At 57.0% G+C, this 57,671-nt stretch carries 47 protein-coding genes, 4 tRNA genes and 1 pseudogene (1 of these 52 running past the window's edge); 30 read left to right on the top strand and 22 right to left on the bottom strand.

Going from position 1 to position 57,671, the window contains the following annotated elements; translation table 11 throughout:
* From CHB79_RS05995 to CHB79_RS05965, 7 genes are all read right to left on the bottom strand, one after another.
* Nucleotides 1-84, bottom strand: partial view of a hypothetical protein gene (locus CHB79_RS05995; protein ID WP_089359245.1) — the beginning only. It extends 153 nt beyond the left edge of the window; the window shows 84 of its 237 coding nt (coding positions 1-84); its start codon is at nt 82-84; the stop codon falls past the left edge of the window.
* Nucleotides 85-241: 157 nt separating this feature from the next.
* On the bottom strand, nt 242-586 hold the full coding sequence (locus CHB79_RS05990) for a DUF3325 domain-containing protein (RefSeq protein WP_010490337.1): 345 nt from the start codon (nt 584-586) through the stop codon (nt 242-244).
* Nucleotides 586-2,223 carry a PepSY-associated TM helix domain-containing protein gene (locus CHB79_RS05985; RefSeq protein WP_089359244.1) on the bottom strand — a complete coding sequence of 546 codons (1,638 nt, stop codon included), beginning with the start codon at nt 2,221-2,223 and terminating at the stop codon, nt 586-588. The genes CHB79_RS05990 and CHB79_RS05985 overlap by 1 nt, the downstream gene beginning before the upstream one ends.
* Nucleotides 2,220-2,510 carry a DUF3649 domain-containing protein gene (locus tag CHB79_RS05980; protein WP_010490341.1) on the bottom strand — a complete coding sequence of 97 codons (291 nt, stop codon included), beginning with the start codon at nt 2,508-2,510 and terminating at the stop codon, nt 2,220-2,222. Before CHB79_RS05980 ends, CHB79_RS05985 begins: the two co-directional genes overlap by 4 nt.
* Before the next feature lie 194 nt (nt 2,511-2,704).
* Entirely contained in the window at nt 2,705-5,209 is a 2,505-nt protein-coding gene (locus CHB79_RS05975) for a TonB-dependent siderophore receptor (protein WP_089359243.1), read from the bottom strand.
* Nucleotides 5,210-5,320: 111 nt separating this feature from the next.
* A complete protein-coding gene (locus tag CHB79_RS05970) occupies nt 5,321-6,265 on the bottom strand; it encodes a FecR domain-containing protein (RefSeq protein WP_089359242.1) in 945 nt (314 codons plus the stop codon).
* 2 nt (nt 6,266-6,267) lie between these two features.
* Nucleotides 6,268-6,786 carry a sigma-70 family RNA polymerase sigma factor gene (locus CHB79_RS05965; RefSeq protein WP_089359241.1) on the bottom strand — a complete coding sequence of 173 codons (519 nt, stop codon included), beginning with the start codon at nt 6,784-6,786 and terminating at the stop codon, nt 6,268-6,270.
* Between the two features lie 292 nt (nt 6,787-7,078).
* On the opposite strand from CHB79_RS05965, the gene CHB79_RS05960 reads away from it, so the two are divergent.
* The gene (locus CHB79_RS05960) at nt 7,079-9,145 is read left to right on the top strand and encodes a putative bifunctional diguanylate cyclase/phosphodiesterase (protein WP_089359923.1); all 2,067 of its coding nucleotides are present in this window, start codon (nt 7,079-7,081) and stop codon (nt 9,143-9,145) included.
* A gap of 39 nt (nt 9,146-9,184) precedes the next feature.
* On the opposite strand, the gene CHB79_RS22380 is transcribed toward CHB79_RS05960, so the two are convergent.
* Together CHB79_RS22380 and CHB79_RS22375 are read right to left on the bottom strand one after the other, a co-directional pair.
* Nucleotides 9,185-10,027, bottom strand: coding sequence for a methyl-accepting chemotaxis protein (locus tag CHB79_RS22380; RefSeq protein ID WP_425439593.1), 843 nt, complete (start codon nt 10,025-10,027; stop codon nt 9,185-9,187).
* Nucleotides 10,028-10,042: 15 nt separating this feature from the next.
* A pseudogene (locus CHB79_RS22375) lies at nt 10,043-10,819 on the bottom strand (MCP four helix bundle domain-containing protein); the annotation flags it as partial.
* Between the two features lie 277 nt (nt 10,820-11,096).
* Here CHB79_RS22375 and CHB79_RS05950 point away from each other — a divergent pair.
* Entirely contained in the window at nt 11,097-11,840 is a 744-nt protein-coding gene (locus tag CHB79_RS05950; protein WP_089359239.1) for a class I SAM-dependent DNA methyltransferase, read from the top strand.
* A 75-nt stretch (nt 11,841-11,915) separates the two neighbouring features.
* Here the strand turns inward: CHB79_RS05950 and CHB79_RS05945 are convergent, their stop codons facing one another.
* The 5 genes from CHB79_RS05945 to CHB79_RS05930 form a co-directional block, all read right to left on the bottom strand.
* The gene (locus CHB79_RS05945; protein ID WP_089359238.1) at nt 11,916-13,172 is read right to left on the bottom strand and encodes an OprD family porin; all 1,257 of its coding nucleotides are present in this window, start codon (nt 13,170-13,172) and stop codon (nt 11,916-11,918) included.
* 103 nt (nt 13,173-13,275) lie between these two features.
* Complete coding sequence (locus CHB79_RS21995; protein WP_176443143.1) at nt 13,276-13,434, bottom strand: hypothetical protein; 159 nt, start codon at nt 13,432-13,434, stop codon at nt 13,276-13,278.
* A gap of 387 nt (nt 13,435-13,821) precedes the next feature.
* On the bottom strand, nt 13,822-14,256 hold the full coding sequence (locus tag CHB79_RS05940; protein ID WP_089359237.1) for a type 1 fimbrial protein: 435 nt from the start codon (nt 14,254-14,256) through the stop codon (nt 13,822-13,824).
* A gap of 136 nt (nt 14,257-14,392) precedes the next feature.
* Entirely contained in the window at nt 14,393-15,646 is a 1,254-nt protein-coding gene (locus tag CHB79_RS05935) for a ribonucleotide-diphosphate reductase subunit beta (RefSeq protein WP_089359236.1), read from the bottom strand.
* A gap of 437 nt (nt 15,647-16,083) precedes the next feature.
* Nucleotides 16,084-18,993: a ribonucleoside-diphosphate reductase subunit alpha gene (locus CHB79_RS05930; RefSeq protein ID WP_089359235.1), complete on the bottom strand. Its 2,910-nt coding sequence runs from the start codon at nt 18,991-18,993 to the stop codon at nt 16,084-16,086.
* An 878-nt stretch (nt 18,994-19,871) separates the two neighbouring features.
* On the opposite strand from CHB79_RS05930, the gene CHB79_RS05925 reads away from it, so the two are divergent.
* A complete protein-coding gene (locus CHB79_RS05925; protein ID WP_010490362.1) occupies nt 19,872-20,594 on the top strand; it encodes a winged helix-turn-helix domain-containing protein in 723 nt (240 codons plus the stop codon).
* A complete protein-coding gene (locus CHB79_RS05920) occupies nt 20,591-22,195 on the top strand; it encodes an ATP-binding protein (RefSeq protein ID WP_010490364.1) in 1,605 nt (534 codons plus the stop codon). The genes CHB79_RS05925 and CHB79_RS05920 overlap by 4 nt, the downstream gene beginning before the upstream one ends.
* Nucleotides 22,196-22,243: 48 nt before the next feature.
* On the opposite strand, the gene CHB79_RS05915 is transcribed toward CHB79_RS05920, so the two are convergent.
* From CHB79_RS05915 to minC, 4 genes are all read right to left on the bottom strand, one after another.
* Nucleotides 22,244-22,879, bottom strand: coding sequence for an RluA family pseudouridine synthase (locus tag CHB79_RS05915; RefSeq protein ID WP_089359234.1), 636 nt, complete (start codon nt 22,877-22,879; stop codon nt 22,244-22,246).
* A gap of 131 nt (nt 22,880-23,010) precedes the next feature.
* Nucleotides 23,011-23,265, bottom strand: a complete 255-nt coding sequence (minE, locus tag CHB79_RS05910) for a cell division topological specificity factor MinE (RefSeq protein WP_010490368.1) — start codon at nt 23,263-23,265, stop codon at nt 23,011-23,013.
* Nucleotides 23,262-24,077 (bottom strand): septum site-determining protein MinD, encoded by an 816-nt coding sequence (minD, locus tag CHB79_RS05905; RefSeq protein WP_010490370.1) that lies wholly within the window; start codon nt 24,075-24,077, stop codon nt 23,262-23,264. The genes minE and minD overlap by 4 nt, the downstream gene beginning before the upstream one ends.
* A gap of 101 nt (nt 24,078-24,178) precedes the next feature.
* Nucleotides 24,179-24,925 carry a septum site-determining protein MinC gene (gene minC, locus CHB79_RS05900; protein ID WP_089359233.1) on the bottom strand — a complete coding sequence of 249 codons (747 nt, stop codon included), beginning with the start codon at nt 24,923-24,925 and terminating at the stop codon, nt 24,179-24,181.
* 237 nt (nt 24,926-25,162) lie between these two features.
* Between minC and CHB79_RS05895 the strand changes: the two genes are divergently transcribed.
* The 16 genes from CHB79_RS05895 (at nt 25,163) to CHB79_RS05820 (ending at nt 41,510) form a co-directional block, all read left to right on the top strand.
* On the top strand, nt 25,163-26,101 hold the full coding sequence (locus CHB79_RS05895) for a lipid A biosynthesis lauroyl acyltransferase (RefSeq protein WP_010490373.1): 939 nt from the start codon (nt 25,163-25,165) through the stop codon (nt 26,099-26,101).
* 48 nt (nt 26,102-26,149) lie between these two features.
* Nucleotides 26,150-27,358, top strand: coding sequence for a patatin-like phospholipase family protein (locus CHB79_RS05890; RefSeq protein WP_089359232.1), 1,209 nt, complete (start codon nt 26,150-26,152; stop codon nt 27,356-27,358).
* A gap of 234 nt (nt 27,359-27,592) precedes the next feature.
* On the top strand, nt 27,593-28,813 hold the full coding sequence (locus CHB79_RS05885) for an aspartate aminotransferase family protein (protein ID WP_089359231.1): 1,221 nt from the start codon (nt 27,593-27,595) through the stop codon (nt 28,811-28,813).
* A 200-nt stretch (nt 28,814-29,013) separates the two neighbouring features.
* A complete protein-coding gene (gene aruF, locus CHB79_RS05880; protein ID WP_010490379.1) occupies nt 29,014-30,033 on the top strand; it encodes an arginine/ornithine succinyltransferase subunit alpha in 1,020 nt (339 codons plus the stop codon).
* Between the two features lie 9 nt (nt 30,034-30,042).
* The gene (gene astA, locus CHB79_RS05875; protein ID WP_010490381.1) at nt 30,043-31,059 is read left to right on the top strand and encodes an arginine N-succinyltransferase; all 1,017 of its coding nucleotides are present in this window, start codon (nt 30,043-30,045) and stop codon (nt 31,057-31,059) included.
* A 71-nt stretch (nt 31,060-31,130) separates the two neighbouring features.
* Nucleotides 31,131-32,594, top strand: a complete 1,464-nt coding sequence (gene astD / locus CHB79_RS05870) for a succinylglutamate-semialdehyde dehydrogenase (RefSeq protein ID WP_089359230.1) — start codon at nt 31,131-31,133, stop codon at nt 32,592-32,594.
* A complete protein-coding gene (gene astB, locus CHB79_RS05865) occupies nt 32,591-33,940 on the top strand; it encodes an N-succinylarginine dihydrolase (protein WP_089359229.1) in 1,350 nt (449 codons plus the stop codon). Before astD ends, astB begins: the two co-directional genes overlap by 4 nt.
* A 14-nt stretch (nt 33,941-33,954) precedes the next feature.
* Complete coding sequence (locus tag CHB79_RS05860; protein ID WP_089359228.1) at nt 33,955-34,242, top strand: topoisomerase II; 288 nt, start codon at nt 33,955-33,957, stop codon at nt 34,240-34,242.
* Between the two features lie 92 nt (nt 34,243-34,334).
* Nucleotides 34,335-35,342 (top strand): succinylglutamate desuccinylase, encoded by a 1,008-nt coding sequence (gene astE / locus CHB79_RS05855; RefSeq protein ID WP_089359227.1) that lies wholly within the window; start codon nt 34,335-34,337, stop codon nt 35,340-35,342.
* A 122-nt stretch (nt 35,343-35,464) separates the two neighbouring features.
* Nucleotides 35,465-36,469: a low-specificity L-threonine aldolase gene (ltaE, locus tag CHB79_RS05850; RefSeq protein WP_089359226.1), complete on the top strand. Its 1,005-nt coding sequence runs from the start codon at nt 35,465-35,467 to the stop codon at nt 36,467-36,469.
* A 226-nt stretch (nt 36,470-36,695) separates the two neighbouring features.
* Nucleotides 36,696-39,320: an alanine--tRNA ligase gene (alaS, locus tag CHB79_RS05845; RefSeq protein ID WP_089359225.1), complete on the top strand. Its 2,625-nt coding sequence runs from the start codon at nt 36,696-36,698 to the stop codon at nt 39,318-39,320.
* A 98-nt stretch (nt 39,321-39,418) separates the two neighbouring features.
* Complete coding sequence (locus tag CHB79_RS05840; protein WP_010490391.1) at nt 39,419-40,654, top strand: aspartate kinase; 1,236 nt, start codon at nt 39,419-39,421, stop codon at nt 40,652-40,654.
* 186 nt (nt 40,655-40,840) lie between these two features.
* A complete protein-coding gene (gene csrA, locus CHB79_RS05835) occupies nt 40,841-41,026 on the top strand; it encodes a carbon storage regulator CsrA (RefSeq protein WP_010490393.1) in 186 nt (61 codons plus the stop codon).
* 61 nt (nt 41,027-41,087) lie between these two features.
* Nucleotides 41,088-41,178, top strand: a tRNA-Ser gene (locus CHB79_RS05830).
* 107 nt (nt 41,179-41,285) lie between these two features.
* Nucleotides 41,286-41,362, top strand: a tRNA-Arg gene (locus tag CHB79_RS05825).
* A gap of 71 nt (nt 41,363-41,433) precedes the next feature.
* Nucleotides 41,434-41,510, top strand: a tRNA-Arg gene (locus CHB79_RS05820).
* A gap of 94 nt (nt 41,511-41,604) precedes the next feature.
* Here the strand turns inward: CHB79_RS05820 and CHB79_RS05815 are convergent.
* A complete protein-coding gene (locus CHB79_RS05815) occupies nt 41,605-42,084 on the bottom strand; it encodes a DUF4124 domain-containing protein (protein ID WP_089359224.1) in 480 nt (159 codons plus the stop codon).
* A gap of 436 nt (nt 42,085-42,520) precedes the next feature.
* Here CHB79_RS05815 and mgtE point away from each other — a divergent pair, with 436 nt between their 5' ends.
* From mgtE to CHB79_RS05795, 4 genes are all read left to right on the top strand, one after another.
* Complete coding sequence (gene mgtE / locus CHB79_RS05810) at nt 42,521-43,963, top strand: magnesium transporter (protein ID WP_089359223.1); 1,443 nt, start codon at nt 42,521-42,523, stop codon at nt 43,961-43,963.
* Between the two features lie 237 nt (nt 43,964-44,200).
* Nucleotides 44,201-44,455 carry an OadG family protein gene (locus CHB79_RS05805; protein ID WP_089359222.1) on the top strand — a complete coding sequence of 85 codons (255 nt, stop codon included), beginning with the start codon at nt 44,201-44,203 and terminating at the stop codon, nt 44,453-44,455.
* A 25-nt stretch (nt 44,456-44,480) separates the two neighbouring features.
* Entirely contained in the window at nt 44,481-46,271 is a 1,791-nt protein-coding gene (gene oadA / locus CHB79_RS05800) for a sodium-extruding oxaloacetate decarboxylase subunit alpha (RefSeq protein WP_089359221.1), read from the top strand.
* 9 nt (nt 46,272-46,280) lie between these two features.
* Entirely contained in the window at nt 46,281-47,417 is a 1,137-nt protein-coding gene (locus CHB79_RS05795; protein ID WP_010490402.1) for a sodium ion-translocating decarboxylase subunit beta, read from the top strand.
* Between the two features lie 68 nt (nt 47,418-47,485).
* Here CHB79_RS05795 and CHB79_RS05790 read toward each other — a convergent pair whose 3' ends face one another.
* Nucleotides 47,486-47,812, bottom strand: a complete 327-nt coding sequence (locus CHB79_RS05790) for an Arc family DNA-binding protein (protein WP_010490404.1) — start codon at nt 47,810-47,812, stop codon at nt 47,486-47,488.
* Nucleotides 47,813-48,410: 598 nt separating this feature from the next.
* Between CHB79_RS05790 and phnH the strand changes: the two genes are divergently transcribed.
* Together phnH and phnN are read left to right on the top strand one after the other, a co-directional pair.
* Complete coding sequence (phnH, locus tag CHB79_RS05785; protein WP_089359220.1) at nt 48,411-49,040, top strand: phosphonate C-P lyase system protein PhnH; 630 nt, start codon at nt 48,411-48,413, stop codon at nt 49,038-49,040.
* 133 nt (nt 49,041-49,173) lie between these two features.
* Nucleotides 49,174-49,740 (top strand): phosphonate metabolism protein/1,5-bisphosphokinase (PRPP-forming) PhnN, encoded by a 567-nt coding sequence (phnN, locus tag CHB79_RS05780; protein WP_089359219.1) that lies wholly within the window; start codon nt 49,174-49,176, stop codon nt 49,738-49,740.
* A 3-nt stretch (nt 49,741-49,743) separates the two neighbouring features.
* Here the strand turns inward: phnN and CHB79_RS05775 are convergent, their stop codons facing one another.
* Nucleotides 49,744-50,211, bottom strand: coding sequence for an Lrp/AsnC family transcriptional regulator (locus CHB79_RS05775; RefSeq protein WP_010490409.1), 468 nt, complete (start codon nt 50,209-50,211; stop codon nt 49,744-49,746).
* Between the two features lie 196 nt (nt 50,212-50,407).
* On the opposite strand from CHB79_RS05775, the gene CHB79_RS05770 reads away from it, so the two are divergent.
* From CHB79_RS05770 to CHB79_RS05760, 3 genes are all read left to right on the top strand, one after another.
* Entirely contained in the window at nt 50,408-53,875 is a 3,468-nt protein-coding gene (locus tag CHB79_RS05770) for an indolepyruvate ferredoxin oxidoreductase family protein (RefSeq protein ID WP_089359218.1), read from the top strand.
* A gap of 97 nt (nt 53,876-53,972) precedes the next feature.
* Nucleotides 53,973-55,028 carry a Glu/Leu/Phe/Val dehydrogenase dimerization domain-containing protein gene (locus tag CHB79_RS05765; RefSeq protein ID WP_089359217.1) on the top strand — a complete coding sequence of 352 codons (1,056 nt, stop codon included), beginning with the start codon at nt 53,973-53,975 and terminating at the stop codon, nt 55,026-55,028.
* Nucleotides 55,029-55,155: 127 nt separating this feature from the next.
* Nucleotides 55,156-55,230: transfer RNA gene (locus tag CHB79_RS05760), tRNA-Arg, on the top strand.
* A gap of 53 nt (nt 55,231-55,283) precedes the next feature.
* Here CHB79_RS05760 and sstT read toward each other — a convergent pair.
* Nucleotides 55,284-56,510, bottom strand: a complete 1,227-nt coding sequence (sstT, locus tag CHB79_RS05755) for a serine/threonine transporter SstT (protein WP_029529695.1) — start codon at nt 56,508-56,510, stop codon at nt 55,284-55,286.
* A gap of 318 nt (nt 56,511-56,828) precedes the next feature.
* Between sstT and CHB79_RS05750 the strand changes: the two genes are divergently transcribed.
* Nucleotides 56,829-57,494 (top strand): YceH family protein, encoded by a 666-nt coding sequence (locus tag CHB79_RS05750; RefSeq protein ID WP_089359216.1) that lies wholly within the window; start codon nt 56,829-56,831, stop codon nt 57,492-57,494.
* The last annotated feature ends 177 nt before the right edge of the window (nt 57,495-57,671 follow it).

Genomic DNA, 57,671 nt, shown 5'->3' with positions numbered 1-57,671 from the left:
TGCTGGCTTGGCCTGGGGTTCGCCAGTGAGCTCTGTGACGGTTGGCGCAATGACCCGGGCGTTGGGCGACTCAGTGGTTTTCATGGCGGTTCGCATGGGGCAGTAGAAGAAAGGACGCGAGTATACGCACTCTTTGTTCGCTGCGTTGGGGCGCAACGGCGCGCGACTGACTTTTGTGCTCGAGCACGCCATTGCTTGAACGGCGCGCCCTAGCACTCATGGGGCTTCAACTATTGCGGCCTTAGCCGGCACTCCAGAGCAACCCAGGCAGGCCGCCCAGGGCTGTCACACCCATTAACAGGGCTGCAGCTTTCGGCCGATAGGGCAGAAGAAATACCAGAACCAGCGCCGCCGCGCTGAGCAGGCCAAACCATATGACCACGCCAACCGAGCTACCCCAGGCGCGAACGCATGGCCAGATTGCAACCGCCAGCAGCAACCAGCCGATAAGGCGCAAGGCTTTTTGCCGGGTGGCGCCGGTACGGTTCCAGACTTGGCGGTGATGCCTGTCCATCGCCAGGCAAAGCGCGGCCATGCCGGCGTAGCACAGGGCTGCGCCGAGCAGCAGGGCGAGCGTCATGTTCATCAAGCCACCTCTACTTTGGCGGTGTTCAAGCTGGGTTGTGGCGTCTTGCGCTCGACCTTTTGCCGATTTTTCAGCCAGAGCTTGCGAGCGGTCCACAGACTCAAAAGGCCGATAGACATGGCGGTCAACTCGACTGCAGCCCGCTCGCCATCGCCTCGTTGCAGATAGCTGACGAACTGGTCGCCGACCACCAGCCAGTTGAGCAGCGGCAGGGCCAGGCACAGTGCTGCTACTGCTAGCAACTGCTCGATCCAGGCCTTTGTAGCCGGGCGTATGGCGGCATGCACGTAGGTCAGTAGCCAGGCCACGAAGAAACTGATGACTTCCCATTCGGGGCGGTCAGTGATACCCAGCGGGATCAGGCGGTTGCCCCAGAAAAAGGCAATGCAGGCCAGGCTGATACCGCTGATAGAGCCGATGTTAAGCACCTCGATGATCCGGTAGACCTGGGGTGTACGAGCTCCGAACTCATTCAGCGAACGCTGGCGACGCTTGACCATAAACAGGATCGCACCGGTTGCCATCATCGCCGCACCTGCCAGGCCACAGATGAAATAGAGCCAGCGAGCGGTAAGGCCACCGAAGGCGGCAAAATGCAGGTTACGCATGACCGACTGCACATCCTGGGCCGCGCCGCCGCGTAATTCCCCGGGCGCCTGGAAATCCTGCTGCTCGCCGCTGACCCCATCGAAGAACACCTGGCCACCGCCATCGCCGAGCAAGCGGTATTCACCGGTTTTTTCGATAAAGCGGCCAAAGGTCACAATCGAGGCGCTGCTGTCACCGGGATGTTCGACGCTGATAAAGCTGAGCGGACGTTGCAGTTGTTTCTCACTGCTGATCAATATCTGGTCGAGCGCTGTGACCTCGGCCTTGATGCCGGTCTCTTCACGTGGCGTCGGCTGGGTCAGCAGGTCGGCGAAGTAGGCATCGTCTGTGCTGTAGTGGGTTTCGATACCGGCGGGCATATACAGCATGTAAAAGGTCGCCAGGCCGGTGTAGGCAATCATCAGCTGGAATGGCAAGCTGAGCACCGACACCGCATTGTGTGCGTCCAGCCAACTGCGTTGCTGCTTGCCAGGCCGGAAGGTGAAAAAGTCCTTGAAGATGCGCTTGTGGGTAATGACTCCGCTGACCAAACCGACGAGCATGGCCATGGTGAAAAAGCCAACCAGCCAGATACCCGCGGTTCCAGCGTGGAACTCGAAGTGCATATGCACGAAGTGGTGCCCGCCCTCGCTTTCTCGCTCGGTACTGGCCTTGATTGGCTCACCGCTAGTCGCATCAAGACGCAGGTTCTGGAACTGCTCCTTTTCGTCCTGCCAGAAAACCCGCACAGCCGGGTCCGTGTCACTCGGCAGGCCGATGCCCCAGAAATGGCTGCTCGGCACATGCTCGCGCAAATAGGCCTGGCCGACACGCACGGCCAGAGGCCGGTCGACGCCATCGTCCATGCCGCGGACTTCGCCAGCCTGTGGGATTTGCGGCTTCATCCAGCGGGTGATGGCTTCATCGAAGACCCCGAGCGAACCGGTGATAAAGACCACAAAGAGTATCCAGCAGGCCCACAAGCCACCCCAGGTGTGTAGCCATGCCATCGACTGGCGCAGGCCTTCTTTCTTGACTGCCTGACTCATACCATGCCCCTCCCAAGCCACCAGCCAAGCGGGGCCAGGACCAGTGCTGGCAACAGCAGGCCGAGCCAGGCACGGCGGTTGTCCTGCACCGCGAATACCCAAATGATGGCGGCGGTGTAGACCGCGAAGCTGATCAGCGAAGACGCCAGAATCGCCTGGCTTTTAGGCAGCGGCAGCACCGCACCGAGAAAAATCACGCTGGCCGAGGTCAGCGCGTACCCGCCGAAAATCGCGGCAGCGGTGCGTGACAACAAGATGCGGCCACGGGAAGGGGAGGTTGGTTTCATGAGCAAGCAGCCATGGTTTGGAGCAAGAAAAGTCCGTCGGCAGGGCAACGGGACGAAAAGTAATCTTAACAAGAATCAGTTGCGCATAGATTAAAACGAACGGGCAGGACAAAACCACAAGGCAGCAGGTTTTTTAGCTGTGACAATATGTGTCAAGCGACTGCCAGGCGGTCATGCCTGGCAGTCGCCACGACTTAGAAATTGAAACGCAAACCCAGGGTTGCATTACGTGGCGTACCGTAATAGCTGGAGGAGGTGCTGGTGTAATACTCCTCGTCCAGCAGGTTGTTCAGATTGAGGGTGGCGCTGAGTTGTTCGGTCAGCGGGTAACGCGCCATCACATCGACCAAGGCATAGTCATCCTGGGTAAAGCGCACGCCCAACGGGCCCATGCCATCGCTATAGATCTCACTTTGCCAATTGACACCGCCGCCGAGGGTAAGGCCATTGCCGATGCTGCGCAGGGTGTAGGTGGTAAACAATTTCGCGGTGTTCTGCGCAACATTGGTATTGAGCTTGTTGCCGTCGCTGTCTTGTACGATGTTACGGCTGAAGCTGGCGCTGGCTTCCCAATCCGGGGCCAGTTCACCGGAGACTTCCACTTCAAAACCACGGGTCTTGGTGCCGGACTCGGCTTTATAGGCCTGGTTGCCATCTGGCGCGAGCACGCCGGGGATCGCCACGGCCAGGTTATCTTGTTCGATTTGATACAGCGCCAGGCCGAGGTTGAGGCGATCATCAAAGAATGCCGCCTTGCTGCCAACTTCATAGCCCACGCCTTCGAGTGGGTCGATGTAGTTACCTGTTTCGGTCATGTTGCTCTGCGGTTTGAAAATACTGGTGTAGCTGCCGTAGAGCGACCAGTTATCGTCAAGGTCGTAAACCAGGCCGGCGAAGGGTGTGACCACGCCGGTTTCAGTGCGTTTGTCATCGGTATCGGCGGAGGTCGGGTCGTAGTAGTCGGTCTTGACGGTGTTCTCCCAGTCGCTGACCCGGGCGCCGAGAATCACCGATAGCGCGTCGCTAGCCCGTAGTCTCAGGCTGCCATAGACGGCTGTTTGCGCCTCTTCGTAATCGATTCGGCTGGTGGCTGGCATCGCGGGTTTCCCCGGGTCCTGGCCGTCCCAGTTGTAGATGTTGTCAATCGAGTTGTCCCAGTCAGCGAAGCGCCAGAGGGGATAGCCGTTGGTGCGGTACTCGGTGTCTTGCTGGCTGTAGCCAAAGACGGCATCGTGCTCGCGGCCAAAGAGGTCGAAGCTACCGGCAAAATTCAGGTCGAGACTGGTTTGCACCGGCTTGGCCTCCCAGCGGCCTGCCCATAAGCCCATGCCAGCGCCGGTAGCGGGGTCGGGAAAGCCACTGGCGGCGTAACCTATGACTTCATCGTATTCGTAGCGGCCCTGGTTGAGTGTCAGCTTGGCTTTCCAGCGCTCGTTCAGGCGCTGCTCCAAGGTGGCAAAGCCAGAGGTGAATGTGCGGTTGGAGTAAGCCCAGGCCGCACCCGCTGAATCAGAGTCGGACCAGTCGGCGAGTGAGCCATCCTGGTTGTACAGCGGTAAACCACTGCGCGCGTGGTCATCGGCCTGATGGCTTTGATAATCCATGCCGACACTGAGCAGGGTATCGGGCGTAAGGTCGGCCTCGATCACACCGTAGAAGACTTTCTTGCGTTCGTTAAAACGATCGATATACGACTCGTTATCCTGATAAACCCCAACCAGGCGGCCACGGACATTACCGCTCTCGGTCAGCGGGCCACTGGTGTCCAGCTCGGTGCGCTGGTAGTCCCAGGAGCCGCCAGTGACGCTAAGGCTGGTTTGTGGCTTGAACGTCGGTTTCTTGCGGATCATGTTCAGGGTCGCACCTGGCGTTCCGATGCCATTGGTCAAGCCGGTAGCGCCGCGAATGATTTCGACTCGGTCGTAGAGTGCCAGGTCGTTGCTTTGGATGATCGACTTATAATTACTGCTGAGCCATTGCACTCCGTCGACCTGGTAATTCTCCACGGCAAAGCCGCGCGAATAGATTGTGCTGGTATCCGAGCCGCCGTTACCGCTCTGGTTGATGCTGAGCCCCGGAACTTGGCGCACCAGGTCATTAAGTTGGGTGAGGCCTTGGTCATCAATGCGCTGGCGGGTCATCACGCTCACCGATTGCGGGGTTTCCCGGATCGACAAAGGCAGGCCGGTTGCAGTGCTGGTCGAGCCGGTGGTGTAGGAGCCCGTGCCTTCGGTGGTTGCCCCAAGGCTGAGCCCGGTGACATAGGTCGCATCCAGCTCCAGCGCGCTGTTGCTGCTGGCTTCAGCAGCGGTGGGAGGTAGCAATGAATAGCTGCCATTGGCTTGACGTACCACTTTCAGGCGGCTGCCCATCAGCAGTTTTTCCAGCGCCTGATCATTGGTGTAGCGCCCGCGCAGCCCGGCCGAGCGCATGCCCTGGATCAGTTCCGGGGTCGAGGACACACTGACTCCAGCGGTGGCGGCGAAACTATTGAGTGCGGACTCCAGAGTGCCGGGGGCGATGCTGAACTCTTGCTCTGTTACCACCGACTCGGCCAAGGCTGGCTGAACCTGTAATGCCGTTGCCAGTGGCAGGGCAAGGGCTGCGCCCAGTACCGCACGATGAATGGCCGTGTGGAGTGGATCAGGCAGGGCGGAACAAAGCAGCCGGGCACGGCGCGTGACAGTCTGGAGCGGCATGGAAGGTCCTTTGATAGTTGTTCTGTGGTGAGCGCCAAATAAGCGCTTTAACTACCAAGACGATTGAGAATACGAATCAACAACACCTGGGTGAAATATTTTTATCCAGGGTTAGGCGCGCTCAACGCTCACCCAATAAGAACTGACTTTGCGAATGCGCAGCTCCAGTGTTGTGCTCAGGTTATCGAGAATCGCGTCGCTGTCCGCAAGCTGGAATGCGCCTGAAATTCGCAGGTGGCTCAAGCTTGGGTCGCAACGCAGAACGCCCGGGCGATAGCGGGCCAACTCAGCGATAAATCTTGGCAAGGGCCAGTTACTGACGATCAACATGCCATTGACCCAGGCATCCGCATGGCTTTCCAGCGGTTCTACAGCCTTTGTGTCACTGGCGCTGAAACGCAGCTGTTGGCCAGCTTTTACACGCACGGGCGGTTGGTGGTCTGCCGTACGGACTTCGACTGCGTGTTGCAACACCCGAACTTGAGTGAACTCGCCCTCACGCTGGACTAAAAACCGTGTACCCAGCGCACGGATGCTGCCTTGTTCGGTGTGTACAACAAAGGGCCGGGCCTTCTGATCCGCGGCGGTCTGGACCAGAATCTCACCCTGTAGCAGGCTGATTTCACGCAACTGTTTGCCGTAGTCGATATTCAGGGCGGTGGCGCTGTTGAGTTGCACTGTGCTGCCGTCGTCAAGCCGGATATTGCGTCGTTCGCCAGTGGCGGTGCGTTGGTCTGCGCGCAGGCTGCTGAACGTGGTCGATTGCCAGGCCAAGCCTGCTGTGCCCCCGGTAACCAGCAACAACCCGAGCAGCTTGAGGCTCTCGCGCCGTTTATTACCCGCAACTGACAGCATTGGCCGGGCGAGGGTTGCAGGCAGTGTTGCCAGCTTGCCCTGGAGCTTTTCCAGGCGCGTCCAGGCTTGGCGATGGGCCGCATCGGCAGTCAGCCAGCGCTGGTGTGCGTCAAGCAACGCGGCGTTGTCTGGTGCTTCTTGCAGATCGAGATACCAGTTGGCAGCGGCCTGTAGAGTGGCGGTAGACACTGGGGCGCTCATGCTCAATCCTCAATCAGCAGCATGCATTGCGTCAGGGCGCGAACCAGATGTTTGCGCACTGTGTTGGTTGAAAGGCCCAGGCGTCGGCCAATTTCAACCTGGCTCAGGCCATCAAGTTGCGCCAAGAGGAAAATCTCACGGCCACGTGCCCCCAGGTTGTCGAGCATGCGATCGATTTCCACCAGGGTTTCGAGGATCAGTACTCGGGTTTCTGGCGATATTTCCTGTTGCTCTGGCATGGTTGCCAATGCTTCGAGATAGGATGTTTCCAGCGCCCGGCGGCGAAAACCATCAATCATCAAGCTTCTGGCAATGCTGCTGAGGTAGGCGCGGGGCTCACGCAGCTCTTGAGTCTGGCGGTTGGCTAGTACGCGCACGAAGGTGTCTTGCGCCAAGTCGGCAGCGCTTTCTGCACAAGACAGACGCTTGCGCAGCCACATTTTCAACCAGGCGTGATGCTGGTGATAGAGCGAATGAACCGCTTGCTGGCTGGTCAGCTCGGAGGGAGGAGGCGAGAGCACTGCGGAGCCTAAATGATAATTGATATCATTTATTCTCTATGGAATGTCGTGCACACGCAAGTGCCATTATCTAACCGCTCGACGCATATCCATAAGCACCCCGCTAATCACTCTGTCCTGCACTAAAAACACGAATTTGGCTTCAGCTAATCCGCTGACTGGCCGATATAACTTCCTGCGCAGTCGATGACAAACTACCGCTGGTCTTGACGAGCCACTACATGTGATTTACGGATGATGTCTTTTTGATATTATGCGCGCCGCGATGCACCTTCCATTCAGTGAGTTCCCCATGCTGGTCAGCAGTTACAACGGCATTTTCGTCGTATTTTCTTTGATTGTTGCCATTCTTGCTGCCTACACCGCGCTGAATATGGTCGGTCGAGTCGCTGGTTCAAAGGGACGAGCGGCAATCTTGTGGCTGATCGGTGGTTCGTTCGCCATGGGGTTTGGTGTCTGGTCGATGCATTTTATCGGCATGCTCGCATTCAGTCTGCCCATATCCCTGGGCTATGACGTAACGCTGACACTGCTGTCGCTGATCATTGCGATTTTTTCTTCAGCCTTTGCCATGTGGCTGGTGTGCCAGGAAAATCTACCAGGCGCGCGCTTGTGGTTAGGCGGTCTGTTGATGGGGTTCGGCATCGCCGCCATGCACTACACGGGCATGGAAGCGATGTTGATGACCCCGGGAATTGTCTACATTCCCTGGCTTTTCGTGTTGTCGATTGCGATTGCGGCGGCGGCTTCATGGGCATCCTTGTGGATTGCCTTTCGCTTGCGCCGGGATTCCGAGTTCAACACCTATGCGCGAATCGGCGCGTCGCTGGTCATGGGCTGTGCCATCGTGGGCATGCACTACACCGGCATGGCGGCTGCACAGTTTCCCGTGGGTAGTTTCTGTGGTGCGGCCAACAGTGGCATTGACAGCAAATGGCTGGCGGTATTGGTGATAGTGGTGAGCCTGGCGGTGTTTGCCATTGCCTTGATCGTCTCCATGCTCGATGTGCGCACCAACCTGTTAGCTACCTCGCTGGATCGTGCCAATACCGAGTTGGTGAAGCTGGCTTTGCATGACAACCTGACCAAGCTGCCCAACCGCTTGCTTTTGAACGATCGCCTGGAGCAGGCAATCAATAAGTCCGCCCGCAAAAAACACCAGTTTTCACTGCTGTTCATGGACCTTGATGGTTTCAAGGCCGTCAACGATGCCTACGGTCATTTCACTGGTGATCGGCTGCTGATGAAGGTTGCACAGCGCATTCTCGATACCAAGCGTGCAGAAGATACAGTGGCCCGCCTGGGCGGCGATGAATTCGTGATGTTGGTTGATCAGAGTGAGCCAGAAGACGCTGCAGCCCTGGCACAACGGCTGGTCGAGGTTATTGCCCAGCCTTATAGCATCGACGGCAACAGCCTCAATCTCTCCGTCAGTATTGGCATTGCCTTGTTCCCAGATGATGGCAAAACCGCCCATGAGTTGATGGTCAATGCCGATGCGGCGATGTACCACGCCAAGGAAACCGGGCGTGACGCCTACTGCTTTTTTGAAAGCACCATGAACGTCAATGCCCATGAACAGATGCAGTTGCAGCAAGACTTGCGACTGGCACTTGAGCGTCAGGAGTTTTGCCTGCATTACCAACCCAAGATGCTTGCGCCCAATGGGGTGATGGTCGGGGTTGAAGCCTTGCTGCGTTGGCAGAGTGCGGAGCACGGCCTGATCCAGCCTGATGTTTTCCTGCCCCTTGCCGAGCGCACGGGTTTGATTATTCCTATCGGTAACTGGGTCATCAATGAAGCCTGTCGCCAACTGCGTTTTTGGCATGATGCCGGCTATGGCAACTGGAGCATGGCGGTCAATCTGTCGACTGTGCAGTTGGCGCATGCAAGCCTGGTGGATGTGGTGCGTTCGGCCCTGGAGCGCTACGCCGTCGATGCCAAGTATTTGATTCTGGAGGTGACTGAATCCACTGCCATGCGTGACGCCGAGGCCAGCCTGGATGTGCTCAATCGGCTATCGGCGTTGGGTGTGAGTATCTCCATCGATGATTTCGGCACCGGTTACTCAAGCCTGCTTTATCTCAAGCGCCTGCCAGCCAATGAATTGAAAATTGATCGCGGCTTTATCATGGCGCTGGCGCAGGATAATGATGATGCGGCGATCGTCTCGGCGATCATTGCCCTGGGACAAACCCTGGACATGAAGATTGTTGCCGAGGGCGTGGAAACCAGCGATCAAAAGGACCTGCTTACTCGCCTGGGCTGCAATACGCTGCAGGGCTTTCATTTGGGCAGGCCACAGCCGGCCGACATGTTGCTTGGAAGCCTGGGGCATCAGGTTCTGGCGCCCTGCTAGCTTGAGCGACACAAGCCGGCAGGGGAGCGATTTTCGGCCTTAGACCCGGAAACGCCCGACCAATGTGCTCAAGCCGTGCGATAACTCTGAAAGGTGCTTGCTGGCTTGTGCGCTTTGTTCCGAAGTCTGCGCAGCTTCATTGGAGAGGTCGCGGATATCGCTGATATTGCGCGCAATCTCCTCGGTTACGCTGCTCTGTTCTTCGCAGGCGGTGGCGATCTGTGCAGCCATGTCATTGATGCGCTGTACCGAGTCGCTGGTATCGGTCAGCGCCTGATCCACGCCTGCGGCCTGTTCGACACTCTGCTGGGCCTTGCTGCTGCCGGAGTGCGTGGCCCTGACAGCATTCTGCACGCCAACTTGCAGGCGTTCGATCATTACCTGGATGTCCTTGGTCGAATCTTGTGTGCGCGCAGCCAGTGCTCGTACTTCGTCGGCCACCACGGCAAATCCCCGGCCTTGTTCACCGGCCCGTGCTGCTTCGATTGCGGCGTTGAGCGCGAGCAGGTTGGTCTGTTCGGCAATGCCCCTGATAACGGCGAGCACCGCACCGATATTCCCGGCCTCCTGCTCAAGGGTTTGAATGGTTGTCGAGGCGCTTTCGACTTCCTGGGCCAATTGCCGAATAGACTCAATCACTCCGCCAACCACCTGTGCGCCCTCGCGGGACTGGGCCTCGGCACTGCGCGCGGCATCTGCGGCGCTCTGTGCGTTGCGCGCCACTTCATGGACCGCCGAGCTCATTTCTGTCGCAGCGGTGCTTACTTGATCGACCGCGGCATACTCGCTGCTGATGAGTTGATCATTGGCGACAGACAGCTTGGCCAGGTTCTGCGCGGAGCTTTCGACCTCGCCGGTGACGCGGCCGACTTCCTTGATCAAGGGTTGTAGCTTGTCGAGAAAACGGTTGAACGCATGGCTTAGCTGGCCCAGCTCATCGTTGGAGACAACATCCAGGCGTACGCGCAAATCACCGTCGCCTTCAGCGATTTGGTTGATCCGGTTGAGCAGGTTATGCAGCGGGCCGGTCACCAGAATCGGGAAGCCAATCACCAGTACCAGGCAGACACAGAGGCCAAGGGCTATGATCAGGCCCTGCTGCCAGCCCAGTGTTTCACCTAATTGAATCGCAGCCTGCCCCTCGGCATTGGCGGCTTGGTCATCCATTTCGCCCAGTTTGTCGATGGCCGCACGCATGGCTTCGAACTGCTCTTCGCTGGCACCGAAACTCAGGTTGCTGGCGGCCTCTGGGTCGCTGGCAACCAGTTGTACCACTTGCTGCGAGGTCGCCTTCCAGCGTTCGAAACCTGCATCAAATTGTGCAACCAGCTTCATGGCCTCGGCGCCCGGTTGCATGGCGGCGAACTTATGCACACGGTCATATGCCTGCTGTATGTTTTCCGCATGGGAGGCGGTCAGGGCTTGGGCGTGGTCGCCAACGGCTTCATCGAGCAAACTGCGTTCCGCGACGAAGGCCTGGTAAAGGTCGCGGTCTGCATTGAGCAATAGACTGATGCCGGGCAAATAGCGCTTGGTTAGCGTGGTGCTCGATTCCGCGACCTGGGCAATGCCGCGCATCCCCAGAACCCCCATGGTGACCAGCAGCGCGGCCAATAACACAATGGGCAATGCAATTTTCCAACGAAACCCCAAATCGGCGAAAGCACGAAGCATGTTGGTTCTCCCGAGTGTTTACTCTGTGCCTTGAGTCTATACCACGCACGAGAAACCGAGCTGTCGGAACCTGCTTTTCTCACTCCGGGGCAATGCACCAGTGAAACCGGACGGTGCTTGATAAGGCTGCAGGGAAATAGGTTGCATTTGCAGGCCAAAGCGGGGGGCGGTCTGGCTGGAAAAGTAAAGGTGTTTACCTGCGTTTATTCGTATTGCGCCTGACTCGAGTTGGGATATGATTCGCGCCCCCAAATCCCCGCTAATCCTTCAGGTCATCATGCCCGGCAACGCTCTCTATACCGACTTGTCGGGTTATTACGATCTGATGTGCGCTGATATTGACTACCAGACGCAAAGCCAGTGCATCCAGCGCTTGCAGCAGTTGTTTGGCAATGCCGGCAAGCATCATCTTGACCTGGCTTGCGGCACCGGGCCCCATGTTCGCCACTTTATCGACGCGGGCTACCAAAGCAGCGGGTTGGACATCAATCAGCCGATGCTCGACAGGGCCATGTTGCGCTGCCCGGAAGCGCGGTTTTCCATGCAGGATATGTGTAGCTTCAAGGTGGCTGAGCCCTTGGATCTGATTACCTGTTTTTTGTATTCGATCCACTACAGCGCTGGCATTGACCGGCTCAAGGCTTGTATCGCCAGTGTTCACGGCGCACTCAAGCGCGGTGGACTGTTCTGCTTCAATGCTGTCGACAAGAACCTGATCGACAACCATTCATTTGTGTCGCACAGCGCGCGCCATGAAAACAGCCTGTTCAATTTCAGCTCCGCCTGGCATTACCACGGCACAGGCTCGCAGCAATCGCTGAAGCTGAGCATTCAGAGAACCATGGCGGGTGAAACCCAGGTTTGGCACGACGAACACCCCATGGTGGCCGTGGGGTTTGCCGAGTTGCAGGCGCTGTTGCAGCCTTACTTCGAGGTGCATGTGCTCGAACATGACTACAGCATGATCAATCCGTGGGACAGGCAGTCGGGAAATGCGCTGTTTGCCTGCGTGAAAATTTGATCTCGGAATCTCTGAAACGTCGTGATGTTGTGCTACAGCCAGCATGCTGCTGGCTGAAGCCGGGTGGTTCCTGTATCAGAGCAGGGGTAGGGTGTAGCTGAGGATCAAGCGGTTCTCGTCAATATCGTTGGTGAAGTTGGAGCGCACCATCGCATTACGCCAGCGCACGGAAAAGTTCTTCATCGGGCCTTGTTGGAATACATATTTCAGCTCGATGTCGCGTTCCCATTCCTTGCCATCACCGGCTGCTGCGCCCAGGTCGACGTTGTCACCGTTCAGGTAGCGGGTCATGAACTTCAAGCCGGGGATCCCGACGCCCTTGAAGTCATAGTCGTAGCGTGCCTGCCAGGAGGACTCATCCTTGTTGGCGAAGTCACTGATCTGCACATAGTTGACCAGGAACGGGTCTGTACCACCGATATAAGCTGCGCCAGTATCGCCACTCATCTTCTGGTAACCAAGGCCGAAGCTGTGGCTATTCAGGCTGTAGGTGAACATCGCGCCCATGCTCTTGTTGTCGACATTGCTGCGACCATCATCGGTGGAGCGCGCATAACGCAGGTCTGCCTTGAGGCTCTGACCTTCACCCAGCGGCAGGATTTGCACCAGGTTGAAGGAGTTCTGCTTGTACAGGTCTTCCAGGTTGGAATAGTAGTAGGAAGCGGTCAGGTCTTCGGTAAGCCGGTAGCTACCGCCGAGAAACTGGAAGGAGTCGCTGGCATTGTCGCCGCGCACATTGATGCCACGCTTGCCACCGGAAATCATTTTTATGTCTTCGAAGTCGCTCGAGTCACGGTTGTTGACCTGGCTCAGGTAGCCGCCATCGATTAACAGCCTTTCGATTTCCGTGGAGATCAATTGGCCGCCTCTGAACACCTGCGGCAACAGGCGCCCATCGCTTGAGCTGACTGCCATGTTCTTGAACTGCATACTGCCCGCCCGCACAGCGGTATTCGAGTATTTGGCCTTGGCCGCTACTGCCAGGTCAGATGAATTATCTTGCGATCCGCCCGAGCGATCAGGCACCAGCAAGTTGGTCCCGGCCGTTCCGCCGCCGCTGTCGAGCTTGAAACCAAACATGCCGATGGCATCTACACCAACACCTACAGGGCCTTCGGTATAGCCGGAGTCCACACGCAGGATAAAACCCTGTGCCCATTCCTCGCGCTTGCTCTGGCTAGCCCCTTCCTGGCGGAAGTCACGGTTGAAATAGTAGTTGCGCGCTTCCAGGGTGGCAGTGGTGTCCTTGATCAGCTCGGCGTGGGCGGCTGTGCATAGGGACAGGCCAAAAACACCGGATGTGATGGCAATGTTGAGGCTGTATTTGTTCATCTTATTGCTCTTCATTTTCAGGGTTGGTAAATCTCGCGGTCGTTCTTGTTGTTGTCTGACGGCGTGGCGGGAAGAAACGCGGGCAGCTCGATAGGCGTCGTATTCACAACGGCGATGCATGGCTTAAGCGGTGAGTCTTGGCAAGGGCTCGGGGGACTGATGACATGCGAGCTGGGCAGGGTTGCTTGGCAGTGGCCAGCGAGCCGCTGGTGCTGGATATGCCCTGTTGCGCCACTTGCAGGCAGGTAACGAGCGTGTCCATGGTCGGCCTCCTTGCCAGGTTTTTATAAGCGTCCGAAAAACTTAGCCCTGGACTCTAACGCAGCGTTCCAAGGCCCGATATTCACTATTCTCGAACACCCTGTTAGGCGCTGATGAACTGCAGGCTATATTCGCCTGAGTTGTGTGGCGGGGGCTGAGGCGAAGGGCCTCCTAGCGTTCATCTATGAACCTGGCAGAGGCCATGCGGGTGCTGCGGGGGGCAGCAGGATTTCGGTAACGCCCCGTGATTACCAACTTGATATTGCCTTCCTGGAAGGGCTTGGTACTTCGTCTGGCATTCAGCCTAATGGGTTCTGGCCAAGTGTTATCAGCGACTTGAACCCGGTGGATCTACCTTGTTTCCTCAAGAGTGCTGATCGGCAGTCTGTCAGTTGTACTCCAGGGTAATAATCGCGGCTTGAATAGGTGCGCCTGAGGGGGGCGTATAACTCATTCCCTGTAGGGGCGAAATGCTTGCAGAGGCAAGGTGGGCGCTTGAGTCTCGGGCTTTCAAGGATGCATTGACGGGTGACTTGCACTCCGTCACCCGGACGTTCAGTGCTCGTGTCCCTGCACGCTGGTCGACACTGACTTGGCATGCGGGCTCGAGCACTCGTCCATAAATGCTGATGGCATTTGTGGCGGTTTCTGCAAAGGTGGCGGGGGAGAAAATAGCCAAGAGAGCCAAGGTTGCGAACCGATATTTATTGTTGTTCATGGTAATACCTTTCTTTCGCTTGAACGTAATTGTCCTAATTGGTTTATCGGCAGCTGCAGAAAGGGCTTTAGGTTTTTTGCACAAGTAGAGGTCGTGCTGGGGCATGCGTTGTCCTTCAATTGCTGAAGTCCAAAGCGTGGGACCTGTTGGACAGGCAAAGAAAAGCCCCGCATCAAGCGAGGCTTTTTGGGTGCATCTTGTGGAAAGCAGGATGCTTGTGGCTATGAGTTCCTGAGCAAGCTCAATCCCAGCTCAGGGCACCGCCTGTTTGATACTCGATCACGCGGGTCTCGAAGAAGTTTTTCTCTTTCTTCAGGTCCATGATCTCGCTCATCCATGGGAATGGGTTGGTGGTGCCTGGGTACTCTTCTTTCAGGCCGATCTGGGTCAGGCGGCGGTTGGCGATGAACTTGAGGTAGTCCTCCATCATTGCCGCGTTCATGCCCAGTACGCCGCGTGGCATGGTGTCACGTGCGTATTCGATCTCAAGCTGGGTGCCCTGCAGAATCATCTGCGTGGCTTCTTCTTTCATCGATGCATCCCACAGGTGTGGGTTTTCGATTTTGATCTGGTTGATCACGTCGATACCGAAGTTCAGGTGCATCGACTCATCGCGCAGGATGTACTGGAACTGTTCGGCAACGCCGGTCATCTTGTTGCGACGGCCCATGGACAGGATCTGGGTAAAGCCGCAATAGAAGAAGATGCCTTCCAGTACGCAGTAGTAGGCGATCAGGTTGCGCAACAGTTCCTTGTCGGTCTCAACAGTACCGGTTTCGAACTTCGGATCGGAGATCGAGCGGGTGTACTTCAGGCCCCAGGAGGCTTTCTTCGCGACCGAAGGAATCTCGTGGTACATGTTGAAGATTTCACCTTCATCCATGGCCAGTGACTCGATGCAGTACTGGTAGGCGTGAGTGTGGATTGCCTCTTCGAAGGCCTGGCGCAGGATGTACTGGCGGCATTCCGGGTTGGTGATCAAGCGATACACGGCCAGCACCAGGTTGTTGGCAACCAGGGAGTCGGCGGTGGAGAAGAAGCCGAGGTTGCGCATGACAATGCGGCGCTCGTCGTCGGTCAGGCCGTCGGTGCTTTTCCACAGGGCGATGTCGGCGTTCATGTTGACTTCTTGCGGCATCCAGTGGTTGGCGCAACCGTCCAGATACTTCTGCCAGGCCCAGTCGTACTTGAAGGGTACGAGTTGGTTCAGGTCGGCGCGGCAGTTGATCATGCGCTTTTCGTCAACCGCAACACGGGCCGAGGTGCCTTCCAGCTCGGCCAGGCCTTCGGCGATGTCGAGTTCGTCCAGTGCTGCTTTGGCACGGGCGATTGCAGCACTGTCGTCAGCCGATACTGCGCGGGCTTCTTCAGCCGCTGCACCGCCAACCTGGTCGAGCTTGTCGATGTTCATGTCCGCCATGGCGGTCGCGTTGTTAGCGGTAGCGACTGCAGTTTCTGCGTCGTCTTCCTTTTCGAATTCGTCCCAGCTCAACATAGTCGGTTGGCTCCTTTCAGGTGGGTGGACATCCGAGTTTGCTGCGCGCCGTTCATACTGCTTTAAACGGGGTAATCGCCTGCTTATGTACAGCTGTACACAGCGCGGGCTCAACCCTGTTTGCCTTGCCTGAACGTCGCTGGCAATACTCTAAATCTGTAGTTAGAGCCCAAAGGTTCTAACGCTGTATTTCTTGCTAGTTGATAACCAAGCCTAGCAATCTTGCTGTGTTATTGCGCCGGGTCTGTTGATCTGAATCATCCGAACAAACTTCGGTTCGTCATCACTCTACTTGCAGCAACCCGAGGGTGAGACTGAGAGAGTAGCCGCTAGGCGCCGACTGATCCTGAACCCCTGAGCGTACGTATGTACGTGATGGGGGCAGGGCCAGTCGGCAACAACGCGGATGCCTCTCAGCATCGCGCGTCACTTTCTACTTACTGGCAGGCTTCGCAATCAGGCTCATCAATGGCACAAGCCTTAGGCACTGGCGCAGGTCCGGCCGCCATTTCGACTTGCGGTGCAGCCTTGCCTGGCGCTGCGCTCAAACCGTCGTTGCCGCCGCTTGAGACCGCATTGAGCTTGCCGGTGTTGACTGTCGACTTCTCGGTGCTGGTCGCGGCCAGGGCACGGAGGTAGTAAGTGGTTTTCAGGCCACGGTACCAGGCCATGCGATAGGTCACGTCGAGCTTCTTGCCCGATGCACCAGCGATGTACAGGTTCAGTGACTGTGCCTGGTCGATCCACTTCTGGCGACGGCTGGCCGCGTCGACGATCCACTTGGTTTCAACTTCAAACGCGGTGGCATAGAGCTCTTTGAGCTCTTGCGGGATGCGTTCGATCTGCTGCACGGAACCGTCGTAGTACTTCAGGTCGTTGATCATGACCGAGTCCCACAGGCCGCGTGCTTTAAGGTCGCGAACCAGGTATGGGTTGATCACGGTGAACTCGCCGGAGAGGTTCGATTTCACGTACAGGTTTTGATAGGTCGGTTCGATCGACTGCGAGACGCCCGTGATGTTGGCGATGGTCGCGGTCGGTGCGATGGCCATGATGTTGGAGTTGCGAATCCCTTTCTGTACACGGGCGCGAACCGGTGCCCAGTCGAGGGTTTCATTAAGGTCTACATCAATGTACTTCTGGCCACGCTGCTCGATAAGGATCTGTTGCGAGTCGAGTGGCAGGATGCCTTTGGACCACAACGAACCGTCGAAAGTCTCGTAGCTGCCGCGCTCGTCAGCGAGGTCGCACGAGGCTTGAATCGCGTAGTAGCTGACTGCTTCCATCGACTTGTCGGCGAACTCGACTGCCGCGTCCGAACCGTAAGGAATGTGCTGCAGGTACAGCGCATCCTGGAAGCCCATGATGCCCAGGCCAACTGGACGGTGCTTGAAGTTGGAGTTGCGCGCCTGCGGCACCGAGTAGTAGTTGATGTCGATAACGTTATCGAGCATGCGTACCGCGGTGTTGACGGTTTTCTGCAACTTGGCGGTGTCGAGCTTGCCGTCGACGATGTGGTTCGGCAGGTTGATCGAGCCCAGGTTGCAAACCGCGATCTCGTCCTTGTTGGTGTTCAAGGTGATCTCGGTGCACAGGTTCGAGCTGTGGACCACGCCAACATGCTGCTGCGGGCTGCGCAGGTTGCATGGATCCTTGAACGTCAGCCATGGGTGGCCGGTTTCGAACAGCATGGACAGCATTTTACGCCACAGGTCTTTGGCCTGAATGGTCTTGTGCAGCTTGATCTTGCCGTACTCGATCAGCGCTTCGTAGTATTCGTAGCGCTCTTCAAAGGCCTTGCCGGTCAGGTCGTGCAGGTCCGGCACTTCGCTTGGCGAGAACAGGGTCCACTTGCCGTCATCGAAGACGCGCTTCATGAACAGGTCGGGAATCCAGTTGGCGGTGTTCATGTCGTGCGTGCGGCGACGGTCATCACCGGTGTTCTTGCGCAGTTCGATGAATTCTTCGATATCCATGTGCCAGGTTTCAAGGTAGGCGCACACTGCACCTTTACGCTTGCCACCCTGGTTTACGGCAACGGCGGTGTCGTTGACCACCTTGAGGAAGGGCACAACACCTTGGGATTTACCGTTGGTGCCTTTGATGTAGGCGCCCAGCGAGCGAACCGGTGTCCAGTCATTGCCCAGGCCACCGGCGAATTTCGACAGCATGGCGTTGTCGTGGATCGCATGGTAGATGCCAGACAGGTCGTCCGGCACTGTGGTCAGGTAGCAGGACGACAGCTGCGGGCGCAGGGTTCCGGCGTTGAACAGGGTTGGGGTCGAGCTCATGTAGTCGAACGACGACAGCAGGTTGTAGAACTCGATGGCACGGTCTTCTTTTTGCTGCTCTTCCATCGCCAGGCCCATGGCCACGCGCATGAAGAACACCTGTGGCAGTTCGAAGCGAATACCGTCCTTGTGGATGAAGTAACGGTCGTACAGGGTCTGCAGGCCAAGGTAGGTGAACTGACCGTCGCGCTCGTGGTTGATGGCCTTGCCGAGCTTCTCCAGGTCGAAGTCTTGCAGCTTCGGATCGAGCAGGTCGAACTCGATGCCCTTGGCGATGTAGGCAGGCAGTGCCTTGGCGTACAGATCAGCCATTTCGTGATGGGTGGCGCTGGTGGCGACCTCGAGGAAGCTCAGACCTTCTGCACGAATGTTGTCCATCAGCAGGCGAGCGGTAACGTAGGTGTAGTTCGGCTCGCGCTCTACCAGGGTCCGCGCGGTCATCACCAGCGCGGTATTGACGTCACTCTGGGCAACGCCGTCATACAGGTTCTTCAGGGTTTCTTTCTGGATCAGCTCGCCATCGACCTCGGCCAGGCCTTCGCAGGCCTCGGTGATGATGGTGTTCAGGCGACCCATGTCCAGCGGTGCAACGCTGCCGTCAGGATGAGTGACGCGGATGCTTGGGTGCGGCTCGGCAATGCCGTTGCTGACTTCGCGCTTGCGCTCTTGCGAACGCGATTCGCGGTAGATCACGTAGTCGCGCGCGACTTTCTGTTCGCCGGCACGCATGAGGGCCAGTTCTACCTGGTCCTGGATTTCTTCGATATGAATGGTGCCGCCCGAAGGCATGCGACGCTTGAACGTGGTGGTGACTTGTTCAGTCAGGCGCGCAACTGTCTCATGGATACGTGACGAGGCGGCAGCGGTGCCACCCTCAACTGCAAGAAACGCCTTGGTGATGGCAACGGTGATCTTGTCATCGGTATAGGGCACAACAGTGCCGTTCCGCTTGATCACACGCAGCTGGCCTGGCGCGGTTGCCGCCAGGTCCTGGGTGGCGTCGGAAGCCTGCGGCGCTTTGGCCTGCTGGTTCTCGCGATTGGTGTCGGTATGCATGGATGTCTCCGTGTTCTGTATTTATGTAGACCGGCATTTACAGTGGTTTACTGCAAGTCACCTGTCGTTCATTCCATTTCAACAACGCCATGCGCAGAGCAGGATCACTACGCGCATGGGGCTTGCAAAAACAGGGCAGGGAAGGCGTGGCTGATAAACGCCTTCCTGGCTCTTTTAAGTCTTGTGCCAACTTGTGGTTGGCGATACTAGATGTAGTAGTTGGCCTGGTTCGACTCTGCAGCTCGGTCACGCTGAGTACGCTCTGCTGGCGTTATTCACACTGTGACCGCTGTGTACCGCCTTGAAACAGGTTGAACAGCAAATAAGGTGCACTTTTTCAGTTCAGGACTGGATCTTTTAGGTGCAAATATGCTTGGTTGTTTATTGTGCGAAAACCCAATATGTAGGTGTTTGGCTCGCGTGAGATACAAGATAGTGCGGTGTGGGAGGGATGGCAAGTGAACATGTTGTGCCAGCTTGTGCCAGCCTGTGGATAAAGCTGTGGGTTAACATTGGGTAGTTTTCGCAAAGCCCCGTTATTACTGGGATTTGTCTCCCTGCACCGTTCGTCGTAGTAAAAAATGTTTTTTTGAGTCTCTGAAAGCAAGTTTTTAGTCAATCACATAAACACAATATGTAGGGTTTTTATTACAGGAGTTGGAGCGGTTTGTGCAGGGGCGGCGCACTCTACGCGAGGTGGCATTCGCTGTGAACCCTGTCACATGGATGCGGGAGTGGGCTATGCCGATTTAACCGTCTGGCATGCGGCGCCGGGAATGTACACTATGCACCCAGCCAGTGGCCGGTGTTGGTTGCTACAATCTGCACGCCAGTTGTCTGGGCTCAAGGCTGTTGTAGGTGTCTATAAGGAGAGAATTGTGGAGCAAAAACCGCCGCGGGTGTTGATTGTCGAGGATGATCAGCGCTTGGCAGAGTTAACCCGCGATTATCTGTTGGCCAACGGAATGCAGGCCGAAATTGAGTCGGACGGCGCGCAAGCGGCTGGGCGAATAGTTCGTGAACAACCCGATCTGGTGATTCTCGATGTGATGCTGCCGGGCGAGAGTGGCTTGCAGGTTTGCAGCAAGGTGCGCGCGGATTACCCTGGCCCGATTCTGATGCTGACTGCTCGCACCGATGATACCGATCATGTGCTCGGTCTTGAGACCGGCGCCGATGATTACGTCTGCAAGCCGGTGCGGCCTCGTTTGTTGCTGGCGCGAATCCAGGCATTGCTCAGGCGCTTTGAGCCTCGGGCCAGCACTCCTGTTGCAGGGGAGCGTCGACTGCAGTTCGGGCCGCTGGTGGTGGATAACGCACTGCGTGAAGCCTGGCTGGCCGACCAGCATATTGAGTTGACCGGGGCCGAGTTCGACCTGCTCTGGCTACTGACCTCCAATGCCGGGCGGATTCTGTCGCGAGAAGAAATCTTCACCGCCTTGCGAGGCATCGAGTATGACGGCCAGGATCGCTCGATCGATGTGCGCATCTCGCGTATCCGGCCCAAGATTGGTGATGATCCGGAGCACCCTCGTTTGATCAAGACAGTGCGCAGCAAGGGTTATCTGTTTGTGCCCGAGGCGGCTGCCTTTTACCGATGAACTCAATTTTCCTGCGCATCTATGTCGGCATGCTGGCCGTGCTGGTGCTGGTCGGGCTGCTCGGCGTCGGCACCCTGCACCTGGTCAACGAAGTGCGCAGCGACCAGTATCGCGAGGATTTGGCGCGCGGCACTTTTAACCTGATGGCCGATAACCTGCAGCCAATGATTGATGTCGAGCGCCGCCGCGCCATTGCAACCTGGTCGCGGTTGTTGGGTATCCCGCTGCAAATCGTCTCGGTGGCCGACTCGGGCCTCGACAGTACCTCGCGTAGCCGACTGCTACGTGGCCAGGTGGTGGTCAAGCTCATTGGCCCACACGCCGTGCAGGTTTCCACCTTGATCAGTGAATCGCAGCAGCTCTTGCTGGTTGGCGAGGTGCGCCAAATCAGCGAGCAATTGGCACGCGCAACCATCTTTCTGCTGATTGATGAACTGGTGCGCTTCCCGGTGGATGAGCAGCCCCAGCGCCTGGCCGATATCAAGCAGAGCAAGCAGTTTGGCTTCGATCTGCGGCTGATCCGCATCGAGGATGCCAATCTTGATGTTGATCAGCGGCGGCGCATTGATGAAAGCGACACGGTAATGGCCCTGGGCAAAGGCGGCGACACCATTCATGTGTACTCCGGGATTGTCGATACGCCCTGGGTGCTGGAGATTGGCCCGCTATACCAGATGAATCCGTACCCACCGCAGTTGCTGGTATTGATCGCCATGCTTGGGCTGAGCTTGATTGGCGTTACCGTGTACTTTCTGGTGCGGCCTTTGGAGCGCCGTCTTCGAGGGCTTGAGGGGGCGGCCAGCTTGATCGCCAGCGGTAAGCTGGATGCGCGGGTTGCGGCGCACGGCGCCGACTCGGTCGGGCGCCTGGCATCTGCATTCAACGATATGGCCGAGCACTTGCAGCGCTCGCTGGGGATTCAGCGCGAAATGGTGCGCGCCGTGTCGCACGAGCTACGCACACCGTTGGCGCGTTTGCGATTTGGCCTGGAAATGGTCGAGGACGCCAGCAATGAGCAGGATCGCCAACGTTATCTGGAGGGCATGGACAGCGACATCCATGACCTCGATAAGCTGGTGGATGAAATGCTCACCTACGCCCGGTTGGAGCAGGGGGCGCCTGCGATCAACTTCCAGCCTGTCAATCTACAGCTGTTAATCGAGCAGGTGGCCGATGAACTGGCGCCGCTGCGTGCCGAGGTGCAGATTGAGTGTGGGCCTTCATCTGCTGCTGTTGATGCGGGCGCCGCATTGGTCGAGGCGGAACCTCGCTACTTGCACCGCGCGCTGCAAAACCTGGTGAGCAATGCTTTGCGTCACGCCGAGACGCGGGTGCGCATCAGCTATCAAATTGATGACGAGCGCTGTTGCCTGAGCGTCGAGGATGACGGGCCCGGCGTACCGGAAGACGAATGGGAGCGGATCTTCACTCCGTTCCTGCGCCTGGATGACAGCCGTACGCGCTCATCTGGCGGGCATGGCCTGGGCCTGTCGATTGTGCGGCGAATCATCTATTGGCACGCCGGGCGTTCGCAACTGGGCCATAGCGAAGCGCTGGGGGGCGCGCATTTCAGTCTGGTCTGGCCGCGTCGCCAGGCCTAGGCTGCACAAGCTTCGCGTTGTGGCACGCTACAGGGCAGGGTTGCAGCCTTAAAATGGGGCTGGGCACTCAAAGCGCATGCGCTCGCGAGTCTGCGGGTGAGTGAGGGTGAGCATATTGGCGTGCAGGCACAGGCGTGGGTAGGCGGCGAGTGCTTGTTCATGGGCATAGAGACCATCGCCCAGTAGCGGGTGGCCAATCGATAGCATGTGGACGCGTAGTTGGTGCGAGCGGCCAGTGATGGGGGTGAGTTCTACCCGGCAATAATCTGCGCAGCGTTCGGTCACCTGCCAGTAAGTCAGGGCGTGCTTGCCGTGTTCATGATCGACCACGTGGCGCGGTTTGGTTGGCGGGTCGTAGCGCAGTGGTAGGTCAATGCTGCCGCTGTCGCGTTCAGGTTGGCCCCAGCACAGCGCGCTGTAGGCTTTCTCGGTTTCGCGGTCATGGAATTGACGTGACAGTTCACGATGGCTATCTGCGTCGCGCGCCAGCACTATTATCCCTGATGTTTCCCAGTCGAGACGGTGGACGATGCGGGCTTCGGGGTAGCCGTTTTCCTGCAGGCGAGTGACCAGGCAATCCTTGTTGTCTTCGGCGCGGCCGGGCACCGAGAGCAGCAGGGTTGGTTTGTTGATCACCAGCAGTGCGGCGTCCTGGTGGAGAATTTCAATCTGACTGAGGGGCATGGGACTTCTAGTGTGGGCTTGAGCAAAGGCTAATCTTACCAGCCTGGCGTAGCGGTGCATTCATCGGTGGAAAACAAAATGGCGGCCCTAAAGCCGCCATTTTGTCGGGGTGTTGCCTGTGGCCGAGGTTATCAGCGCTCGGGCAGGGTGATGTTCAGCTCCAGAATCGAGCAGCTACCCTGATTTTCCAGTGCGACCTGAACCTGGTCTGAATCGATGTTGACGTACTTGCGAATCACATCGACCAGTTCTTGTTGCAGGGCCGGAAGGTAATCCGGCTGGCTGCGCTGGCCACGCTCGTGGGCGACGATGATTTGCAGGCGCTCTTTCGCGATAGAAGCAGTTGTTCCCTTTTTGCGCTCACGAAAGAAGTCAAAAATATTCATTCACGACCTCCAAATAAACGTTGCAAGAATCCCTTCTTCTGAACATCAAGGAAGCGATGCTCAACGGTTTTGCCGAGCAGGCGGTCAACTGCATCGCTGTATGCCTGGCCTGCGTCGCTTTGGTCGTCCAGGATTACCGGCACGCCCTGGTTGGAGGCCTTGAGGACTGCTTGTGACTCAGGAATCACGCCAATCAGGCGGATTGCCAGGATTTCTTCGACGTCTTCAACGCCAAGCATTTCGCCCTTGACCACGCGCTCGGGGTTGTAGCGAGTCAGCAGCAGGTGTTCCTTGATTGGCTCGTCGCCATTCTCGGCACGACGCGACTTGCTCGAAAGCAGGCCGAGCATGCGGTCGGAGTCACGGACCGAAGAGACTTCCGGGTTGGTCACGACAATCGCTTCGTCAGCGAAGTACATGGCCAGGTGGGCGCCTTTTTCGATACCGGCAGGCGAGTCACAGACCACGTATTCGAAGTTTTCGGACAATTCCTTGATGACTTTTTCGACGCCTTCGAGTGTGAGTGCGTCCTTGTCACGGGTTTGGCTGGCGGCCAGCACGTAAAGGTTTTCCAGGCGCTTGTCTTTGATCAGTGCCTGGGTCAGCGTCGCTTCGCCGTTTACGACGTTTACGAAGTCGTACACCACGCGGCGTTCGCAGCCCATGATCAGGTCAAGGTTGCGCAGGCCAACGTCGAAGTCGACGATGACGGTTTTGTGCCCGCGCAGAGCGAGACCGGTACCGATGGCGGCGCTAGTGGTCGTTTTGCCTACGCCACCCTTGCCGGAAGTAACTACGAGGATCTTGGCCAAGGTGATTCACCCCAAAATGTGAAATAAAAGCGGGAATCGTTCAGCCGTTCGAGGCGTCCAGATGCCCTTATATGTGTCCCGGAAATTGGCGGCAGTATCCGTTAAAGCCGAGTGATGTTCAACTCGTCACCAGACAAGCTGACATGAACCCCCTTACCCCACAACGGATCGCGCCGAAGATCTTCGGACACCTTGTAATGGCCGGCAATCGAGAGCAGCTCTGCGCCCAGTTGCTGGCAGAATATACGCGCTTTGAGATTGCCCTTGATTCCGGCAAGGGCGCGCCCGCGCATAGGTGCGTAAACATGGATGTTGCCATCGGCCAGAAGTTCCGCTCCGGCGCTGACCGGTGCCAGGACCAGTAGATCCGAGCCTTGAGCGTAGACTTGTTGGCCGCCACGTACAGGGCTGGTCACCACTTTAGTCGGTTTATGTTCGGGCTCGGCGGGTTTTTGTGGTTTTTCAGGTTTTTTCTCGACGGGCGCGGGTGCCGGGTCGAGTGGTCGTTCGCGAGCACCGGAGGGCGGCAGTACGGGCAGGTCCAGGGCATTGGCGGCTGCGATATGTTCTTCGCTGCTGGCGCGCACGGCCAGGGTACGCAGGCCATGCTTGCGGCATACGGCGATCAACTCGCTGAGATCGAGCTTGGCTTCGGCGGCGGGCAGTTTGTCCACCGCTAGCACCAGCGGGGTGTTGCTGAAGAAATTAGGTGCCTGGGCGACTTTTGCGGCCAGTTGCTGATCAAGCAGCGCGCTGTCGTTGCGCGACAACTCCATCACGGTGATGGCCAGCATGCTGCCCTTTAGTTGGAAAACTGGAACTTGGTCGAGAAGGTCAGCTTGACTCATGGTGTGCCTGGAACGCCTTTTGGTTGAACTGCAGCGCGAGTAGTGTGGGGTTTATAGCGAGAACCTTGTCGAGCCGCAAGCGGCCAGCCGATTTACCTGGCAAAACCTGGGCATGGACAGGCAGCCGCGATGGGGTTTGAAGTTGCGGGACCATTCTCGCACATCGGCATAGACAACAGGCCCGAGGAAAAGTCCTGATAGAATGCCCAGCTATTGTGTTTTGGATTGGAATTGTTCATGGATCGTCCCGTGTTTCGCCGCGAGTTTCTGCATCCGAGGTTTTGGCCGCTTTGGCTGGGGCTTGGCCTGCTATGGCTGATCGTACAGTTGCCGTACAAGGCCTTGCTTTGGCTGGGGCGTATGCTCGGCGCGGTAATGCAGGTCTTTGCCAGGGAACGCTGCGAAATCATCACGCGTAACCTGCAGTTGTGCTACCCGCAGATGGGCAATGCCGAACGCGAGCGTTTGATTCGTGAAAATTTCGCCTCCACCGGCATTGCCTTTTTTGAAATGGCCATGAGTTGGTGGTGGTCGCGGTCGCGCCTGGCGAAGCTGGCCAAGGTCGAGGGCATTGAGCACTTGCAGCAAGCCCAGGCTGAAGGTCAGGGCGTGATCTTGATGGCGCTGCATTTCACGACCCTGGAGATCGGGGCTGCGCTCTTGGGCCAGCAGCATACGATTGACGGCATGTACCGCGAGCACGACAACCCGTTGTTCGACTATATACAGCGGCGCGGGCGTGAGCGGCATAACCTTGATGCCACTGCGATCGAGCGTGAGGATGTGCGCGCCATGCTCAAGGTGCTGCGTGCCGGTCGCGCCATCTGGTACGCGCCTGATCAGGATTACGGGCGCAAGCAGAGTATTTTCGTACCCTTGTTTGGGGTTCAGGCCGCAACCGTTACTGCGACAACCAAATTCGCTCGCCTGGGACGTGCTCGGGTGTTGCCCTTCACTCAGGAGCGCCTGGCCGACGGCAGCGGTTACCGCCTGGTGATTCACCCGCCGCTGAGTGATTTCCCGGGTGAAAGTGAAGAAGCAGATTGCTTGCGCATCAACCAATGGGTCGAGCAAGCTGTCAGTGCCTGCCCCGAGCAGTACCTGTGGGCGCATCGACGCTTCAAGACGCGCCCGCCGGGCGAGGCAAAACTCTATAAAAAGCGCAAGCGCAAGTAGGGCATGGCGAATCGACTCTTTACTGGCAGGACTATTTAAGGTGTGCGGATGAGTATCACGCCTAGCGCAAATGACGCCGTTACCGGGTTGATTCTCTCGGGTGGCGGGGCCCGGGCGGCCTATCAGGTTGGCGTATTGGCGGCTATCGCCGATTTGCTGCCAGACCCGCAAAACAATCCATTTCCAGTCATAGTCGGCACTTCTGCAGGGGCTATCAATGCCGTGAGCCTGGCGTGCGGGGCGATGCATTTTGCCCAGGCTGTTCAGCGACTCAGCAGTGTTTGGCAAGGTTTCAGCACGGCTTCGGTGTATCGCAGTGACTGGTCTGGAGTGCTGGCGCAGGCGAGCCGGTTCATTGGCAATAGCATGCTGGGCCTTGGCGGGCAGGTTCCCGTGGCGCTGCTTAATAGCTCGCCGCTAAAAGAGTTGCTGGCCCGTGAGCTGGATTTCAGCGGGATATCCGCAGCGGTGCGTAGCCGCAAGCTTAATGCGGTGGCGGTTACAGCCTTTGGCTACGACTCGGGGCAGGCTGTGACCTTTTATCAGGGTCGTTCAACCATCGATTCCTGGTTCAGGCATCGGCGCATTGGGATTCCAACTCGCCTGGGCCTGGATCACTTGCTGGCCAGTTCGGCAATTCCGCTGCTGTTTGCACCGGTCAAGATCAATAACGAATACTTTGGCGACGGTGCGGTGCGTCAGTCTGCGCCCATCAGCCCGGCCTTGCACCTGGGAGCCAACCGGGTGCTCGTGGTGGGGGTGAGCGATCACTTTCAGCAAGAGCGCGCCATCCATATGCCAAGGCACAGCGGTGCCGCGAAGCCGCCAACGCTGGCGCAGATCAGTGGGCATCTGCTCAACAGCACCTTTATTGATCGTCTTGAGGCGGATATCGAGCTGTTGGAAAGAATCAACCACTTGAGTCGCATGATCACCCCGGAGCAACAGAATTCAAGCAATCTCAAGCCGGTGGAGGTGTTGGTGATAGCGCCAAGTCAGCCACTGGATGAGATAGCCGCGCGCCATCGCCGGGAAATGCCGGCCTCGGTGCGCCTGTTCTTGCGTGGTCCGGGCGCCACGCGTGACAGCGGCGCTGGTGTGCTCAGTTATTTATTGTTCGAGCCCGGTTATTGCCGCGAGTTGATCGAATTGGGCTACCAGGATGCGATGGCGCAGAAGGCCAGGCTCTGCACCTTTTTGTCGTTGGGCACTGCCTCTGACCCAATAGCGCTACCGGTGACGCAGATACCGGTTTAACAGCGCAGGGCCATTTTGCGAAAAAATCGCTACGCCATGCCCATGCACTGTGAACGGCAGTTTAAACTGCGCCATACCGATGCTTTGTGTCGCATTTCCATAAGCGCCGGTTTTCCAAGGGGTGGCGCTATAAGAAGTTGTCGCATGACGGCAATGCCATCCGCATCGCAATCCCTACAATCCTTTTCATCACCTGCTACTAAAAGCAGGCGTTTCCTTGTCAGGAGAGTTCAGATGTCTGTTCAGCACGACCCGGTACAGCGCGCCGATTTCGATCAGGTTATGGTTCCAAACTATGCGCCCGCAGCGTTTATTCCTGTGCGCGGCAAAGGGTCGCGAGTCTGGGATCAGAGCGGTCGCGAGCTGATCGACTTCTCTGGCGGCATCGCGGTCAACGTGCTTGGCCATGCGCACCCAGCGTTGGTCAAGGTGTTGACTGAGCAGGCCAATACGCTGTGGCACGTGTCCAATGTGTTCACCAACGAGCCAGCGCTGCGCCTGGCCAAGAAGCTGATCGATGCAACCTTTGCCGAGCGCGTGTTCTTCTGCAACTCCGGCGCCGAGGCGAACGAGGCTGCCTTCAAGCTGGCCCGTCGCGTTGCCTTCGATAAGTTTGGCGAAGACAAGTGCGAAATCATTGCCGCGGTAAACAGTTTCCACGGTCGCACCCTGTTCACTGTCAGCGTTGGCGGCCAGCCCAAGTACTCCGATGGCTTTGGCCCAAAGATCAAGGGCATCAGCCATGTTCCCTACAATGATCTTGATGCGCTCAAGGCTGCTGTTTCCGACAAGACCTGCGCGATCGTGCTTGAGCCAATCCAGGGCGAGGGCGGCGTGGTACCTGCCGACCTGGCATACCTGCAAGGTGCTCGCGAACTGTGCGACCAGCACAATGCGCTGCTGGTTTTCGATGAAGTGCAAAGCGGCATGGGGCGCAGCGGTTCGCTGTTTACCTACCAGCATTACGGCGTGACGCCGGACATATTGTCCAGCGCCAAGAGCCTGGGCGGCGGCTTCCCGATCGGGGCTATGCTGACCACCAATGAACTGGCCAAACATTTGGCTGTGGGCACCCACGGTACGACTTACGGTGGCAATCCGCTGGCCTGTGCGGTGGCTGAGGCGGTGGTCGACATCATCAACACGCCTGAAGTATTGGCGGGTGTGCAAGCCAAGCATGAGCGATTCAAGACCAGGCTTGAGCAGATCGGCCAGCAATATGGTGTGTTCAGCGAAGTTCGTGGCTTGGGCCTGTTGCTCGGTTGCGCCCTTAGCGACGCCTGGAAGGGCAAAGCCAAAACCATCCTTGAGGCGGCCGCCGCTGAAAACCTCATGGTTCTGCAAGCGGGCCCGGATGTGGTGCGCTTCGCGCCAAGCCTGGTGGTTGAGGATGCTGATATTGACGAAGGCCTGGCACGTTTTGAGCGTGCAGTCGCCAAACTGACCCAAGCCTGATTGGCGCTCACCCGCAATTCGTTTAGACGCTATGCGGGTGAGTTGTCCTGTTGTTTGCTCCAGGCGCGTGCCTCGGCCGCATGGATCGCCTGAAGTTCGCTCATGGATGAATCATCTTGTGTGCTGCTGCCATTGGTTGCAGTTTTCTCCAGGCCACTCTGCGCGAGTGTTCTGGGGCTTTTCTTGATAGGAGTGACACCATGCTGGTGATGCGCCCCGCGCAAATGGCTGACCTTGCGGAAGTACAGCGTCTGGCCGCGGACAGCCCGGTTGGTGTGACTTCACTGCCGGACGACGTTGGCCGCCTTAGCGATAAAATCGAGGCGTCCGAAGCCTCGTTCGCGGCTGAAGTCAGCTTTAACGGCGAAGAAAGCTATTTCTTTGTGCTCGAAGACACCGAGACAGGTCGCCTGGTCGGCTGCTCGGGGATCATGGCTTCGACCGGTTATTCAGAACCCTTCTACAGCTTTCGCAACGAAACCTTCGTGCATAACTCGCGCGAGCTGAAGATTCACAACAAGACCCACGTGCTTTCGTTGTGCCACGACCTGACCGGCAATAGCCTGCTGACCAGCTTTTATGTCGAGCGGCCGTTGGTCAGTACCGTGTTTGCCGAGCTTAACTCCCGCGCCCGCCTGTTGTTTGTCGCCACCCATCCAGAGCGGTTTGCCGATGCGGTTGTGGTCGAGATCGTGGGCTACAGCGATGATTCGGGTGACTCGCCGTTCTGGGATGCGGTCGGACGTAACTTCTTCGACATGAACTACGCCGAGGCCGAACGCTTGTGTGGCTTGAAGAGCCGTACTTTTCTCGCCGAGTTGATGCCACATTACCCTATATACGTTCCGCTCCTGCCTGACAGCGCTCAAGAAGCCATGGGGCAGGTGCATCCGCGTGCGCAAATCACCTTCGATATCCTGATGCGCGAAGGCTTCGAGACTGATCACTACATCGATATTTTCGACGGTGGGCCTACCTTGCACGCCCGCACCTCGGGTATTCGTACCATCGCCCAGAGCCGGATGGTGCCTGTGTTGCTGGGTGAGCGCGAGCAAGGTGGCGGACGCATGTATTTGGTCAGTAACGGCCAATTGCAGGATTTCCGCGCCATAGTCGTCGAGCTGGATTGGGTGCCGGGTCGTCCGGTCACTCTTGATTTGCAAACCGCCGATGTCTTGGGTGTCGGTGAAGGCGTCAGCGTCCGTCTGGTCGCGATTTAAGGAGTCAGCATGATCGTTCGTCCCGTACGCAGTGCCGATCTCGCGGCCCTGATCGACCTGGCGCGCAGCACTGGCGCAGGCTTGACTACATTGCCAGCCAACGAGGCGCGCCTGGCGCACCGAGTCGGCTGGGCTGAAAAGACCTTTCGCGGCGAAGCCGAGCGCGGTGATGCCGATTACCTGTTCGTCCTCGAAACCGACGAAGGCGAGGTGGTTGGTATTTCCGCCATTGCCGGCGCGGTTGGTCTGCGTGAGCCTTGGTACAACTACCGTGTCGGGCTGACGGTCAGTGCCTCGCAAGAGTTGAATATCCACCGGCAGATCCCGACGCTGTTTCTGGCCAACGACCTGACCGGCAACTCGGAACTGTGCTCGCTGTTTCTGCGTGCCGACCACCGCACCGGTATCAATGGCCGCATGCTGTCGAAGGCGCGCTTCATGTTTATTGCCGAGTTTCCCGAGTTGTTTGGCGACAAGGTGATGGCCGAGATGCGTGGCATGTCGGATGAGCAGGGGCGTTCGCCGTTCTGGGAGAGCCTGGGAAGACACTTCTTCAAGATGGAGTTCAGCCAGGCGGACTACCTCACCGGCGTGGGCAACAAATCATTTATCGCTGAGCTGATGCCCAAGTTTCCGCTCTATACCTGCTTTCTCTCCGAAGATGCGCGTAACAGCATCGGCCGGGTTCATCCCGATACCGAACCTGCGCTGACCATGCTCAAGGGCGAGGGGTTCAGCTACCAGGGCTATGTTGATATTTTCGATGCAGGCCCTGCTATCGAGGCGGAAACTCAAAAGATCCGCGCCGTGCGTGACAGCCAGACACTGGTATTGGCCATTGGTACGCCGGGCGACGATGCCAGCCCTTTCGTCATGCATAACCGCAAGCGCGAGAATTGCCGGATTACGGCTGCGCCGGCACGCCTGGCGGCCGGCACATTGGTGGTCGATGCCTTGACCGCCAAGCGTTTGCAGCTGTCGGCGGGCGATCAAGTGCGGGCAGTCAGTTTGTCGGCGCGCGGTTGAGCCGGCGCTAACACGAATCAGGGGTCGACGTTTCGTCGGGCCACGAGAATTGCTGGGAGTGGTAGAACAAGATGAGCACTCATTACATTGCAGGGCATTGGCAGGACGGCAAGGGCGCGATCTTTCAATCGCTGAACCCGGTTACTCAGGATGTGCTCTGGGAAGGTCGTGAAGCCAGTGCCGAACAGGTAAATGCTGCGGTCGAGGCTGCACGCGGTGCATTTCCTGGCTGGGCGTCGCGCAGCCTTGAGCAACGTATTGAAGTGCTTGAAGCCTTTGCCGCTACCCTGAAGCAACATGCAGACGAACTGGCCCATGCCATCGGTGAAGAAACCGGCAAGCCGTTGTGGGAGTCGGCAACCGAAGCCAGCAGCATGGTCAATAAAGTGGCGATCTCGGTGCAGAGCTACCGTGAGCGCACCGGCGAGAAGAGTGGACCGCTGGCTGATGCCACGGCCGTGTTGCGGCACAAACCCCATGGTGTGGTCGCGGTGTTTGGGCCCTACAACTTTCCCGGTCACTTGCCTAATGGTCACATAGTGCCGGCCTTGCTGGCAGGCAATACGGTGGTGTTCAAACCCAGCGAACTGACACCCAAGGTCGCTGAAATCACGGTCAAGTGCTGGATCGAAGCGGGTTTGCCAGCCGGTGTGCTCAACCTGGTCCAGGGTGCGCGTGAAACCGGGGTTGCCCTGGCTGCTAACAGCGAAATCGATGGCTTGTTCTTCACCGGGTCGAGCCGCACCGGGAATCTGCTGCACAACCAGTTTGCGGGTCGCCCGGACAAGATCCTGGCGCTGGAGATGGGCGGCAACAACCCGCTGGTGGTGGATCAGGTGGCCGATGTGGATGCTGCTGTCTACACCATTATCCAGTCGGCGTTTATCTCCGCAGGCCAGCGTTGCACCTGTGCGCGGCGATTGCTGGTGCCCCAGGGCGAGTGGGGCGATGCCTTGCTGGCGCGGCTGGTCAAGGTGGCAAGCGATATCAAAGTCGCTGCCTTTGATGCCCAGCCCGCGCCATTTATGGGGTCGGTGATCTCCCTGGCGGCGGCGCAGCACTTGATGACGGCGCAGCAGCAATTATTGGCCAATGGCGCCCGTGCATTGCTGGAAATGACTCAACCCCAGGCCGGTGCCGCCTTGCTCACGCCGGGCATTATCGATGTGACCGCAGTTGCCGAGCGTGCCGATGAAGAGTTCTTCGGACCGCTGTTGCAAGTGATCCGCTACGACCAGTTCGCCGATGCAATCCGCGAGGCCAACAACACCGCGTTTGGCCTGGCTGCTGGGTTGTTGTCTGACTCCAAGGCACGCTACGAGCAGTTCTGGCTTGAAAGCCGCGCCGGAATCGTCAATTGGAACAAGCAGCTCACTGGTGCGGCCAGCAGCGCGCCCTTTGGTGGGGTCGGTGCTTCGGGTAACCACCGCGCCAGCGCCTATTACGCTGCCGATTATTGCGCCTATCCAGTGGCTTCGCTGGAAACTGAGACCCTGAGTCTGCCTGCTACCTTGACGCCAGGAGTAAGCCTATGAGCAACGCCTATGAAGTAAACTTCGATGGCCTGGTTGGGCCTACGCATAACTACGGCGGCTTGTCGTATGGCAACGTTGCCTCGCAAAGTAACAGCCAGGCCAGCTCCAGCCCCAAAGAGGCGGCCAAGCAGGGGCTGACCAAAATGAAGGCGCTGATGGACCTGGGCTTCAAGCAGGGCGTGCTCGCTCCGCAAGAGCGGCCTGATGTCGATGCACTGCGCAGTATTGGCTTTACCGGCAGCGACGCGCAGGTCATCAGCCGTGCAGCCAAGGAAGCCATGCCCTTGTTGGTGGCGAGTTGTTCAGCATCGAGCATGTGGACCGCCAATGCCTGTACGGTCAGCCCCAGCGCCGATACGGCCGATGGCCGTGTGCATTTCACGGCTGCCAATCTCAATTGCAAGTTCCACCGCTCGATCGAACACCCGACCACCAGTCGTATCCTGGCGGGCATGTTTGTTGACCCGCAGCACTTCGCCCATCACCCGGCATTGCCCGCGGTTGCCCAGTTTGGCGATGAAGGCGCGGCGAATCACACACGTTTTTGCAAAAGCTACGGCGAGCCGGGCGTGGAGTTCTTCGTGTTTGGCCGCAGCGCATTCGACAGTCGTTTTCCGGCGCCACAGAACTACCCGGCACGGCAAACCCTTGAAGCTTCGCAGGCGATCGCGCGTTTGCACGGCTTGAGTGACGATGCCGTTGTTTACGCTCAGCAAACACCGGCGGTGATTGATCAGGGCGTGTTCCACAACGACGTGATTTCAGTGGGCAATGGTGAGGTGTTGTTCTATCACCAGGATGCCTTCCTCGACAGCGAGTCAGTGCTGGCCGAGCTTGCCGAGAAGCTGGCGCGACGCGGTGCTAACTTCAAGCCGGTGTGCGTGCCGCGTGATGCTGTGACTGTGGATGACGCAGTCAAGTCCTACCTGTTCAACAGCCAGTTGCTGAGTCGCGCCGATGGCGGCATGTTGCTGATCGTTCCCGAAGAGTGCCGCAACAATTCCAATGTCTGGAATTACCTGCAGCAACTGACCAACGGCAACGGGCCTATCCGCGAGGTCAAGGTATTCGACCTCAAGCAAAGCATGCAAAACGGCGGCGGCCCCGCATGCCTGCGTTTGCGCGTGGCGCTAAAAGACACTGAGCTGCAGGCAGTCAATCAGGGAGTGATCATGACTCCGAGCCTGTATGACACACTCAATGTCTGGGTTGATAAACACTACCGGGATCGCTTGAGCGAAAACGATCTGGCCGACCCGCAATTGCTTGTCGAGTGCCGCACGGCATTGGACGAGCTGACGCAGATCCTTAAACTAGGCTCGGTGTATTCCTTCCAACTTGCTTAAAGAGAGTTTTGATAATGTCCAATGACGCCCTGCAACTGATTCTTGAAGACACAGACGGCACACAGCTGGAAACCTCCTGCACGCGCTTTGCTGTGGTCTGGCAGGGTAAGGAAGTATGGATTCAGCAAGTGGGTAACAACCAATTGATGATCGGGGTTGATGTGGCTGAAGGTGATACCGAATATGCCAATCTGCTGCTGCGCCCATTGGCGACCAACCTGGTCAGCCTGGAGCTGGAAATGGAAAGTGCCGACCTTGATGATGGCGAGGGCCATGTGCACGGTCCAGACTGCAATCACTAAGCCAGGCTGTTGCCGCAGAACGGGTAGATAGCTGAACCTCTGGAAGACCTGGCCTTGGCCAGGGCTCTCCGGGCAGATAATTGGAGTTTTATATGCTTGCCTTAGGAAAATTGCTTGAGCTGACGTTGGCCGGGCGCGAGCCTGCAACTAAGATCCAGGTAACTACCGAAGGCACGCGTTTGCGTTGGTTGGCCGAGGGGGCACTGGAAGTCACCCCGCCGGCGGGCAAGGACAATGGCCTTGACCTGCTGTTGTCTGCCGGTGTTCACGGTAATGAGACCGCGCCTATCGAGTTGCTCGACCGATTGCTGCATGGCATTGCCCGTGGTGAGATCAAGCCGCGGGTGCGAATATTGATACTGTTTGGTAACCCGCAAGCCATTCGCCAAGGCGAGCGTTATGTAGAGCAAGACCTCAATCGCTTGTTTAATGGCCGTCATGAGCAGGCCGAGGGGTTCGAGGCGATTCGAGCCAGTGAGCTTGAGCACCTGGCAAGCGCCTTTTTCCGCGAGCCTGAGCGCTCGCGCCTGCATTATGATTTGCACACGGCAATCCGTGGTTCAAAAATCGAACAGTTCGCGATCTATCCCTGGGCCGAAGGGCGCTCGCATTCGCAGCGAGAGCTGCAGCGTTTGAATGCTGGCGGTATAGATGCGGTGCTCTTGCAACGCAAGGGTTCAATTACCTTCAGCGCCTTTACCTACGAAACCCTCAATGCCGAAGCCTTCACCCTGGAGCTGGGCAAGGCCCGGGCCTTTGGCGAAAACCAGTTGGTTAACCTGGATTTGCTCGAGGCACGCATCCAGCAAATTATCGAAGGCCAGGAGCCTGAGGATGAGCCCGTTGGGCTTGATGGCCTGCAGGTTTTCAGGGTTTCGCGCGAGGTGATCAAGCGCAGCGATGCGTTCAAGCTGCATTTGCCTGACGATATCGAGAACTTCAGCGAACTGCCGCTTGGCTACTTGTTGGCCGAGGACGCTGGTGGTGCAACCTGGGTCATTGAAAAGGGCGAGCGGGTCATTTTCCCCAATCCTGCGGTGAAGAACGGCTTGCGCGCCGCGATTTTGATAGTGCCGAGCAATGCGGCTGATCTGCTCTAACCTAGCACCGCTCGAGGAGTCGCCACCGGCCAATATCGGCCTTAACTGTACCTTGTGAGTCGGGCTGGCAGCCTTTAGCATCTGGGTTTAGCCACTGTCGCAGACTTCAAGGAACTCAGTCCATGCCAATTATCGATCTACGTAGCGATACAGTTACATTACCAACCCCGGGCATGCGCGAGGCGATGCAGGCTGCAGAGCTGGGTGACGATGTCTATGGCGAAGACCCAAGCGTCACCCGCCTTGAAACCTACTTGGCGGATAAGCTTGGCTTTGCTGCTGGTCTTTTTGTCCCGACTGGAACCATGAGCAACCTGCTTGGGCTGATGGCGCATTGTCAGCGGGGTGATGAATATATCGTTGGCCAGCAAGCGCACACCTATAAGTATGAAGGCGGTGGCGCTGCAGTGCTGGGGTCGATCCAGCCACAGCCTATTGAAGGTGAAGCCGATGGTTCACTGGATCTGGCCAAGGTGGCCGCAGCGATCAAGATGGATGATTTCCATTTTGCCCGCACCCGCTTGCTGGCGCTGGAAAACACCATGCAGGGTAAAGTCTTGCCGCTGGACTACCTGGCTGCCGCGCGTGAGTTCACCCACAAGCATGGCTTGAGCCTGCATCTCGATGGTGCGCGCTTGTACAACGCCTCGGTCAAGCTGGGTGTCGATCCGTTGCAAATCACTCGTCACTTTGATTCGGTATCGGTGTGCCTGTCCAAAGGCCTCGGTGCTCCCGTGGGCTCTGTGCTTTGCGGCAGTGATGAATTGATCTGCAAGGCCAGGCGCCTGCGCAAGATGGTGGGTGGTGGCATGCGCCAGGCCGGTTTGCTCGCGGCTGCCGGGTTGTATGCCCTGGAGCATCAGGTCGAACGCCTTGCTCAGGATCATGCCAATGCCCAGGCGCTCGGTGAGGGCTTGCGTGCGCTGGGTTACAGCGTGGAGCCGGTGCAGACCAACATGGTGTATGCGCAGGTCGGTGAGCAGGCAAACTCGCTGAAAAGCTTTCTTGCCGAGCGTGGTGTAAAGCTTACGGCCGCACCACGGTTGCGTATGGTGACGCACCTGGATGTCAGCGCCGATGACATCAAGCATGTGCTTAAAGGCTTTGCAGATTTCAAACAATCTTGACCTTTATCGCACAAACACTGTACCGATTGCTCAGGCCCTATATAATGCGGCCCTTTGCCGCCGCTCCGGTATTAGTTCGCGTGCGCTGAATTTGCGCCTGCAACCTGCTCTGGAGCGCGCGTTTACTCAATGTCATGAGTGTATTTAAGCTGTTTTGGCTGATGCTGGCCGCCGCTTTCTACCCTTGGAATGTTATGCAAAAACGCCTAATGCCGTGGAAAAATCTATGAAAAGCGCAGAAATCCGTGAAGCCTTCCTCCGCTTCTTCGAAGAGAAGGGGCACACTCGCGTTGCTTCCAGCTCGCTGATTCCGGGTAACGACCCAACCTTGCTGTTTACCAACGCAGGTATGAATCAGTTCAAAGACTGCTTCCTCGGCTTGGAAAAGCGCGCCTATACCCGCGCGACCACCAGTCAGAAATGCGTGCGTGCCGGTGGCAAGCACAATGACCTGGAAAACGTCGGTTATACCGCGCGTCACCACACTTTCTTCGAAATGCTCGGCAACTTCAGCTTTGGCGATTACTTCAAGCGCGATGCGATTCATTACGCCTGGGAGTTTTTGACTTCGGACAAATGGCTGAACCTGCCAAAGGAAAAACTCTGGGTCACGGTTTATGCCAGCGACGACGAGGCATTCGACATCTGGACTCAGCAGGTGGGTGTGCCGGCTGAGCGGATGATTCGCATTGGTGACAATAAGGGTGCGCCATACGCCTCGGATAATTTCTGGGCAATGGGTGATACCGGTCCTTGCGGTCCCTGCACCGAGATTTTCTTCGATCATGGCGAACACATCTGGGGCGGTCCTCCTGGCTCGCCTGAAGAAGATGGCGACCGCTATATCGAAATCTGGAACAACGTTTTCATGCAGTTCAACCGCACGGCCGATGGCGTCATGCATCCGCTGCCGGCACCAAGCGTTGATACCGGCATGGGCCTTGAACGCATCAGCGCGGTGCTCCAGCACGTCAACTCGAACTACGACATCGATCTGTTCCAGAGCCTGCTCAATGCATCGGCCAAGGCCATTGGCTGCGCCAATGAAGGCCAGGCTTCGCTGAAGGTTGTGGCTGACCATATCCGTTCGTGCGGCTTCCTGATCGCTGATGGCATTACCCCGTCCAATGAAGGCCGTGGCTATGTGCTGCGCCGCATCGTACGTCGTGCTTGCCGCCACGGTAACAAGCTGGGCGCCAAGGGCAGCTTCTTCTACAAGATCGTTGCCGCGCTGGTAGCTGAGATGGGAGATGCCTTCACTGAGCTCAAGCAACAGCAGGCGCACATCGAGCGTGTCCTGAAAACAGAAGAAGAACAGTTCGCCAAAACCCTGGAGCAGGGCCTCAAGATCCTCGAGCAAGACTTGCTTGAGCTCAAAGGTTCGGTGATTCCTGGTGATGTGGTGTTCAAGCTGTATGACACCTTTGGTTTTCCGGTCGACCTGACGGCTGATATCGCCCGTGAGCGTGAGCTGACGATTGACGAAGAGGGCTTTGAGCGCGAAATGCAGGCCCAGCGTGAACGTGCACGCTCGGCCAGTTCCTTTGCCATGGACTACAACAACCTGGTCAAGGTTGACAGTGATACGCGGTTCCTCGGTTACGAGACCACTTCGGGCAGCGGCAAGATTATCGCCCTGTTCAAGGATGGCCAGGCTGTCGAGACCCTGGCTTCGGGCGAGGAGGGTGTCGTTGTTCTTGACCAGACGCCTTTCTATGCAGAGTCTGGCGGCCAGGTTGGTGATTGTGGTTATCTTGAAGGTGCCGGGGTGCGCTTTGATGTGCGCGATACCACCAAGGCGGGCGGCGCCTTCTTGCATCACGGCATCATCACTCAGGGCAGTCTTGCTGTTGGCGCGTCGGTAAAGGCCGAAGTCTCGGCAGATGTGCGCCAGGCAACCGCCTTGAATCACTCTGCAACCCACTTGTTGCATGCTGCGTTGCGCCAGGTGCTGGGTGAACACGTTACCCAGAAGGGTTCATTGGTTGATAGCCAGCGCCTGCGTTTCGACTTCAGCCACTTCGAAGCGATCAAGCCAGAGCAGATCAAGGCCCTGGAGGATATCGTCAACGCCGAAGTGCGCAAGAACAGCGAAGTCGAGACTGACGAAACCGATATCGAGACCGCCAAAGCCAAAGGCGCCATGGCCCTGTTTGGCGAGAAGTACGGCGATGATGTGCGCGTGCTGACCATGGGCGGTGGCTTCTCGGTCGAGCTGTGTGGCGGCACTCACGTTTCCCGCACGGGAGACATTGGCTTGTTCAAGATTACCAGTGAGGCTGGTGTTGCGGCCGGCGTTCGCCGTATCGAGGCAGTCACCGGTGCACAGGCGCTGGCCTACCTCAATAGTGCCGAGGAGCAGTTGAAGGAAGCGGCTGCCCTGGTTAAAGGCAGCCGTGAAAACCTGCTGGATAAACTATCAGGCGTGATCGAGCGCAACCGTCAGCTGGAAAAAGAGCTCGAGCAGCTCAAGGCCAAGGCCGCCAGTGCCGCCGGTAACGACCTGGCGGGTTCTGCGATTGAAATCAAAGGCGCCAAGGTCCTTGGTGCTCGGGTTGATGGCCTTGACGGCAAGGCTTTGCTGGCGATGGTTGATCAGCTCAAGAATAAACTCGGCAGTGCAGTGATCCTGCTTGGCGGGGTGCTCGATGACAAGGTTGTACTGGTCGCGGGTGTCACTCAGGATCTGACCGCCAAACTCAAGGCCGGCGACCTGATGAAGCAAGCGGCGGCAGCCGTGGGAGGAAAGGGCGGTGGTCGTCCTGATATGGCACAAGGTGGTGGTGTAGATATCGCTGCCGTGGATGCTGCATTGGCACTTGCTGCGACATTTGTCGAGCAAGGCCTGTAACGACTCCAGTGTGTAGTCGACTAATGACTCGCTGGTCATTGCAGTCGAATAGGTTACATGTTTAATGGGCGCCCCTCGCGGGCTTAGGCGGCATTGAAATGGCTTTGATCGTACAGAAGTTTGGAGGCACCTCCGTCGGCACTGTCGAGCGTATCGAGCAGGTTGCCGAGAAGGTTAAGAAATTCCGTGAACGCGGTGATGATATCGTCGTAGTGGTTTCAGCCATGAGCGGTGAAACCAATCGCCTGATTGAGCTGGCCAAGCAGATTGGCGATCAGCCAGTCCCGCGTGAGCTGGATGTCATGGTTTCAACCGGTGAGCAGGTGACTATTGCCCTGCTGGCCATGGCGCTGATCAAGCGTGGCGTCCCGGCTATTTCGTACACGGGTAATCAGGTACGAATCTTGACCGATAGCGCGCATAATAAGGCGCGAATTTTACAAATAGATGACCACAAGCTGCGTACCGATCTAAAAGAGGGGCGTGTCGTGGTGGTCGCAGGTTTCCAGGGCGTTGATGAGCACGGCAATATCACCACCCTTGGGCGTGGCGGCTCGGATACCACGGGTGTTGCCTTGGCTGCGGCATTAAAAGCCGATGAATGCCAGATTTACACCGATGTCGATGGTGTCTACACCACCGACCCGCGGGTTGTCTCGCAGGCCCAGCGCCTGGACAAGATTACCTTTGAAGAAATGCTCGAAATGGCCAGCCTGGGCTCGAAGGTGCTGCAAATTCGCGCCGTTGAGTTCGCAGGCAAGTACAACGTTCCGCTGCGCGTGCTGCACAGCTTCCAAGAGGGGCCAGGTACCCTCATTACCATTGATGAAGAGGAAACCATGGAACAGCCGATCATCTCCGGCATCGCCTTCAACCGCGACGAAGCCAAGCTGACTATCCGTGGAGTCCCGGATGTTCCGGGTGTTGCTTTCAAGATTCTGGGTCCGATCAGCTCGGCAAACATCGAAGTGGACATGATCGTGCAGAATATCGCGCACGATAACACCACTGACTTTACCTTCACCGTGCACCGTAACGATTACCTCAATGCCCAGCAGGTGTTGGAAAACACCGCGCGTGAGCTTGGTGCGCGAGAAGTGGTGGGTGACACCAAGATTGCCAAGGTCTCCATCGTTGGGGTCGGCATGCGCTCGCACGCGGGGGTTGCCAGCCAGATGTTTGAAGCCCTGGCCAAGGAGAACATCAATATCCAGATGATTTCGACTTCCGAGATCAAGGTCTCGGTGGTCATCGAGGAAAAATATCTGGAGCTGGCAGTGCGTGCGCTGCATACGGCTTTTGATCTAGACGCCCCGGCTCGCCAGGGCGATTAGGTCTTAGTATTCAAAAGGCGCTGCTTAAACCAGCGCCTTTTGTCTTTTTTGACCGTCAGGGCAGGAACTTTTTTTTCTGTTTTACTGGTCAATACTTGGGTGAAGGCTTTACTTGTAATTCGTAGCGCCGACACCATTTTATATCTGCAGACTGTTGTCCCGTTTAATTTCCATGAGGTGAAAGGAATGCTGATTCTGACTCGTAGGGTCGGAGAGACCCTAATGGTGGGTGATGAAGTCACTGTCACCGTCCTTGGCGTCAAAGGTAATCAGGTGCGCATTGGGGTCAACGCCCCGAAAGAAGTAGCCGTGCACCGTGAAGAAATTTACCAGCGAATCCAAAAAGAGAAAGACGAAGAACCAAGCCACTAATTTTATTGAAATTTTGGCTTTGCAAACGGGGAAAACATGGTTATCATGCGCCCCGTGTTGCGGAGAGGTGGCCGAGTGGCCGAAGGCGCTCCCCTGCTAAGGGAGTACATCTCAAAAGGGTGTCGGGGGTTCGAATCCCCCCTTCTCCGCCATATTTTGCAGTATAGGGTTGCAAATCGTAGATTTGATAAGTTGTTGAAATTATTGAATTTAACGGTTGAATTTAGTTTTAGTTTCCCTATAATGCGCACGCTTTAGTGCACTCATAGCTCAGCTGGATAGAGTACTCGGCTACGAACCGAGCGGTCGGAGGTTCGAATCCTCCTGAGTGCACCATATTCAAGTTGTCCTGCTTCGGTAGGGCTTCTAGTTTGACCAGATGTGAACTGGTTTAAAAAAGCACAAATGCACTCATAGCTCAGCTGGATAGAGTACTCGGCTACGAACCGAGCGGTCGGAGGTTCGAATCCTCCTGAGTGCACCATATAGCGGTAAGAAAAAGGGCCTGCAGCGATGCAGGCCCTTTTTTGTTGCACGCAAAATATGCACCTCAGCGGCTATCCCCTTGCCAAGAGTATCTAATTGCCTTTGACGCAGCCTGCTTGATCAAAGCTGACCTGGCTTTTGTTGCCTTGCAGGTCTTGGTAGTGATAACGGACCTGGCCATTCTTGCGATCGACCCTCTGCGGTTTGCCCAGTGCGCTCTCGACGTCTGCCTTGGTCATTCCGGCAAGGATCTGCTTCTTTATGATCGCACTGCGCCGCTGGCGGCCAGTCACGCGATTGCCGCAACCATCCTGGCGTTCTCCAACAACGGTGGTGGTCGAGTCGGTTTGTGTGTTGTCGCGATGTCTTGGCGTGGCCAGGGGTATTGCTTTGCCGCTGCTGGGTGTCGGGTTTTGCGGATTCACAAGCCGTAGCTTGTGTTCGCTCGGGCAGCCATGGCTGGTGAAGGTGAGGTTGCCCTGGCTGTCTTCGCAGCGAAACACACGAGCAGCCCAGGTGTCGGGTGGCAGGATCACAAGTGAACAAAGCGCCAGGATTGAAAGGCGGTGCATGGGCGTCTTCCTTGACGATGGCGATGCAGGCCCGGGAATTTGTCATGGCACGTGTCTTGGCGCCAGGGGCGTGCGTCGCATTGCTGGGTAAGCGTATTAACCTTGATGAATTGCTGTTGGGCAGCCTACCGAATGGGTTGTGTTGTCGAGGCAGCTATCTTGGGTGTTGATGTCGCTGGCTTGTCTGCAATCGTCTGGCGGATATTACGAGCTACTGTGGCCTTTAGGTTTTCCCTGTAACCATTTGTTCTTGGAAACTTTTGTAACGTGCAATGCGTCTTAGCAGTGTTATCATCGTCTGCGTCAGCCTCGCCGAGGCTTGTGGAATACCACCATGGACTTACCCAGTAGTTACACCGAATCTCGATTGTGCAATCACGGACTGACTGATTGATCCCCTTTGGCGTGCACCGTCGCTGGGGATGGAGTGCGCCACATGACTGAAGTAGAAGCTAAAAAGCCCCAAGAAAGCCTGCAGGATCGCCTGGCTCAGGTGGTTGAGCTGTTGCACAAGCAAAAGCTTGTCGAAGACCTGGCGCATCGCCAGGAAGGCCATCACCGTGATCTGGTTGAGCACCTGGTGCACCGGCAAAACCTGGCCGAGTTGCAGCGCAAGCTTGATGAACTGCACTCGGCTGACGTTGCACACATACTCGAAGCCTTGCCGCTGGAAGACCGCCTGACGATTTGGCAGTTGGTCAAGGCGGAGCGTGACGGCGATATCCTGCTTGAAGTATCTGATGCGGTGCGCGAAACCTTGCTCGCCGACATGGAGGATCACGAGATCCTTGCGGCTGCCATGGAGATGGACGCCGACGAACTGGCTGACCTGGCCTCCGAGCTGCCACGTGACATCGTTCACGAGCTCATGGAAACCCTCGACGCGCAACAGCGTGAGCGCGTGCGTTCGGCGTTGTCCTATGAAGAGGAGCAAGTCGGCGCCCTGATGGACTTCGAGATGGTGACCATCCGTGAGGATGTCTCGCTTGAGGTCGTGCTGCGTTACCTGCGTCGCTTGAAGGAGCTACCGGGCCACACTGATAAGTTGTTCGTGGTCGATCACGAAGGTGTGCTCAAGGGCGTCCTGCCGGTTAAGCGCCTGCTGGTTAACGACCCGGAAAAAATAGTTCGTGAGGTCATGGCGACAGATCCGGTGAGCTTTCACCCCGATGAAGACGCCTATGATGCCGCCCAGGCGTTCGAGCGTTATGACCTTATTTCGGCGCCGGTGGTAGATAAGAATGACAAGCTGATCGGCCGTTTGACCATCGATGAAATGGTCGACCTGATCCGTGAGGAGAGCGAAAGCGAAGTCCTCAATATGGCGGGTTTGCGTGAAGAGGAAGATATCTTCGCCTCGGTCTGGAAATCGCTACGCAACCGTTGGGCATGGCTGGCAATCAACCTGATAACGGCGTTCATGGCGTCGCGGGTAATTGGTCTTTTTGAAGGCTCGATCGAGAAGCTTGTAGCCTTGGCGGCCTTGATGCCGATTGTGGCGGGTATCGGTGGCAACTCCGGCAACCAGACCATCACCATGATCGTGCGCGCGATGGCGCTGGACCAGGTCAGCACTGGCAATACCTCACGCTTGCTGCGCAAGGAGCTGGCGGTATCGCTGATCAATGGCCTGGTCTGGGGTGGTGTAATTGGCTTGGTGGCCTGGGTTCTGTACGACAGTTACTCGCTGGGAATCGTGATGACTGCCGCGATGACGCTCAATTTGTTGCTTGCAGCATTGATGGGTGTGCTTATTCCCATGACATTGGCGCGCATGGGGCGTGACCCGGCCTTGGGTGCCAGCGTGATGATCACGGCTGTAACTGACAGTGGCGGTTTCTTCATCTTCCTTGGCCTGGCCTCTGTGTTCCTTATCTAGCCTTCATTCCAATTTGTGCATGCGGGGCCCGGCCAGGGCCCCGATGACTGCGCTTTGTGCCTTATGCTTTTGTTACCTGTGGTCCAGTCGTTGGTTCGGCATTGAACTGCTGCTCTTGTGGGCATATTCGCCTTATCAATGGGTTTGCTCAAACGCTTGTTTCAGGCTAAGGTTCGGCAACTTTGTTCAGTATCAAAGTAGACCGGATAGTCGCAACTGACGCTAAAAGGACGGGTCATGGCTTCAACCAATCTTGTGCTCGAAGGTGTTGAACTCATGCTGTTTGGCATGGGTTCGGTGTTTGTTTTCCTGACGCTTCTGGTGCTGTCAATTCGCATCATGTCTCGTTTGCTGGAGCGGTATACGCCAGTTGCGGCGCCGGCCCCGGCCAGTGCTCCCATGGCGGTGGTTGACGCTGCCCAGGAACCTGCGGCAGATGTTCTGGAAGCGATCCAGGCTGCTATTCATCAGCATCGCGCGCGCCGCGGTTGATCCAACGTCGACAGGGAATCTAGGGATGACAGTTACCAACACCGCCAATCAGCGTGCGCTGGGTATTACCGATGTGGTGCTGCGTGATGCGCACCAGTCTATTCTGGCAACGCGCATGCGCCTTGAGGACATGCTGCCGATTGCGGCGAAGCTGGATAAGGTTGGGTTCTGGTCGGTTGAGTCATGGGGTGGTGCAACCTTTGACGCCTGTATTCGTTATCTCGGCGAGGATCCGTGGGAGCGCATTCGCCAGTTGAAGCAGGCAATGCCCAATACGCGTCAGCAGATGCTCCTGCGAGGCCAGAATCTGCTGGGTTATCGCCACTATGCGGACGATGTAGTCGAGAAGTTCGTTGAGCGTGCGGCTGTAAATGGTGTGGATGTATTCCGCGTATTCGACGCGATGAACGACCCGCGCAACCTGTCGACAGCACTCAAGGCGGTCAAGCAGCAAGGCCGGCATGCCCAGGGCACTATTTCCTACACAACCAGCCCGGTGCATACGCTGGATATGTGGTTGGATCTGTCCAAGCAGATCGAGGACATGGGGGCGGACTCCATCGCCATCAAAGACATGGCTGGCATCCTCACGCCTTATACGGCGTTCGAGTTGGTGTCGCGAATGAAATCCAGCCTGTCGATTCCCATTCATATGCAATGCCATGCGACTGCGGGTCTGTCCAGCGTGGCCATTCTCAAGGCGGTTGAGGCCGGGATCGATAACGTCGACACCGCCATTTCCTCCCTGTCCATGACCTATGGCCACTCACCGACCGAGTCGGTGGTGGCAATGTTCCAGGGGACTGAACGCGATACTGGTCTTGATCTGCTACTGCTTGAAGAGATCGCGGCCTACTTTCGCGAAGTGCGGAAAAAATACGCAAAGTTCGAAGGCAGCCTGAAGGGGATCGACTCCCGAATTCTGGTCGCCCAGGTGCCCGGCGGCATGCTCACCAATATGGAAGGCCAGCTCAAGGAGCAGGGCGCTCAAGATAAATTTGACCAGGTACTGGCCGAGATTCCGCGGGTGCGCGAGGACCTTGGGTTTATCCCGTTGGTCACGCCGACTTCGCAAATCGTCGGGACCCAGGCTGTGATCAATGTCCTGACCGGCGAGCGTTATAAGTCCATCACCAAGGAAGCGGCCGGTATTCTCAAGGGGGAATACGGTTCGGCGCCAGCTCCCTTCAATCAGCAATTGCAGGCGCGAGTCCTTGATGGCGCGCAAGCAATCACCTGTCGTCCAGCTGATTTGATCGAGGATGAGATGGACAAGCTGAGTGCGGAGCTTGCGGCTCTTGCCAAGGAGCAGGGCTTTGCCTTGGCGGCAGATGCGGTCGATGACGTTCTGACTTATGCGCTGTTTCCGCAGATCGGCCTGAAGTTTCTGCAAAATCGCGGTAACCCAGCCGCTTTCGAGCCTGTGCCCGATGGGCAGCAAGTCGTCCCGGTTCAATCAGGCAAGCCTGAGGTCTATACGGTTGCGGTCAATGGCCAGTCATATGTGGTTGAGGTCAATGAGGGCGGCGATATCACGGGCCTCAAGCCCTTGGCCAATGCTGCCGGAGCGGCTGTCCCTGTTGCTCCTGCGCCTGTAACGGGAGGCGAGCCTCAACTTGCCCCGCTGGCGGGCAATATCTTCAAGGTCCTGGTTAAGCCGGGAGAGGTAGTCGAGGACGGTCAGTTGGTGATCGTCCTGGAAGCCATGAAGATGGAAACTGAAATCCGGGCATTCAAGGCGGGCACCATTGGTGCGGTCAATATCAAGGTAGGTGATGCCGTGGCAGTGGGCGATAGCTTGCTGACTATCGGATAGGGCAGACTTATGGAAAAGCTCCTGAAGTTGTGGCAAAGCACCGGCTTGTATCATCTGGAGGCGGGGCAGGCCCTGATGATATTAATTTGCTTGGCGCTGATCTACCTGGCGATCAAGAAGGGGTTTGAGCCCCTGTTGTTGATACCTATTGGGTTTGGCGGTTTGCTGGCCAATATTCCTGTTGCAGGGATGGCCCAGGGTAACGGGATCTTGCATCTGTTTTACGAGGTAGGCCTGCCAACGAGCGTATTCCCATTGCTGATCTTTATGGGCGTTGGGGCCATGACTGACTTTGGGCCGATGCTGGCCAACCCCAAAACCCTGTTTCTCGGCGCAGCTGCGCAGTTCGGGATCTTTGCCACCTTGATTGGGGCGCTGGCCTTGGCGTCGTTGGGTATTCCCGGGCTTGAGTTCACTCTGCGCGAGGCGGCTTCCATCGCAATTATTGGCGGGGCGGATGGTCCAACCTCGATTTTTGTAACTGCCAAGCTGGCTCCTGACCTGTTAGGGCCTATTGCGGTCGCGGCCTATTCCTACATGGCGTTGGTGCCGTTGATCCAGCCGCCGATCATGCGTGCGCTGACCACCAAGGAGGAGCGGGCAATAGTAATGAAGCAGCTACGGCCTGTTGGCCAGGCTGAGAAAATTATATTCCCACTGATCCTGTGCTTGTTGGTGGGAATGCTGCTGCCAGATGCGGCGCCGCTGGTCGGTATGTTCGCCTTTGGCAATCTATTGCGTGAAGCCGGCGTGGTCGAGCGATTGGCGGATACCTCGCGCAATGCCCTGATCAATATCGTCACCATTTGCCTGGGCCTGACCGTTGGTTCCAAGCTTTCGTCGGAGTCTTTCTTGCAGTTGAAGACGCTGGGCATCCTGGCGTTGGGGATGCTGGCTTTTTGCGGAGGCACCGCGGCTGGTGTCTTGATGGCGAAAGCAATGAATCTGTTCAGCAGCAACAAGATCAATCCACTGATTGGTTCGGCGGGAGTTTCGGCTGTGCCAATGGCCGCTCGGGTATCGAACAAGGTTGGGCTTGAGGCAAATCCGCAGAACTTCCTGCTGATGCATGCCATGGGGCCAAATGTTGCGGGGGTGATTGGTTCTGCGGTCGCGGCGGGTGTATTGCTCAGTTTTGTGGGCTAACCCATGTGCTGACGAAGTATCGCACCCATTAAAAAACCGGCCAAGGCCGGTTTTTTAATGGGTGCGATTTAGGCACCTTCAGCTGCCATTTCAGCGTCGTGGGCAATCAGGGCTACAAGAGCGTTCTGTTGCCGACGAGTAAGTTGGCGAAAGCGCTGAAGCAGCTCGCGCTCATGAAGCGACAGTTCGGGGCTGTCCAGACGCACATTGAGCTCGGCATCAAGATTTCCTTCCTGGAGCATGCTTTGTTCCAGGCGGGCGATAATCTCGGAGTTCATGCTGCGGTGGTGATTACGTGCTACATCAGCAATGCGTTCGCGCATACCGTCAGGTAGGCGAACAACAAATTTATCGGCTGTGCGGCTGGAGTAGGTAGCTTGTTTCATAGGTCGCATACTTTGGAAACCGGTTAGTCAGAGAGTCGATGCGTGCGTTTGAGCTGCATAATTGTCACCGGTTAAGACCATATTTTTGCCTAGCCGTTCAGCTAGAAGTGCAATCCATATCGTTAAAATACAGTGGAAAGTTGGGTGACTTTTTGACGCCAATTATATGTCGCTATTTTCAACCAATCTGCATTTTATTGCCAGAGGAGCGTTGATTATTTGGGCTTTGCTCGGCATAAAAACAAGCCATTCCTGCCATTTCCTATGCCAACGCTGACTGACAGCAGAGGCTTGAGGGTGGTTTTCGGTCACTTTATTGACACCTTCAGGCGCTACTTCCGCTAAAAATCCGGGTGCTTAGGGTTCGCTATCGGTTTCGCTGGCGGATAACGATTCTGGCGCTGGTTTTCAGTCTTCAGTCTCGCGGCAGCTGGTATGTCTTTTGCTCAATTGATTTTCGCTGCAGTGCTTTAGCAGTAATTCTATTTTGACATCATTTTGTATTTTGGCGAGGGCAGGAGCGCTAAAAGCCACGGGCTACTGACCAGCGGTGCATGGCACTTCAGGCGAGGATGACTAGTGTTAAAGATGTAGAGGAGGCGGGCTGATGAGTGCGGCACTCGGTATAGGGCACGAGCTTGACACTCCGGTGCTGGAAGTTCCGGTAGTCGGTCGGTCGATTGCACGACAAGCGATGGCTTCGCCTGGGCAAATTCAAAGTATCGATTGGATATATGTACCGCAGCCCCTTGATGAGGCCACCTTTGCCCTGTGCATGGTTCTGCTGGATGTGGATTCGCCGCTTTGGCTGGGCCCCAGCCTGGACACGCCTGAACTACGCAGGGTCCTGGCCTTGCATTGCAGATGTTCGATTGTTGAGTTACCCCAGGCGGCGCGTTTTGCTTTGCTTGGGGCTTGTGAGTTGAACGATCTGCACCAGTTTGACAATGGCGTTGACGGCATTCCAAGTCATGCATGCACCTTGATTGTTCAATTGGACAACCTGTGCGCAGGACCTGAGCTGCGCTGGCGTGGCCCCGGCATCAGGCAAGCGACCAGCAGGGGCGTGGTCGATGTCAGGCGGGTAAGCCTTCCCCTGGACAGGGCGTTCTGGCAGCAACGCAAGGACTGCAATAATTTTCCCCAAGGCCTGGATATGTTTTTCTCTGCGGGTCGACAGATTCTGGCTTTGCCACGCAGCACTCATGTACTTGGCGCTGTGGTCGATACAGATTAAGAGCCATGCTCGTCAACATTGGCCAGGCCAGTTGGTAAATCGCCTGGTTGGTCGTCGCGGGGGTGTTGATTGAGTGCGACAAGGCCTATGATTCGCTCTCTGTTAGTCCGTGTTTGAGTATTAAGGTGTATTGATGGCGGGTAGGTTGATCTATCTCATTGGCCCTTCAGGGGCCGGCAAGGACAGCTTATTGAATGCTGCACGCGAACAATTGGCCGCTATGGGTTGTCGTGTTGCACGCAGGGTCATCACGCGATCTGCCGAGGCCCAGGGTGAAGATGCGATTTCGCTGTCGCCAACCGCCTTTGATGAGCAAAAATGGGTCGGCGCATTTGCCATGAGCTGGCAGGCCAATGGTCTGTCGTACGGCATTCCAAGGCAGATAAACGAATGGCTTGCTGCCGGTGACAACGTGTTGGTCAATGGCTCGCGGGCGTATTTGGCCGAGGCGCGCGCGCGTTACCCCGACATGCTGGCCATCTTGCTCAAGGTGGATGATGCCGTGTTGCGCGAGCGTCTATTGCAGCGAGGACGCGAGAGTGAAGCCGAGATCGAGCAGCGATTGGCGCGCAATGCGCAGTTCACCAGCCAGGCGACATCAGGCGATGAGCAACTGCTGGTTCTGGATAACTCCAGTAACTTCGAACAAACGGTTGCCAACCTGATCAGGCTTATCGGGCCCAGGCGGGCCTGCGCCTAGTACTCAATCCAGAGGCAGCTCGGTGGTGCGCTTGACCTCGCTCATGGCGATGTGTGAGTGCGCCTCCTGGACATGCGGGCGTTGAAGCAAGTGGTCGCGCAAGAAGCGTTCATAGCTGGCAATGTCCTTGGCCACCACCTTCAGCAGATAGTCTGAACCGCCGGCCATGGTGTGGCATTCCAAGACTTGCGGATAACCAACGATCGCTTTCTCGAATTCCTCCAGATTGTTGCGCCCGTGCGCCGACAACTTGATATCGACAAACACCGTGGTGGTGAAGCCCAGCTGCTTGTGATTGAGCAGGGCGACCTTGCGCTCGATCAAGCCGTCCTCCTGCATGCGGTGAATCCGTCGCCAGCAAGGCGATTGCGACAATTCAACCTTATCTGCTATCTCGGCAGCGGACAGGTCGGCGTTGTGTTGCAGCAGGCGCAAAATCTTTCGATCAATAGGGCTTAATTTTTCTTGCATGAATAATCCAGTCTGATTGTTTTTGTTGGATAGATCATGCTCAGTATTGACGTTTTCCTGCCGATTTAGAAATAAAAAATCAGTACCGACCAGTCATATTCTTAGGCAGATGTCAGTGCGGTGATCCCGTGCTGGTTAATGCGGTGGCAATAACCGATGCCACCGAGGTCGCCAAAATAATAAAAGGAGCGCCCGCATGTCTCTGGCCGAAATCCGCCTGGATGACAAGTATCGCCTTGCAACAGGACACCTTTACCTGACCGGCACCCAGGCGTTGACTCGTCTGCCCATGCTGCAAAAGCAGCGCGACGTACGCCAAGGTCTGAACACCGCCTGCTTTATCTCCGGTTACCGGGGCTCGCCACTGGGCAATCTTGATAAAAGCCTGTGGGAAGCCAAGCAGTTTCTCAAAGATAATCACATCCATTTCCAGCCCGGGGTCAACGAAGAGTTGGCGGCTACGGCTGTGTGGGGTAGCCAGCAAACCAACCTGTTTCCCGGTGCGCGCTACGATGGTGTATTTGCCATGTGGTATGGCAAGGGGCCGGGGGTCGATCGCTGTGGCGACGTGTTCAAGCACGGTAATTCCGCTGGCGTGTCCAAGCATGGGGGCGTGTTGCTGCTGGCCGGGGACGATCATGGCTGCAAGTCATCGAGTATTGCCAACCAGAGTGAACATGCCTTTATTGCGGCCTCAATTCCGGTACTGAACCCTTCCAATGTCCAGGAAATTCTTGATTACGGGATTATCGGCTGGGAGCTTTCGCGCTACAGCGGTTGCTGGGTTGCGCTGAAAACCATTGCTGAAAACGTTGATTCGTCGGCAGTGGTTGACGTCGATCCGCTGCGTATAGAGGTTGAGTATCCAAGCGATTTCGAGTTGCCGGAAGACGGCGTGCATATCCGCTGGCCAGACCCGCCGCTGGTGCAGGAAAAACGCCTGAACATCTACAAGATCTACGCCGCTCGGGCGTTTGCCCTGGCCAATAACCTGAACCAGGTGAAGCTCGACTCGCCCAATCCGCGCCTTGGCATCATCACTACGGGCAAGTCATATCTGGATGTACGCCAAGCCCTTGAAGATCTGGGGCTGGACGAGGATTTGTGTGCCCAGGTTGGGTTGCGGGTATTCAAGGTCGGCATGAGTTGGCCGCTTGAGCCGGTTTCGGTGCATCAGTTTGCCGAAGGCCTTGATGAAATCCTGGTGGTCGAAGAAAAGCGCGGGATCATTGAAGACCAACTGACCGGCCAGCTGTACAACTGGCCAGTAGGCAAGCGTCCGCGAGTGGTCGGTGAGTTCGACGAGAGCGGCAAGTCGCTGTTGCCGAACCTCAGTGAACTGACTCCGGCAATGATCGCGCGGGCGATCGCCAAGCGCCTTGAACCCATCTACAGCAGCGAGCAAATTCAGGCTCGCCTGGCATTTCTGGCGGCCAAGGAAGCCTCGCTGGCGGCGCCGAAGCACACGACGGTGCGTACGCCGCATTTTTGTTCGGGGTGCCCACATAACACCTCGACCAAATTGCCGGAAGGCAGTCGCGCCCAAGGTGGGATTGGCTGTCATTACATGACCCAGTGGATGGACCGTAATACCGACACCTTCACCCAGATGGGCGGTGAAGGGGCGACCTGGATCGGCCAGGCGCCATTTACCGATACACCGCACATTTTCCAGAACCTGGGTGATGGCACCTATTTTCACTCAGGTCAGCTGGCACTGCGCGCCGCTGTGGCTGCCGGGGTCAATATTACCTACAAAATTCTCTATAACGATGCTGTAGCCATGACTGGTGGACAGCCGATTGATGGTGAGCTGCGTGTTGATCAGCTCAGTCAGCAAGTCTTTGCCGAAGGCGTCAAGCGCATTGCCCTGGTCAGCGATGAGCCGGATAAATACCCAAGCCGTGACGGCTTCGCGCCAATAGTCAGCTTTCACCATCGTCTTGACCTGGATGCAGTTCAGCGTGAGCTGCGCGAATTCAAGGGCGTTTCGGTGATCATCTATGACCAAACCTGTGCCACTGAAAAACGCCGTCGGCGTAAGCGTGGCAAATTGGTTGATCCGCAAAAACGCGCATTTATCAACCCAGCAGTGTGCGAGGGCTGTGGTGATTGCAGTGTCAAATCCAACTGCCTGGCGGTGCTGCCGCTGGAAACCGAGCTGGGGCGCAAGCGTGAGATCGATCAGAACGCCTGCAACAAGGATTTCAGCTGTGTCGAAGGCTTTTGTCCGAGCTTTGTCACTGTGCATGGCGGCAGTTTGCGCAAGCCCGAAGCTGTGGGGGTAAACGCGCTGTTTATTGCGCTGCCAGAACCACGTCAGCCGAGTTTGCAGCGGCCATGGAACATCCTGTTGCCCGGCGTTGGCGGCAGTGGCGTAACAACCGTTGGCGCGTTGCTGGGCATGGCCGCGCATATTGAGGGCAAGGGTTGCAGTGTGCTTGATCAGGCAGGCCTGGCGCAGAAGTTTGGTCCTGTGGTGACCCATATTCGTATCGCGGCCAAGCAGGATGACATCTTCGCCGTGCGCATCGCTGCCGGTGAAGCGGATTTGCTGCTGGGTTGCGATCTGGTCGTTTCAGCCAGCGAAGACGCCCTGGCCAAGCTAAATGATCAAATCGCCCACGCCGTGATCAACAGCCACGAGACGGCAACGGCCGAATTTACCCGTAACCCGGATGCCCAGGTTCCAGGTGCGCAGATGCGCGAGGCCTTGGTTGAGGCGGTCGGTGCGGCCAAGACACATTTTGTTGATGCAACCCGCCTGGCGACCCGTTTGCTGGGCGACAGCATTGCAACCAATCTATTCATGCTTGGCTACGCCTATCAAAAGGGCTTGGTGCCGGTGTCGGGCGAGGCAATCAACAAGGCCATTGCACTCAATGGGGTGGCGGTTGAGCTTAACCAGCAGGCTTTTTTGTGGGGACGCCGTGCGGCGCATGACATTGCCGCTGTTGAGAAACTGGCCAAGCCGGTGATCAGCCAGGCGCCTCGTTGTGAAACCCTGCAGGAGATCGTCGAGTTTCGTGTTGCCTATCTGACGCGCTATCAGAATGCCGCTTATGCCCAGCGTTATCGCCAGTTGGTCGAGCAGGTCGAGAAAGTTGACAGCGATGGGCAGAAAAGTCTCAGCAAAGCGGTTGCCCGCTATTACTTCAAGCTCATGGCCTATAAGGATGAGTACGAAGTGGCGCGCCTTTACAGCGATGGTGAGTTCATAAAGCAACTACAGGCGCAGTTTGAGGGTGACTACAGGTTGCAGTTTTATCTGGCGCCATCCTGGTTGAGCGATCGTTCATCCACCAGCGGCGAGCCTCGCAAGCGCCAGTTTGGGCCATGGATGCTCAAGGCCTTTGCAGTGCTGGCTAAATTCAAGTTCCTGCGCGGCACCTGGCTGGACCCCTTTGCCTACAGCGTTGAGCGCAAGATGGAGCATCAACTGCTGGAGCAATACCAGCAGCATGTGGCTTTTATCATCGCCAACCTGAATGCGGGTAACTACAAGGCGGCGCTGATGTTGGCCGAGGTTCCTGAGCAGATTCGCGGCTACGGCCATGTCAAGGCGCGGGCCGTCGCCGAGGCGCAAGCCCTCGCCAGCGAGCTGCAGGCGCGCATGCTGGTCAGCGAAATCGCCGCAGTCAAACTCTACGAGCCCGCCGCCTAGGGCTGGCTTGCTCTTTATGCCGAGGGGCGGCAGTCAGTCCGCGCCCTCGCGATCATTTTTGGCATTCCTTGAATGGGATGCTGTTGAGGGATTGTTCATGTCGGTATTTTCACACGTTGAGTTCGACCATCATCAACAGGTGGTGTTCGGTCATGATAAAGCCAGCGGTTTGCAGGCGATTATCGCGATTCATAACCGCAACCTGGGGCCTGCATTGGGCGGCTGTCGAATGTGGCCTTATGTCGATGATCAGGCGGCCTTGCGCGATGTGCTCAGGTTGTCGCGTGGCATGACCTATAAATCGGCTCTGGCGAATTTACCGCTCGGGGGCGGCAAGGCTGTGATTATTGGTGATCCGCATACTGGCAAAAGCACTGCGCTGTTCCAGGCGATGGGCGACTTCGTCGAGAGCCTGGGCGGTCGCTATATAACCGCGGCAGATTCCGGCACCGGGGTTGCTGAAATGCAGATCATGGCCGAGCGGACCCGTCATGTCGCCGGTGCTGGCGTGCGTGAAACCCTTGACGGCGGCCAGCGCAGCGGTGATCCATCACCGGCTACGGCGTATGGTGTTTTTGTCGGCATACAGGTTGCAGTCAAGCATCGCTTGGGGCGTGATGATCTAAAGGGGTTGCGCGTGGCCATTCAGGGAGTTGGCCAGGTTGGCTTTAACCTGGCCAGGCACCTGCGTGATGCCGGGGCACGGGTTTGGGCATGCGATATCGTCGAGGCCAATGTGCGTCGGGCGGTCGAGCAGCTAGGGGTCAAGGCGGTGACCCAGGCTGATATCTATGGTTTGGATGTCGATGTGTTTGCACCTTGCGCCATGGGCGGCATTATCAATCTACAGACCTTGGATCTTCTGCGCGCACCGATAATTGCAGGTGCTGCCAATAACCAGTTGGCCGATGCCCAGTTGGCGGAAGAGTTGACCAGCAAGGGTGTTTTGTATGCCCCTGATTACGCGATCAACGCCGGTGGCATTATTGATATCTACTTTGAGCGCAGCGGTGGCAGCGCCCTTGAACTGAAGGCGCATATCGAAGGTATTGGTGCGACGCTCGAGCAAATATTCAGTCGTGCCGAACATCAAGGCAAAACCACCACGGCGATTGCCGATCAGCTGGCTGAAGAACGTTTTGGCGGGCGTTAACGAGGTCGTGCGGGCTTTTTGTGGTGCTCGATGGCGCTGCCTGTGCGTTGCTTGCGCATGACAAATCCATCCTGGCTGGGTAAGATGCCGGCCGATGAGTAACCCTTCAGGGTTGCCGACCTGCTCTGTCTCCTTAGTTTAATGGATAGAACAAGCCCCTCCTAAGGGCTAGATACTGGTTCGACTCCAGTAGGGGACGCCAAATAAAAAGGCTTACGCAATGCGTAAGCCTTTTTTCGTTTCGCGCTGGGCGATTTAGCCAGCCTTGCGCGCCTGGCCGATGCAGGCTGCCGCAGTGAACAGGGCATCGGTTGAAGAGTTGAGTGCGGTCTCGGCAGAGTCCTGAACAATACCGATGATAAAACCAACCGCAACCACCTGCATGGCCACGTCATTCGGAATGCCGAACAGGCTGCACGCCAGCGGAATCAGCAGCAGTGAGCCACCGGCAACACCGGAAGCGCCACAGGCACTGATCGAAGCCAGAAGGCTCAGCAGGATTGCCGTTGGCAGGTCAACGGCAATATTCAAGGTATGGACAGCAGCCAGGGTCAATACCGTGATGGTGATGGCGGCGCCAGCCATGTTGATGGTTGCCCCCAGCGGGATGGACACCGAGTAGGTCTCTTCATGCAGGCCAAGGCGCTGGCACAGCTGCAGGTTGACCGGGATGTTGGCTGCCGAGCTGCGGGTGAAGAACGCAGTGATACCGCTTTCACGCAGGCAGGTAAATACCAGAGGGTATGGGTTGCGGCGAATCTTCCAGAACACGATGACCGGGTTGACCACCAGGGCAACGAAAAGCATGCAGCCGACCAGTACGGTCAATAGATGCAGGTAGTCGAGCAGGGCGCTCATCCCGGACTGTGCAAGCGTTGCGGCAACAAGTCCGAAAATGCCCAGCGGCGCGAGGCGAATAACCATTTTGACAATCGCGGTTACTGCATTCGACAGGTCACTGAGCACCTGCTTGCTGCCAGGTGCTGCGTGGCGGAAGGCAAAGCCCAGGCCAATTGCCCAGGCCAGGATGCCAATAAAGTTGCCTTTGAGCAGTGCGTTGACCGGATTATCGACAATGTTCATCAGCAGCGTAGTCAGTACTTCGCTGATACCGCCCGGTGGCGAGAGTTCTGCACTGTTGCTCACCAGCGTAAGGCTTGATGGAAAAGCGAAGCTGGCTATTACAGCGATGATCGCCGCAGTAAAGGTGCCTAAAAGGTAAAGAAGCAGAATTGGTCGAATGTGGGTCTGCTGTCCTTGCTGGTGGTTGGCGATGGATGCCGCGACCAAGATAAACACCAGTACGGGAGCGACGGCTTTCAGTGCCGATACAAATACATCGCCAAGCAGTGCGACTTTCAGGGCCAGGTTTGGTAGGAAGAAGGCCAGGGCAATGCCGGCAATCAGGCCAATGATAATTTGGCTAACCAGGCTGGTGCGGTTAAGCAGGCGGAGCAAAGGGTTGTGTTGGACATCAGTCATAGCATGCGTCTCGTATTGTCTGCGAGTGAGCTGCGTGTACCAAACCTCTTGCGGATAGCTTGAAACGGGCCTTTTAGAGGCTTTTGTGATGTTTCAGTAGGTTTGGTACTGCAGCGTCCAGCGATTTGCCAGGCACTGCTTGGGTCAAACAAGCAGTCTAGGCTCAAAAAATCAGCGGCGGACTCTAGCACAACGACACGCAAAGGGCGTCTGCCTGATCGGTTTCAGCAGATGAAGGGTCAGGTTTGCGCAGATCTTTATGGTCGTTGACTTCGCCCCGGGGTAGGCTGGGCCATCACTGGGCTAAGAGTTGTTGCAATGAATGATGAAATGCTTGAGGGGGAAGGCCGTGAGCCGGCGGGCCAGCAACTGACCGCCAATGAGTTGCGTGTGCTGGGTTGCCTGATTGAAAAGCAGGCAACCACGCCAGAGGTGTATCCATTGACCCAGAATGCATTGGTGCTGGCCTGTAACCAGAAAACCAGTCGCGAGCCCTTGATGAGCCTTTCGCAAGCAGAGGTTGGCCAGGCGCTGCGCAGCCTGGAGGCGAAGCAACTGGTGCGTCTGGTAATGGGCAGTCGAGCTGATCGTTGGGAGCAGCGTGCAGATAAAACCCTTGAGCTGGTTTCGCCGCAGCTTGCCCTGGTTGGGTTGCTCATGCTCAGGGGGCCGCAAACCATCAATGAGTTGCTGACACGCAGCCTGCGTTTACATGCTTTTGATGATGCTGAGCAGGTGCAGTACAACCTTGAGCGGCTTATCGGGCGTCAACTCGCCTGTCTGGTGCCCAGGCAAACGGGGCAGCGCGAGGATCGCTACATGCATATGCTTGGTGATGCCGAGTTATTGCAGGCGGCTTTGGAAGCGAGCGCTGCAGTTCAGGAAAGTAAAGGGGCGGCAAGGGAGCATAATGAAGAGCGCTTGCTGGCGCTTGAACTGAAAATTGCAGAGCTTGAGCAGCGTCTGGAGCGTTTGGAAAGCTAGCCTGGATTAAAAGCTACAGCCATAAAATACAAAGGCGCCTTTCCAGGCGCCTTTTGTTTTTGGGGTGTTGCAGCAGTATTAGCTTATGCGACCGATTGCAGTGTAGTCGGAACCATCTTCGGCAACGCGGTTGACGTTGGTGCGGTCGAAGCCGTCTTCAGCAACGCGGTTGACGTT

The organism is Pseudomonas segetis, from assembly GCF_900188155.1.
GTDB classification, from domain to species: Bacteria; Pseudomonadota; Gammaproteobacteria; order Pseudomonadales; family Pseudomonadaceae; genus Aquipseudomonas; species Aquipseudomonas segetis.
The sequence above is the reverse complement of the archived record's forward strand: the minus strand, read 5'-3'. Positions and strand labels throughout refer to the sequence as shown.

What these genes read in the sequence shown, in the direction of transcription:
- CHB79_RS05940 (WP_089359237.1), bottom strand. Translation starts at nt 14,256, where the DNA reads ATGCCCCAGCACGACCTCTACTTGTGCAAAAAACCTAAAGCCCTTTCT.
- CHB79_RS05750 (WP_089359216.1), top strand. Translation starts at nt 56,829, where the DNA reads ATGAATGATGAAATGCTTGAGGGGGAAGGCCGTGAGCCGGCGGGCCAG.
- CHB79_RS05895 (WP_010490373.1), top strand. Translation starts at nt 25,163, where the DNA reads ATGGATCGTCCCGTGTTTCGCCGCGAGTTTCTGCATCCGAGGTTTTGG.
- aruF (WP_010490379.1), top strand. Translation starts at nt 29,014, where the DNA reads ATGCTGGTGATGCGCCCCGCGCAAATGGCTGACCTTGCGGAAGTACAG.
- phnH (WP_089359220.1), top strand. Translation starts at nt 48,411, where the DNA reads ATGAGTGCGGCACTCGGTATAGGGCACGAGCTTGACACTCCGGTGCTG.
- mgtE (WP_089359223.1), top strand. Translation starts at nt 42,521, where the DNA reads ATGACTGAAGTAGAAGCTAAAAAGCCCCAAGAAAGCCTGCAGGATCGC.
- astD (WP_089359230.1), top strand. Translation starts at nt 31,131, where the DNA reads ATGAGCACTCATTACATTGCAGGGCATTGGCAGGACGGCAAGGGCGCG.
- minC (WP_089359233.1), bottom strand. Translation starts at nt 24,925, where the DNA reads ATGAGTCAAGCTGACCTTCTCGACCAAGTTCCAGTTTTCCAACTAAAG.
- CHB79_RS05775 (WP_010490409.1), bottom strand. Translation starts at nt 50,211, where the DNA reads ATGCAAGAAAAATTAAGCCCTATTGATCGAAAGATTTTGCGCCTGCTG.
- minE (WP_010490368.1), bottom strand. Translation starts at nt 23,265, where the DNA reads ATGAATATTTTTGACTTCTTTCGTGAGCGCAAAAAGGGAACAACTGCT.
- CHB79_RS05885 (WP_089359231.1), top strand. Translation starts at nt 27,593, where the DNA reads ATGTCTGTTCAGCACGACCCGGTACAGCGCGCCGATTTCGATCAGGTT.
- CHB79_RS05950 (WP_089359239.1), top strand. Translation starts at nt 11,097, where the DNA reads ATGCCCGGCAACGCTCTCTATACCGACTTGTCGGGTTATTACGATCTG.
- CHB79_RS05945 (WP_089359238.1), bottom strand. Translation starts at nt 13,172, where the DNA reads ATGAACAAATACAGCCTCAACATTGCCATCACATCCGGTGTTTTTGGC.
- CHB79_RS05805 (WP_089359222.1), top strand. Translation starts at nt 44,201, where the DNA reads ATGGCTTCAACCAATCTTGTGCTCGAAGGTGTTGAACTCATGCTGTTT.
- astB (WP_089359229.1), top strand. Translation starts at nt 32,591, where the DNA reads ATGAGCAACGCCTATGAAGTAAACTTCGATGGCCTGGTTGGGCCTACG.
- CHB79_RS05935 (WP_089359236.1), bottom strand. Translation starts at nt 15,646, where the DNA reads ATGTTGAGCTGGGACGAATTCGAAAAGGAAGACGACGCAGAAACTGCA.
- csrA (WP_010490393.1), top strand. Translation starts at nt 40,841, where the DNA reads ATGCTGATTCTGACTCGTAGGGTCGGAGAGACCCTAATGGTGGGTGAT.
- CHB79_RS05790 (WP_010490404.1), bottom strand. Translation starts at nt 47,812, where the DNA reads ATGCGACCTATGAAACAAGCTACCTACTCCAGCCGCACAGCCGATAAA.
- oadA (WP_089359221.1), top strand. Translation starts at nt 44,481, where the DNA reads ATGACAGTTACCAACACCGCCAATCAGCGTGCGCTGGGTATTACCGAT.
- CHB79_RS05770 (WP_089359218.1), top strand. Translation starts at nt 50,408, where the DNA reads ATGTCTCTGGCCGAAATCCGCCTGGATGACAAGTATCGCCTTGCAACA.
- CHB79_RS05930 (WP_089359235.1), bottom strand. Translation starts at nt 18,993, where the DNA reads ATGCATACCGACACCAATCGCGAGAACCAGCAGGCCAAAGCGCCGCAG.
- astA (WP_010490381.1), top strand. Translation starts at nt 30,043, where the DNA reads ATGATCGTTCGTCCCGTACGCAGTGCCGATCTCGCGGCCCTGATCGAC.
- CHB79_RS05795 (WP_010490402.1), top strand. Translation starts at nt 46,281, where the DNA reads ATGGAAAAGCTCCTGAAGTTGTGGCAAAGCACCGGCTTGTATCATCTG.
- CHB79_RS05815 (WP_089359224.1), bottom strand. Translation starts at nt 42,084, where the DNA reads ATGCACCGCCTTTCAATCCTGGCGCTTTGTTCACTTGTGATCCTGCCA.
- CHB79_RS05860 (WP_089359228.1), top strand. Translation starts at nt 33,955, where the DNA reads ATGTCCAATGACGCCCTGCAACTGATTCTTGAAGACACAGACGGCACA.
- CHB79_RS05765 (WP_089359217.1), top strand. Translation starts at nt 53,973, where the DNA reads ATGTCGGTATTTTCACACGTTGAGTTCGACCATCATCAACAGGTGGTG.
- CHB79_RS05915 (WP_089359234.1), bottom strand. Translation starts at nt 22,879, where the DNA reads ATGCCCCTCAGTCAGATTGAAATTCTCCACCAGGACGCCGCACTGCTG.
- CHB79_RS05920 (WP_010490364.1), top strand. Translation starts at nt 20,591, where the DNA reads ATGAACTCAATTTTCCTGCGCATCTATGTCGGCATGCTGGCCGTGCTG.
- CHB79_RS05985 (WP_089359244.1), bottom strand. Translation starts at nt 2,223, where the DNA reads ATGAGTCAGGCAGTCAAGAAAGAAGGCCTGCGCCAGTCGATGGCATGG.
- CHB79_RS05960 (WP_089359923.1), top strand. Translation starts at nt 7,079, where the DNA reads ATGCTGGTCAGCAGTTACAACGGCATTTTCGTCGTATTTTCTTTGATT.
- CHB79_RS05990 (WP_010490337.1), bottom strand. Translation starts at nt 586, where the DNA reads ATGAACATGACGCTCGCCCTGCTGCTCGGCGCAGCCCTGTGCTACGCC.
- CHB79_RS05840 (WP_010490391.1), top strand. Translation starts at nt 39,419, where the DNA reads ATGGCTTTGATCGTACAGAAGTTTGGAGGCACCTCCGTCGGCACTGTC.
- CHB79_RS05975 (WP_089359243.1), bottom strand. Translation starts at nt 5,209, where the DNA reads ATGCCGCTCCAGACTGTCACGCGCCGTGCCCGGCTGCTTTGTTCCGCC.
- CHB79_RS05890 (WP_089359232.1), top strand. Translation starts at nt 26,150, where the DNA reads ATGAGTATCACGCCTAGCGCAAATGACGCCGTTACCGGGTTGATTCTC.
- CHB79_RS05970 (WP_089359242.1), bottom strand. Translation starts at nt 6,265, where the DNA reads ATGAGCGCCCCAGTGTCTACCGCCACTCTACAGGCCGCTGCCAACTGG.
- CHB79_RS05980 (WP_010490341.1), bottom strand. Translation starts at nt 2,510, where the DNA reads ATGAAACCAACCTCCCCTTCCCGTGGCCGCATCTTGTTGTCACGCACC.
- astE (WP_089359227.1), top strand. Translation starts at nt 34,335, where the DNA reads ATGCTTGCCTTAGGAAAATTGCTTGAGCTGACGTTGGCCGGGCGCGAG.
- phnN (WP_089359219.1), top strand. Translation starts at nt 49,174, where the DNA reads ATGGCGGGTAGGTTGATCTATCTCATTGGCCCTTCAGGGGCCGGCAAG.
- alaS (WP_089359225.1), top strand. Translation starts at nt 36,696, where the DNA reads ATGAAAAGCGCAGAAATCCGTGAAGCCTTCCTCCGCTTCTTCGAAGAG.
- ltaE (WP_089359226.1), top strand. Translation starts at nt 35,465, where the DNA reads ATGCCAATTATCGATCTACGTAGCGATACAGTTACATTACCAACCCCG.
- CHB79_RS21995 (WP_176443143.1), bottom strand. Translation starts at nt 13,434, where the DNA reads ATGGACACGCTCGTTACCTGCCTGCAAGTGGCGCAACAGGGCATATCC.
- sstT (WP_029529695.1), bottom strand. Translation starts at nt 56,510, where the DNA reads ATGACTGATGTCCAACACAACCCTTTGCTCCGCCTGCTTAACCGCACC.